This is a genomic window from Myxococcus eversor (assembly GCF_010894455.1).
Classification (GTDB): Bacteria; Myxococcota; Myxococcia; order Myxococcales; family Myxococcaceae; genus Myxococcus; species Myxococcus eversor.
Genome location: NZ_JAAIXY010000003.1, coordinates 173,015 through 229,010, shown reverse-complemented (window position 1 = coordinate 229,010; position 55,996 = coordinate 173,015). Strand labels below are relative to the sequence as shown.

Below are 55,996 nucleotides of genomic sequence, written 5' to 3'. Positions count from 1 at the left end.
TGGAGTCACACACGTCGGGCCCAGGCCTCAACGCCTCACGGGATGAGGGTGACGTATGTCCACGCCGGATGACGAGGCAGCGCTCCGTCCCGCGCCACCGCCGGGGGCGACAGCGCGTTCAGTCCTCACCGTCCTCTTGAGCGTGCTGGTGGCGTTTTTTCCCAAGTGCGCCATGTGCTGGGCCGCCTACTTCAGCATGTTCGGGAGCGTCTGGCTGGCGCGCACGCCCTACGTGGAGTGGCTCTTCCCCGCGCTGCTGGCGCTCTCCGGGGTCCATCTGCTGCTCCTGTGGAGGAAGGCGCCGCGCAGGGGATACGGCCCCTTCGTCCTCAGTCTCCTGGGCCTCGCCGTCATCGTGGGCGCGCGGGGCCAGCTCGAACCTGTGCGCTGGCTGTTGTTCCTCGGCATGGCGCTGATGGTCCTCGGCTCGCTGCTGAATGGCTTCTCCATCCGTCCAACGAAGGTGGCTGTCCCAGGCTTCACGGGAAGGCAGGGTGAATCATGACGACGCAGACGTTGAGGATCCGCAGGTCCATCCAGGAGCTTCAAGACGCGTACACCCAAGGGAACAAGAAGCCGCTGGAGGACCTGATGCGCGCCTGGAAGGGCGTCAAGGAGCTCCCGCCCGATGACCCGCGCTCCTTCTTCAAGCTGGGAGGCTTTCATGGAGAGCCCTTCCGTGGAGCCGGCTGGGGCAATGCCTCGTACTGGGGCGGCTACTGCAACCACGGCAACGTCCTGTTCCCCACCTGGCATCGCATGTACCTGGTGAAGCTGGAGGAGGCCCTGCGCGGAGTTCCAGGCTGCGAGGACGTCACGCTGCCCTACTGGGATGAGACGAGCGAGGAGTCCACCCAGAAGGGCATCCCCTGGGCGCTGACGGTGAAGGACTTCGAACTCGACGGAGAGTCGATTCCCAACCCCCTGCGCTCCTTCGTCTTCAACCAGGCCATCGTCGACCACATCGACCACGACAAGCCGAGCTACAGCAAGCCCAAGGGGTACGAGACGGTGCGCTATCCCTTGTCGGGCCTGGTGGGGAGCAAGGAAGACCTGGCCGCGACGCGGCTCCACAACAAGCGCTACTCCGACTACGACAAGAACGTGGAGCTGCTCAATGCCAACGTCGTCAACTGGCTGAACTCCATCATCATCGTCGACGACAAGCCCGTCTCCACCCACGTGGCGGACAAGTACAAGAGCTGCCTGGAGGCTCCCAACTACACGGTGTTCTCCAACAACAGCTCCGCGGCGCAATGGAATGGCGAGCGGCCGGGCACCGAGCCCGTGGTTCCCCTGGAGGAACCGCACGACAGCATCCACCTGGCAGTGGGCGGCTTCGATTATCCCGGCGCGACGGACTACTCCCCGATTGATGGCGCCAACGGGGACATGGGCGAGAACGACACGGCGGGGCTGGACCCCATCTTCTTCTTCCACCACTGCAACGTGGACCGCGTTTTCTGGCTCTGGCAGAAGCGGCAAGGCTTCACCGACCACTTGGATATCATCGCCGGATACCCCGGCACGAACTCCGTGGACGGCCAGGGCGCCACGCCCGGGGTGGCCCCCAATTCGTGGCTCGGCCTGGAGTCTCCGCTCGCGCCGTTCAAGCAGGTGGAGCAGGGCCGGGAGCGCGACTGCACCTCGCTGGACTGCATCAACATCGAGCGGCAGCTCGGCTTCACCTACAGCAAGGGCTCGCTGGAGGACCCGGCGGAGCTCGAACGCATGACCTTGAAAGCGGGGCGCGGCACGCAGGCGCTCCATGTCACGGGCATCAACCGCGCCCCCATCCGAGGCTCCTTCCTGGTCTCCGCCTTCGCCAACATCGGGGGAAAGCGCCACCACGTGGGCACCCGGGCCGTGCTGAGCCGCTGGAACGTGTCGGGCTGCGCCAACTGCCAGACGCACCTGGAGGTCCAGGCCTTCTTCGGGCTGCACGCGTTCCCGGAGAAGCTGCTCCAGGGCGCGACCTATGAAGTGGAGATTCGCGGCCGCGACGGCGTGCTCGCCAACCACGCGAAGCAGACAGGGCCCACGGGCAAGCGACTGTTCCACCTCGAGGTGAAGTAGGCGCGGAGCCGGTCCATGACGCACGAGGACTTCTCGTGCGTCATCGCCGTGAAAACGGACATCCCTCCGTGGCGCCCTATACTGAGGGCCACGGAGGGGTACAACTCAGCATGGGTACGCGCATCCTCGGCATGGTGCTGGCCGGAGGCCAGGGAACTCGGTTGTCTCCGCTCACTCAGCGGCGCTCGAAGCCAGCGGTGCCCTTCGGCTCGAAGTTCCGCATCATCGACTTCGCGCTCAACAACTTCATCAACTCCGGCATCTACTCCATCTACGTCCTGACGCAGTTCAAGGCGCAGTCGCTGACGGAGCACATCCAGCGCGGCTGGCGCTTCGGCTCGGTGCTGCTGTCGGACTACTTCATCACCCTCGTGCCCGCGCAGATGTACCTGTACGAGGAGCTGGGGCCCGTCTGGTACCGGGGCACCGCGGACGCCATCTACCAGAACATGCATCTGGTGGAGAACCACCGCCCCGAGCACATGGCCATCTTCTCCGGCGACCACATCTACAAGATGAACGTGGCGCACATGCTGGAGCTGCACGAGGACCAGCGCGCGGACATCACCATCGCCGCGTACCCCACGCCCCTCGCGGATGCGCACCGCTTCGGCGTCATGCAGGTGGACGAGCGCGGCCGGGTGACGGAGTTCCAGGAGAAGCCCAAGAACCCCAAGCCCATCCCCGGCCGGCCCGACACCGTGCTGGCCAGCATGGGCAACTACATCTTCCGCAGCAAGGTGCTCGCGGAGCTGCTGGAAGTGGACGCCAAGACGGAGGGCTCCCAGCACGACTTCGGCAAGGACGTGCTGCCGCGCGCGCTGCGCGACGGCTACCACATCCAGACGTACGACTTCGCCAAGAACCCCATCCCCGGGCAGACGCGTCCCAACACCTACTGGCGCGACGTGGGGACGCTGGACGCGTACCACGAGGCGTCCATGGACCTGGTGTCCATCAACCCGGAGTTCGACATCTTCAACGCCGAGTGGCCGCTGCGCACCGCCAGCGAGTACAGCCCGCCCGCCAAGTTCGTCCACGAGTCCGGTGACAGGGTGGGGCGCGCGCTCAACTCCATGGTGGCCGGTGGCTGCATCATCTCCGGTGGCGTGGTGCGCGAGAGCATCCTCTTCCGCCGCGCGCGCGTGAACAGCTACGCCAGCGTGCAGCGCTCGGTCATCTTCGACGAGGTGGACATCGGCCGCCACGCGCAGGTGAAGAACGCCATCATCGACAAGGGCGTGCGCGTGCCGCCCAACACGAAGGTGGGCTTCGACCTGGAGGCGGACAAGGCGCGCGGCTTCACCGTCACCGAGGGCGGCATCGTCGTGGTGCCCAAGGGCTACCGCTTCGAGTGACGCCTCACAGCCCGCGCCTGCCGTCCACGGCATGGAACTCCCCAGTCTTGGGGACAAGTGTTGAATCTTTAATATTGAAAATGAGAATCGTTATCAAGTAGGGTGTTGGACCTGTCGAGTGGGCAGTGGGCCCACTGAGAGGGAGACGCGAATGATGAGCCATACCGAGGAGGCGCTGCCGAAGCGCGCCGGACAGCAGGGCCTGTGGGTGCTGGTCGCCGTGGGAATGTCGCTGGCGTTGCTGGTGAGCTGTGGCGAGGACGACCCGAAGGACCCGGAGCCCGAGCCCGAGCCGGAGGTTTGCGAGGCGAGCCAGGTGACGTGCACCGAGCAGACCATCGACCGGCTGAGCCTGCTGTCCGCGGTCTCCACGGGCGAGGTCCGCGAGGAGGGGACGACGGCGGGTGAGTTCCACACGTTCATCGACACGCGCGCCGGTGGCCTGACGCCGACGATGTCCTATACGTACCTGCGCTTCACGCCGACGGGGCTGACGCAGGTGCAGATTCACGACCAGGCGGCGCTCGCGTCGACGGACTGGGACATCGCGGTGCGTCGCTACACCATGCGCGTCAACAGCGGCACGTCCGGTCCGTCCTGCGTCGCGGTGGCGAACACGCCCGAGGGCACGGCGTTCGCCTCGGTGACGTCGAAGAGCGCGGCCGCCGGTGAGTTCAAGACGGAGGCGTGGTTCGACGCGTCCTGCACGCTCATCCCCGACGACTCGGGCCTGGGTGGCCCCGCGACGCTGCTGGGCGGCTTCTGGACGTACCAGAGCTGCGTGGAGATGACGGGCCGCATCTTCATCGTCCGCCTGGCGGACGGCCGTCACGTGAAGCTGGAGGTGACGGGGTACTACGAGCCGTCCGCGCAGCAGGTCTGCAACGAGACGCACTCGGTGCCGCAGCCGAGCGGCTCGGGCTCCATCCGCATCAAGTGGGCGTTCCTGCCATGAGACTGGGGGCGTGGCTCCTGCTTCTTCCCCTGGGATGTGGCCCCGTGCAGGCGTCGCGGGAGCCGCATGAGCTTCCCGAGTCGCTCGGCGAGGCGCGAGCGGGGCAGCAGGCGGGAGCGCGCCCCACCTCACCCCAGGCGGTGCCGCCGAACTTCGGCGCGGACGAGCGGGTGGAGTCGGTGGTGTCCCCGAAGGGGCGCTTCCGGGTGCACTTCTCGCGCGTCGGGCTCAACGCGGTGTCGCCGGCGGACGCGGATGGCAATGGCGTGCCCGACGCGGCGGAGGTCGTCGGGCAGGCCTATGAGCGCGTCGCGGATTTCTACGTCGGGCTGGGGTTCCTCCTGCCGGGCAGCGACGCGGCGGTGGGCGAGGACAACGGTGGTGATGGGTTGTTCGACGTGTACCTCGTGGACTTCGCGGGCCGGGCGGATGGCGCCTTCCGGCTGGATGGCTGCGAGGAAGAGGACCGGAAGTGCGTGGGGCACATGCTCCAGGAGAACGACTTCGCGGGGTACGACTACCCTTCGTTCGAAGCCGCGGTGAGCATCCTGGCCAGCCACGAGTTCTTCCACGCGGTGCAGGCGGCCTACCGGCCGGGCCTGGGCAGCGTGGCGTCGGAGGGCTCGGCGGTGTGGGCCAGCGAGCGCTTCGATGAGACGCTCGATGACCTGGAGCAGTTCTCCTCGTCGTATCTCTCCCGGACGGACCGCGGCCTCGTGTTGGACCCGACGGGGCCGGCCGCGTCATTCAGCTATGGCGCGGGGGTGTTCTTCCAGTACCTGGGCGAGCGCTTTGGAGACCGGGTCATCCTGGCGCTGTGGCAGGAGAGCCTCGCGTCGCCGACGGCGCCCTGGTACGTCCTCTTGGACACGGTGCTGCGTCGCGAGTGGGGCGCGGACTTCGACACCGCCTTCACCGAGTTCTCTCAGTGGAACCTCTCCACGGGCGCGCGGGCGCGCGTCGACCAGGGCTATGCGCGAGGGGGCGGGTATGACGGGCTGGCGCCGTCGGCCAGGACGCTGCCCACGCAGGAGGCGGATGTCCGGGTGACGACCGCGTCGACGCGCTACTTCGAGGTGCCCGGTGGTTCGGCGGAGGTGCTGGCCACGTACACGCTCAAGGCCGGCGAGGACCCCGCGATGCTGCACCTGCTGGTGGCGGCGGTGACGGACACGCAGGTGTTGCGCGTGTCGCGCGCGGAGGGCTCCGGCACGCTGTCCGCGAAGGTGGCCGCGTCGGATGCGAGCCAGGTCATCATCGCGGTGGTGGATGGCCGCCACGAGGGCGTGGGCCGCTATGGGACGCTCTGCCTCACGGCGGATGCGACGGGCGCGCCGTGTGTCGACGTGACGCCCGGCCCCAAGGACCCCGAGGACGATGACGGGGGCTGCGGCGCGGCGCCGGGCGGCCTGGGATGGGTGGCGCTGGTGCTGGCTTTGCTGGCGCTCAGTGCACGGCCGAAGCGGGCGCGGGTGCCGGCGCGGGCGCATCCGACGGGCACTGGCGCTGGTACTCCGCCAGCGCGCTCTTGAAGCGCGCCTGTTCCTCCTGGGGCCACTCGGACGGGAGCTTCGCGATGGCCTGCTGCTGGTCGAGCAGTGAGTCCGAGCAGCGGCCACGGTGGAATGCCACCCGTGCCACCGTCTCCAGCACATAGGGATTGTCGGGCGCGGACTTCTTCGCCACGCGCGTGAGCGGCTCGGCCTCGACGTAGCGGCCGGCCTGGGCATGCAGCCATGCCAGCTCTGTCGCGGACCACCAGTACTCGGGCGACAGGCGGTTCAACTGGGCCAACGCTTGGGTGTACCCGGCGTCCTCGGGCTTGTCCCGTGCGAGCACTCGGGCCAGATGCACCCAGGCCGCCGAACTGGTTGGAAACAGCTCGGTCCGGGTCCGCGCCCAGTCCAGCTCCTCTTGTGCCGTGAGCGTCACGTCGCTGAACGTCGTGTTGAATTGGAAGACGTACTCCATCTCGACGGGGTGGCCCGCCAGCTTCGCCGGCTCGAACCGCATCGTCCGCACCGAGGCGACCATGGCCTCCGTGAGCCCATACGGCGCGGACTCCAGCACCCGGATGTTCCGGACCTGGCCATCCACGCCCAGGCGGGATGTGAGGACGACGATGGCCATGGCCCTGTTGAGCATGGCTTCCGGCGGAAACAAAGGGGCCTGGCCCGCGATACGCTTGGGCCGCTGGAACCGTGTACGCATGTAGTCGCACGCTTCATTCAGGTCCGCCCTGCATGCCGCGCCGATGTCCGCGGAGGCCTGGCGGAGCTGCTCCTGGGTGGGCGTCCCAGACAGCGCCTGGACCGCTTCCGCGAAGACGCTGGGGGCCTGCTCGGGCTCCACCTCGATGGTCGGCGAGGAGTCTCCGGGCGGGCTTCCGGTGGGGCCGGAGAGCTTGGGGCCCTCAACGGTCGGGTCCAGGTAGTGCGCCATGGCGCGGGACAGGTGCCCATGGCTCGCGGGCAGCGAGGGAACCCGGGCAGAGTGGCCACAGGCGGTGGCCCCGAGCAGCAGGGCGCAGAGAACGACATGCAGAGGACGCATCGCCGCGCACGCTAGCGGACCTCCAGGCGCCTGGAGAAGCCTTGCCCAAGGCGTGTCCAAGGTTGCGGGCCGGACGGCGCTGTCAGACGTGTGACAGGGCGTCCAGCCCCTCCTTCCCAGGGAGGAGTTCGCCGTCGACCGCGCGACAGTGCGAGGGGCGCCCGGCGTCAGGACTCGTTCAAGTCCCCGCGAGCCATATCGCGTCTGTCCCGAGTTCCAGCTAAGCGTGGGGTCCTGACCGCCGCACGGACCCCCGAGACCTTCATGCACAGCGCATCCGGCCAGGACAGCAGCGCGCCCTTCATTCGTTCGGTGGGCCGGGCGCTCCCGCCCCACTATGCCTCGCAGGAGCAGCTCATCGCGGCCTTCCGGGAGCTGTGGGCCAGGCGCCACTTCAACCTGGAGCGGCTCGAGGACCTTCATCGCAACGTCCAGGTGGGGGGCCGCTACCTGGCGATGCCCATTGAAGCGTACCCGGCGCTCGTGACGTTCCAGCAGCGCAACGACGCCTGGATTCGCGAGGCCACGGCGCTCAGTGAAGTCGTCGTGCGTCAGGCGCTGGAGCAGGCGGGGCTGGTGCCAGCGGACGTGGACCACGTCTTCTTCGTCACGGTGACGGGCATCGCCACGCCGAGCATCGAGGCGCGGCTGGCCAACCGGCTGCGCTTCCGCGAGGACCTCAAGCGCACGCCCATCTTCGGGCTCGGCTGCGTCGCGGGCGCGGCGGGCCTGGCGCGGGCGGCGGACTACCTGCGCGCCTTCCCCACGCACACCGCGCTCGTCGTCTCCGCGGAGCTGTGCTCGCTGACGCTGCAGCGCGAGGACCTGTCCATCCCCAACATCATCGCCTCCGGCCTCTTCGGTGACGGCGCGGCCTGCGCGGTGCTCAGGGGCGCCAACGCTCCCGGCGCGAAGGGGCCCCGGGTGGTGGCCTCGCGCTCGGTGTTCTATCCGGACTCCGAGCGCATCATGGGCTGGGACGTCGTGGACTCGGGCTTCAAGGTCGTGCTGTCCGCGAAGGTGCCCCAACTGGTGAAGGACCACATCCAGGGCAACGTGGACGGCTTCCTCGCGACGCAGGGATTGAAGCGCGGTGACATCCGTCACTGGGTGGCGCACACCGGCGGGCCCAAGGTGCTGGAGTCCTTCGAGGAGGCGCTGGAGCTGGACAAGGACGCGCTGGCGCGCTCCTGGGCGTCCTTGCGCGAAGTGGGGAATCTGTCCTCGGCCTCGGTGTTGTTCGTGTTGGGGGAGACGCTGGAGCAGGTGGCGGCGAAGCCCGGGGACTACGGATTGATGATGGCCATGGGGCCTGGGTTCTGCGCGGAGATGGTGCTCTTGCGATGGTGACCGGCACACAGGCCGTCTTCCTGGGCTACATGGGCCTGCTCGGGGTGGAGCGACTGGTGGAGCTGGTGCTCTCCAAGCGCAACGCCGCGTGGGCCTTCGCGCGGGGCGGGGTGGAGACGGGGCAGCCGCACTACCGCTTCATGGTGGTGTTCCACTCGCTGTTCCTCGTGGCGTGCCTGGCGGAGGTGTTCCTCCTGCACCGGCCCTTCCTGGGGGCGTGGAGCTGGGTGGCGCTGGGGGGCGCGGTGGCGGCGCAGGGGCTGCGCTACTGGGCCATCAGCACGCTGGGCCCGCGCTGGAACTCGCGCATCATCGTCGTGCCGGACCTGCCGCCGGTGATGGGCGGCCCGTACCGCTTCCTGCGCCATCCCAACTACGTCGCGGTGGTGCTGGAGCTGGCGAGTGTGCCGCTCATCCACGGCGCCTGGTGGACGGCCGTGTTCTTCTCGGTGGGGAACCTGGTGCTGCTCTCCGTGCGCATCCGCGCGGAGGAGGCGGCGCTGGGGGACGCGTACGCGCGCGCCTTCTCCCACCGTCCCCGTTTCCTCCCCGAGGTGCCCCGTGGCTGAACTCGAACTGGAAGTCGTGGCGGAGATTCGTCGCATCGCCGCCGATGAGCTGGAGTGGAAGGGCGTGGTGGAGCCCCAGCACGACCTCGTCAGGGATTTGCAGCTCGACAGCCTGGGGCTGACGGTGCTGGCGGTGGGGCTGGAGAACCGCTTCCGCATCCGCCTGTCGGAGGAGGACGCGCAGGGGGTGCGCACGGTGTCGGACCTGGCGAAGCTGGTGGTGCGCCGGGTCGCCTCGACGGCGCGCCCGCCCACGGAGGTCCGCTCGTGAGGGGGCCCACACTGCCGAAGGTGCGCTTCCCCACGGTGAACGCGATGCTCGCGGCCGCCGGGGAGACGCCCTTCAAGCTGACCTTCGTCGACGCGGCCGAGCGCGAGGAGTCACTGCCCTGGGGCGACGTGTACCGCCGCGCGCGGCGCACGGCGGCGGGACTCGTGCGGCTGGGCGTGCGCGAGGGCGAGCGGGTGGCGTTGCTCCTGCCCACCTCGCCGGGCTTCATGGATGCCTTCTTCGGGACGCTGCTCGCGGGCGCGGTGCCGGTGCCGCTGTACCCGCCCGTGCGGCTGGGGCGCCTGGAGGAGTACCACCGGGCCACCGCGCGGATGCTCCAGGTGACGGGGGCGAGCCTGGTGCTGACGGACTCGCGCGTGCGGCTGCTGTTGGGGCCCAGCGTGGAGAGGTCCCGTCCGCGCCTGGGCTGTCACACGGTGGAGGAGGCGTCGCGAGGCGACGACGAGCGCGAGGTATCGGTGGGCCCGGCGGCGCTGGGCCTCATCCAGTTCTCCTCCGGCTCCACGGTGGACCCGAAGCCGGTGGCGCTGACGCACGGGGCGCTGCTGTCGCAGGTGATGGCGCTGGAGGTGGCGATGCCGGTGTCGCCCGACACGTCGCGCGTGGGGGTGAGCTGGCTGCCGCTGTACCACGACATGGGGCTCATCGGCTGTCTGCTGTCCGCGCTGCACTATCCCGGCAGCCTGGTGCTGATTCCGCCCGAGGTCTTCCTGGTCAAGCCCGCGCTGTGGCTGCGCGCGCTGTCGCGGCACCGGGGCTTCATCTCTCCCGCGCCCAACTTCGCCTATGGCCTGTGCCTGAAGCGGGTGAAGGACGCGGAGATGGAGGGCGTGGACCTGTCCTCGTGGAAGCACGCGCTCAACGGCGCGGAGCCGGTGTCGGCGGAGACGCTGCAACGCTTCGCGGAGCGCTTCGAGCGCTGGGGCTTCTCTGCGCGAGCGCTGCGGCCGGTGTACGGGCTGTCGGAGGCGTCGCTCGCGGTGACCTTCCCGCCGGGGGGCAGGGGGCCGCGCTCGCTGGGCGTGGACCCGACGGTGCTGGCGTGCGAGGGGCGGGTGGAGGAGGGCTCGCGGATGCTGGTGAGCGTGGGCTCGCCGGTGGCGGGCTTCGAGGTGGAGGTGCGCGACGCGCAGGGCAGCGTGCTTCCGGACAACCGCGTGGGTGCTGTCTTCACGCGAGGCCCCTCGTTGATGGAGAGCTACTTCGGTGACGCGCTCGCCACGCGGCGCGCGCTGACGTTGGATGGCTGGCTGGACACGGGAGACCAGGGCTTCATCGCGGACGGTGAGCTGTACCTGACGGGCCGCGCGAAGGACGTGGTCATCATCCGGGGCGCCAACCACGCGCCGCAGTCCTTCGAGGAGCCGCTCCAGGCGGTGGAGGGCGTGCGCACGGGCTGCGCGGTGGCGCTGGGCTTCACGCCCGAGGGCGGCCAGGACGAGGCGCTGCTCATCCTCGCGGAGCGCGGCGGCGCGGAGGAGGCGTCGGACGTGGAGGAGCGCATCCGCGCGGCGGTGGTGGAGGCGACGGGTGTGAGGCCTCACACGGTGAAGCTGCTGGAGCCGGGGACGCTGCCCCGGACGTCGAGCGGCAAGTTGCGCCGGGGCGAGGCGCTGCGTCGCTACCTGTCCGGAGAGCTGACGCCGCCGAAGAAGGTGGGCATGGTGGGCATGGCGGTGGAGATGGCGCGCAGCGCGCTGGCGATGGCCCGGGCGGAGCACGAGTCATGAGACGGTGCATGGTGGAGATGGCGCGCGGCGCGCTGGCCATGGTCCAGGCGGAGCACGAGACGTGAGACGGTATGACGTGGCCGTGGTGGGCGGAGGGCCCGCGGGACTGGCGGTGGCCATCCACACCACGGTGCGCGGGCTGAACACCGTCGTCCTGGAGCGCGCGACGCTGCCCGCGGACAAGGCCTGCGGCGAGGGGCTGATGCCCTCCGGGCTCGCGGCGCTGGAGCGCCTGGGCGCCCTGGCGTACCTGGACCGCGCGGAGAGCTCGCCCTTCGTGGGCATCCGCTACGTGCAGGAGGACGGCAGCACGGCGGAGGGCCTGCTGCCGAGGCCGGGCGGGCTGGGCGTGCGGCGGGTGGCGCTCGCGTCGGCGCTGGTGGCGCGGGCCCGGGACGTGGGCGTGGAGCTGCGCGAGCGCACGCAGGTGCTGTCGCATCGGCGTGGGCATGACGGGGTGACGCTGGAGACGGCGGAGGGGCCCGTGGAGGCGCGGATGCTGGTGGCCGCGGACGGGCTGGGCTCGCCGCTGCGGCGCGCGGAGGGCCTGGAGGTGGACGCGGACGGGCCTCGGCGCTTCGGGCTGCGCAGGCACTTCCAACTGGCCCCGTGGACGCCCTATGTCGAGGTGCACTTCGCCGACGGTGTGGAGGCGTACGTGACGCCCGCCGGTGCGCGACGCGTGGGCCTGGCCTTCCTGTGGGAGGACGGCGGAGTCGAAGGGCGCGTCGGCTTCGACACGCTGCTCGCGCGCTTCCCCCGGCTCCAGGAGCGGCTGCTCGTCGCGACGCCGGACTCACAGGTGCGCGGCGCGGGGCCGCTGGCGCGAGTGGCGCGGGTGCGCGTGGCGGACCGCTTCGCGCTGGTGGGTGACGCCGCGGGCTACGTGGACGCGCTGACCGGTGAAGGACTGTCGCTGGCCTTCGCGTGCGCGGAGTCGCTGGGGACGCTGTTGCCGGACGCGTTGACGAAGGGCGCGACGAGTCAGGTGCTGCGCCCCTACGAGCGGCGCTTCCAGCAGGTGTTCCGCAAGTACGCGTGGGCCACGCGCGCGCTGCTCATGCTGGCGCGAAGGCCCGGGCTGCGGCGCCCCATCGTCCGACTGCTGGGCCGAAGCCCCTGGATGTTCGAGAAAATCCTCCACGCCGTCGTGGCGTGACGGGCGCTACTTCGCCATCACCCACCCGACGAACAGCTCCGTGGAGCGCTCCAGCAGCGGCTCGATGGAGTCGCTCCGCGACTTCTTGCGCAGCGGCCCCTCATTCCACAGCGCCGCCAGGCCGTGCACCCAGGCCCAGATGGTGAAGGCCAGCGTGTCCATGTCCACCTTGTCGCCCGTGGCCTCCTTCGCCTCCTGGGCCAGCGCCTGGAGCCGCCCGTAGGCGCGCATGCCCTCCGTGTGCAGGCTGGCGTACTTCTCCTCGTCGCTCCACTCGCGCCGGAACATGACGCGGTAGTGCGCGGGGTGCTCCACGGCGAAGCGCACGTAGCACCGGGCAAGCGCCCGCAACTGGCTGTCGGTGCGAGGTGCCCGGACGCTCGACAGCGCTTCGTCCATCCGCTGGTTGAGCGCCCGGTAGCCCTCTTCCGCCACCGCCGCCAGGAGCGCATCCTTGTCCCGGAAGTGGTGGTAGGGCGCCGCCGCCGTGACGCCGGCCCGCCGGGCGACTTCGCGCAGCGACACCGCGCCCACGTCCTCCGTCGCGATGAGCTTGAGCGTCGCGTCCACCAGGGCCTGGCGCAGGTCCCCATGGTGGTAGGACCGCCGTCGCGGCGCGGCCGGCTTCTTCACGCCCCGGGTCGTCATCGCCCCTGCTCCCTTGCCAGGCTGTCGTTCATCTTGACACCGTTAAGACCGCTTCTTATCTGAGCGGTGTTCATATCGATTGGAGGCGCGGGATGCGCGCATTCGTGACGGGAAGCACGGGCCTGTTGGGGACCAATGTGGTGCGGGCGCTGGTGGCCGGTGGGCACACGGTGCGGGCGCTGGCCCGCTCGCCGTCGAAGGCGCGCAAGGTGCTGGGGGGCCTGACGGGAGTGGAGGTGGTGGAAGGGGACATGCAGGACGTGAAGGGCTTCGCGGCCGCGCTGGAAGGGTGTGACGTGGTCATCCACACGGCGGCCTACTTCCGTGAATACTACGCGGCCGGCGACCACTGGCCGAAGCTGTATGCCATCAACGTGAAGGCCACGGTGGAGCTGGCCGAGGCGGCGCACCTGCGCGGGGTGAAGCGCTTCGTGGACATCAGCTCGTCGGGGACGGTGGGGACGAAGCCGGACGGCTCGGCCGGAGACGAGCAGACGCCGCCCGCGCCCGTGGCCTCCGCCAACCTGTACTTCAAGAGCAAGGTGGAGTCGGAGCGGGAGCTGAATGCCTTCGGCGCGCGCTCGGGCATGGAGGTGGTCTACGTCCTGCCGGGGTGGATGTTCGGGCCCTGGGACTCGGGCCCCACGGGCGCGGGCCAGTTCGTCCTGGATTTCCTCGCGGGGAAGATGCCGGCGCTGCTCGACGGAGGCGGGTCGCTGGTGGACGCGCGCGACGTGGCCCAGGCCACGGTGGTGGCGGCGGAGAAGGGCCGTGCGGGCGAGCGGTACCTGGTGGGTGGCGAGTTCGTGGACCTGGCCACCCTGTCCCAGGCGCTGGAGCGGGTGACGGGGGTGAAGGGGCCGCGCCGGACGCTGCCGCATGCGCTGGCGGTGGCCCTGGGGGCGGCGGGACAGACGTGGGCCCGGCTGACGGGAGGAGAGACGTCGCTGACGGTGGAGGGCGTGCGCACCATGCACGCGAAGCTGCGCGTGGACTCGACGAAGGCGCGGCGGGAGCTGGGGGCGTCGTTCCGTCCGTTGGAGGAGACGCTGCGGGACACGGTGGCGTGGCTGCGCGAGCACAAGCTCGGAGCGGCGCCCGTCGCCACGAAGCCCCAGGTCGCCACGTCCCCCTGAAGAGTCCTGCGCGTCGCCCCCCCTGTCGTTACGATGGGTCCCCAGCGCGCCCTGCCGGAGGGTGCGTGTGTCGCCTCGATGGAGCGTCGTTGCCATGCCTCTGGACCGCCAGTCCCCCACCTCGACGGTTCTGTTCCTGTTGCTGTGCGCGCCGCTCCTCGGTGGCTGCCTCTTCGCGGGCCCGAGTCACCAGGGGCCGCCGCTCGCGCACTTCGATGGCGAGAAGTTCCACAACATCGGGGACGCGCCGGAGCTGAAGGCGACGGCGCTGGTGGAGGCCGCGCTGAAGGAGCCTCGCGGCGCGTGGCGGGAGTACGAGGAGCTGACGCCGGGCAGGCCCCCTCCGGAGCGGGTGGGGCCGGGCAGGCTGAAGGTGACGCTCATCAACCACGCCACCGTGCTCCTCCAGGCGGACGGAGTGAATGTGCTGACGGACCCCATCTATTCGGACCGGCCCAGCCCGGTGCCCTTCGTGGGGCCCAGGCGCGTGCATCCGCCGGGCATCCGCTTCGAGGACCTTCCGCCCATCCACGTGGTGGTGGTGAGCCACAACCACTATGACCACATGGACCTGCCCACGCTGCGCCGGCTGGAGGAGGCGCACCATCCGCGCTTCATCGTCGGCCTGGGCAACAAGGCGCTGCTCGAGGGCGAGGGCTTCCGGAACGTGGAGGAGCTGGACTGGTGGCAGTCCACGGACGTGACGCCGGAGGTGAAGGTGACGGCGGTGCCCGCGCAGCACCGCTCCAACCGGGGGCTCACGGACGTGTCGGAGACGCTGTGGGCGGGCTACGTCTTCTCCACCACGGGAGGGCCGGTGCTCTTCGCGGGAGACACGGGCTTCGGTCCGCACTTCTCGATGGTGGCCGCGCGCTTCGGGCCCATGCGGCTGTCGGTGCTGCCGATTGGCGCGTTCCGTCCGCGCATCATCCACACGGTGCACATGGGGCCGCGCGAGGCCCTGGATGCGCACAAGGTGCTCAACTCCTCCACGTCCGTGGCCATGCACCACAACACCTTCCCCATGGCCTTCGACGGGCAGGACGAGGCGAAGTTCCTGCTGCTGCGGTTGCTGTCGCGGGAGGAGGTGCGCCCGCGCTTCTGGGCGCTCGGCTTCGGCGAGGGACGCTACGTGGAGCCGCTGCCCGCGACGGCCGCTGCCCTGGCGGGGCTCTGCCACCAGGACACGGCGGTCGTCGACTAGTCACGTCAGCGGTTGAACGGCGCCTCCTGGACCCAGTGGAAGCCCCGGCTGAGGAGCTGGAGCTTCGACGTGTCCACCTTGCGCGCGCGGACGTCGACGGGGGCGCCCTCGAAGGTGCCCTGGATGACCAGGTGCTCGGCGTCTGGCTGTTCCAGGGTGAGGGTCGTCTTCTTCGCGTCCGCAGCGGGGCTGTCGGCGAGCACGAGCGTCCGGTCCGCCACGCTCACTGTCACCTGGAAGCGCTGCGTGGAGTCGTCCATCTTCCGGAGCGTCAGCCGGCTGCGGCGGCCGATGGCGAAGCTGCGCCATCGTGTCGTATCGCCCATGCGCGGAGGGACCTCCGTACCCGCTCTCGTGAAGGATTCGACTTCGTAGAGTCCGTAGAGCGGAGGAATGGGTGAGCCATCGCCCCACTTCGCGTATCCCTCCATCGTCCGACTGGCGTGGGAGTGGAGCATCCAGCCGATGAAGAGGAGCTTCACGCCAAGCAGGGCCCAGGTGGTGCGAGTGGAGAAGGTGAAGGGCGTGGCGAGCGTGACGGGCTGCGTGGCGCGGTTGAGCACGAGGACGTCGGCGAGGCGTCGCAAGTCAGGCAGCAGCAGGAGGACGGCGTACAGCAGGAGTTGCGTGGAGTAGATCTTGACGGGGACGTCGTAGAAGAAGTTGAGCGCCACCACATTGGACATGACGCCAATGACGACCAGCGAGCCGAGCGTCGTGGTGCGCCGGGAGAAGAGCAGCAGCGCGCCCAGTACCTCCGCGCCTCCGGTGAAGAGGTTGTAGCCCGGGGAGTAGCCCATGAAGGTCCACAGGAGGCCCATGGGGGAGAGCTCGCCCACGGGTTGAGTCAAGCGCTCCACGGAAGGGAAGGGGAACTGTGACTTGAAGACCTTGGCGAGGCCATAGGACAGCATGGTCGTGGCCAGGAGGTAGCGGACGTAGACGCGCAGGAAATCGCGGGCCTTCACGTACCGCGTCCGATGCCGGTCGATGAATGACCACGCGGACGCGACGATGAGGGCGAGCGCAAGGAAGAGGCCCGTCTGCGCGTAGTCGAAGGCCTTGTCCCCACTGCCGGACGTGGCGGTGGACAGCTCCTGCCCGCCGACCACGTGCCTGTAGACCCAGGGCACGACGCGCTCCCAGGCGTCCGAGATGGCCGTGGACAGGGTCGTGCCGATGAAGGGCAGTGCGTCCAGTGGGAAGGCGAAGCCCTGGATGATGACGTAGGCGAAGACGAAGCGGAACGCGACGCGCGTCGCCAGACTCCAGGGTGCGGGTTCCGGGGCGGGGGTGACGGGGGCCACGGGCACTGGAGCGACGGGCCCTGGTTCGGAGGCAAGAGGGGTGGCGGTGGTCATGGCGGGCTCTGGCGCTCAATCGTAGTCAGTGAGCAGCGGATGCCTCAAACTCCGCGGGTCCGGTGACGGTGTCCGAGCGCGTGCCGTGGGACAGGGCCGCCTTATCGCGCGGTGCGGCGGGGGGCCTTCCGTCGCGGCTTGGAGGAGTGTCCACGCTGCTCGCCCTGGGTGCGCAGGGCCTCGATGATTCGGCGGGCCAGGGGGTTCTCCGGAGCGCTCGCCCTCTGCACGGCGTAGATGAGATTGACCACGGGCTGGCGGCTCGGTGCGGGGGGTATGACGACGGTGCCTTGACGCGCGGCCTGCGCGACACAGTGGTCGGGGAGGATGGACCAGCCGTGCCCGGCGGCCACCGTGCCCAGCACCTCCTCCAACTCCTCGAAGTGGTACGTGCCCCGGACGGAGCGCGGCTGTCGTCCGTAGTGGCCCTCGAACCACTTGCCGAAGACGTACTCGCACTCGTCATACGTGATGAAGGCGAGGTCCTCGAAGTCCGCGAGCTGGGGGAACGCGCGTCCTCGCGCCTGGGGCGGGCCGACGAGCACGAGCTCCTCTCTCCACACGGGGGCCGTGAGCAGTCTGCTGGAGACATGGGGCAGGTAGACGAAGCCCACGTCGCAGGCGCCATCCTCCAGGGAGGCGAAGACCTGATCCGCGGTGGGGAAGCGGAGCGAGTAGGGCGACGCGGCCAGCTCGCTCGCGAGGAGGGGATAGAGCACATGGCGGCCGAAGCCGCTCACGGAGGCGATGCGCAGCGGCGCGGGTCGGGTGTCGCCTTCCTTGAAGGAGCGCGCGAGCTGGCCGAACTCGTCGAAGAAGCGCTCGCAGAGCGCGTGAAGCTTCGAGCCCGCGTCGGTCAATGTGAGTCGTCGCGTCGTGCGGTCGAAGAGCACGGTGCCGAGCTGCTGCTCCAGTTGACGAATCTGGTAGCTCACCGCCGGCTGCGTCCGGTGCAGCACCGTGGCCGCGCGACTGAAGCCCCGCTCGCGGCTCACCGTCAGGAAGGTCTCCAGGTAGCGAGGGTCCAGGTCCATCGAATGATTCTATAGGCTTCATCCAGTCTATCCATTGGATTGATGGAGAGGCGCGCTCGCAGGATGCCCTCCACATCGCGGGATACGCGGTGTCGGAGGTGGAGTCATGACGGGTTCGTGGAGTCGGACATTCGTGTCGGTCGGCTGGCTGTGGATGGTGTTGGGCGCGGGGACGGGAGTGGCGCGGGAGGTGGAGTCGTCCTCGGGCAAGCCAGGACCGCGCGCGGTGGTTCCGGCCCGGGGGCCCACGAGGGCCGTGGTGTCATCGGTGGAGGAGGTGCGTCCGTCGCTGGTGGTGTTCCTGGTGTTCGATGGGCTGCGCTACGACGACCTGGAGCGCTGGCGTCACCGGATGGGGCCGGGAGGTTTCCGCAGATTGCTCGAGGGCGGCACCGTCTTCGACTCCGCGCGCTATCCCTATGCGACGACGAAGACGTGTCCGGGGCATGCCACGCTGGCGACCGGGGCGCTGCCCGGCGTGCATGGCATCATCTCCAACGAGTGGTACGAGCGGGAGTCCGGCGCGGAGGTGAGCTGCGTGCGCGACTCCGCGAGCCCTCCGCTGGATGACCCGAAGGGCAAGGGCGTGTCACCCCGGCGCCTCCGAGTATCGACGTTGGGGGACCGGTTGCTCGCGACGCATGGGGCTTCTTCGCGCGTGCTGTCCGTCTCGTTGAAGGACCGCGCCGCCATCATGTTGGGAGGCCACCGGGGACAGGCATACTGGTGGGGCACGAAGGGCTTCACGACGAGCCGTCACCACGCGGAGCACCTGCCGTCCTGGGTCTCCACCTGGAATGACGCCCAGGTCTCCCAGAAGGGTGGCGCGTGGGCGCGAGGCGCGGAGGTGGCGACGTACGCCGCCCTGGGGCCGGACGACGATGCCCGTGAGCGTCCACCCGAGGGACTGGGACGCACGTTCCCCCATCCGCTCACCACCGAGGATGCCTTCCTCTACACGCCGCTGGGCGCGGAGAGGTTGTTCGAGTTCGCCCTCTCGGGCGTGAGGGCCGAAGCGCTGGGCACGCGCCCCGGTGCCAGGGACTTGCTGGCCATTGGCGTGTCGAGCGTGGACGTGGTGAGCCACGGCTTTGGTCCGGAGAGCCACGAGACGGTGGACATGTTGCTGCGGCTGGACAGGGCGCTGGCGGTGTTCCTGGAGTCGTTGGAGCGAGAGGTGGGGTTGTCGAAGGTGTTGGTGGCCGTGAGCGCGGACCATGGGATGGCGCCCGCGCCGGCTCGGGCCGAGCAGCGCATGTCGGGGACGCTCGTGACGCGCGCGGTGGATGCGGCGCTGGACCAGGCGTTCGGTGCGGACGATTGGGTGGAGGCCTTCAGCGCGCCGCACCTGTATCTGCGGCAGGCGCGGTTGAAGGCGAGGAAGGTGCGGCTGGAAGAGGCGGTCGAGGTGGCGCGCAAGGCGGTCCGCGTGCTGCCGGGCATCGCCGATGTCATCTCCGCCTCGGACGTGAGCGCGGGCCGTGAGCAGGGCTTCGCGCGGAGGGTGCGCGGCGAATACGTGGCGGAGCGGTCCGGAGAGCTGGTCATCATCGCGGACCCGCATGTGCTGTTGGCTCCGGACGACGAGCATGCGAGCACCCACGGAACGCCATACGAGTACGACATCCACGTGCCGCTCATCCTCTTCGGCCAGGGGCTTTCCGCCGTGCGCCAGGGGCGACCTGTTACTCCGCTGGACCTGGCGCCCACACTGGCCACGTGGCTGGGCGTGACGTTGCCGGAGGCCTCGGGAAGCCCCCTGTGCGAGGCCCTGGCGCCGGGGACGCCCGTGCCCGCGAGCTGCGCCGCTCCGCCTCTCTGAACGGCCCTGGTGCCCAGCACTCCCTCTCACCCGCGAATTGCGCCGCTCCACCTCTCTGCGAGGCCCTGGCGCCCGGCACTCCCGCGCCCGCTGGCTGTGTCGCTTCATCTCTCTGTGCGGCTCTGGCGTTCGGGACGCCCGTGCCCACGAGCTGTGTCATTCCAACTCGTTGAGTCGCGAGGAGGCGGGTGTGCCGCTCGGCCGCCCGCTCGGGTGTTGAGGACTTGTGGGCTCTTGTTTCGCGTCCGGGTCAGACGCCCCTGGTAGATAGGGGGCCACGTGGACGACGACCGGACCGGACAGGACAGCAGGCCTCCCAGGAAGCAGAAGCGACCCCGGAAGGTGTCCGCCCGCTATCTGGAGAACGTGGCGCTCCACTACGTCAAGCGCTACGCCTCCACGGTGAGCCAGTTGAAGCGCGTGCTGGTGCGCCGGGTGGACCGCTCGGTGAAGGAGCACGGCGGAGACCGCACCGAGGCGCTCGGGTGGATTGACGCGCTCGCGCAGAAGCTCGTCCGCAACAACCTCATCAACGACGACACCTATGCGGGGATGAAGGCACAGTCGCTGCGCGCCTCCGGCCGCAGCACGCGGATGATTGCCCAGAAGCTGCGGATGAAGGGCGTGGACGCGGACCTGGTGCAGCGCAAGGTGGCGCTGGCCACCGCGGAGGTCTCCGACGAAGACGCCGCGCGCATCTGGGCCCGGAAGAAGCGACTGGGTCCCTTCCGCAAAGATTTGGCGAAGCGAGAGGAGAATCGCAAACGCGACCTCGCGGCGCTGGCTCGCGCCGGCTTCTCGTTCGGCGTCGCCAAGAAGATCATCGACGGAGCACTCGACTAGCGCTGCGACGTCCGGCCTAGCGTGAACTCCCATGCCGTGGTGCCGCGAAGCAGTTTTGCGGAAAAGAACGCAGCTATCAAGTTGTACGGGTCTCCCGTACTTCCCCTCGCGACCGGAACCCCTTCGGTCCCTCACGGGAGGCAGGAGATGAACGCGACGAGAGACCCGCGCACGGCCACGCTCGATGGCCCATTGCTGCATCACACGCTGCTGGGCGACGGACCTCCGCTCGTCCTCCTCCACGGCTTCACGGGAACGGGCGCGGACTGGGCCCACGTGTTCGATTTGGATGCGCTCGCTCGCCAGTACCGGCTTGTCATCCCGGACTTGCGAGGCCACGGCCGGAGCGGCAATCCGTCGGAGGACTTCACCACGCGCCAGTGCGCGGCGGACGTGCTCGCGCTGTTGGACTCGCTGGGCATCGAGCGCTTCCGCGCCATCGGCATGAGCCTGGGAGGCAACACGCTGCTGCACATCGCGACGCGAGCGCCGGGCCGCGTGGAGCGGATGGTGCTCGTCTCCAGCACGCCGTACTACCCCGCGCAGGCCCGCCGCATCATGGCCACCTTCACGGAGGAATCGCGCACCGAGGCGGAGTGGGCGGACATGCGCTCCAAGCACGTCCACGGAGACGCGCAGATTCGCGAGCTCTGGCGACACGGCCGAGGCTTCGCGAACAGCTTCGACGACATGACCTTTACGCCGCCGCTGCTGGGCACGGTGCGTGCGCCGACGCTGCTCGTCCAGGGAGACCAGGACCCGCTCTATCCGCTGGAGCTGTCGGTGGAGTTGTACCGCGCCATTCCCGCGTCCCGACTGTGGGTCGTCCCCGGCGGTGGCCATGGCCCCATCTATGGGGAGCAGCGCGAGGCCTTCGCGCGCACGGCGTTGGCGTTCCTCGCGGAGCCGCCGCTGCCAGCGTGAGGCGTCGGCTCAAGCGGGGCCGTGGGTAGGGAGCAGCTTGCGCGCCAGGGCGATGAACGCGCGCAGCGGTGGTGAGGCGCGGGCGCGGTGGGGGTAGTACAGGAAGATGCCTGGGACGGAGGGCGCCCAGTCCTCCAGCACCGGCACGAGGGTCCCCGCACGCAGGGCAGGGGCGACCTGCAGCTCCGCCAGATAGGTCAGCCCCACGCCCGCCACCGCCATGCGGAACATGACCTCGGCGTGGTCCGTGGCCAGTTGGCCCTTCACCTGGACGCGCAGCTCCTTGCGTCCTCGCTCCAGCTCCCAGTGATAGGGCAGGCCCGTCGTGGGCGCGCGGTAGGTGATGCAGTCATGCTTCGCCAGGTCCTCGGGGCGCAGCGGAGTGCCGTGGCGCTTCAGGTAGGCCGGGGAGGCGAGGACCATGAAGCGGAAGGCGGGCGTGAGGCGCACCTGCACCATGTCCTTCTCCACGGCTTCCACCAGCCGCAATCCCGCGTCGAGTCCTTCCTCGACGATGTCCACGAGCCTGTCCGACACGCGCACCTCCGCGTGGACGTGGGGATTCTCCCGGAGGAAGCGAGGCAGCACCGGCTCGATGACGCTGGCCAGGGCGATGCCGGGCACCGTGAGGCGCAGGGTGCCGGTGAGCTGGGTGGCGTCGGCGGACAGGTGTTCGAGCGCGTTGAGGGCCGACTCCAGTCCGGGCGCGGCGCGCTCCAGCAATCGCTGGCCGGCGTCGGTGAGCGACACGTTCCGCGTGGTCCGGAAGAACAGCGCTTGTTGGACGCGCTCCTCCAGCAGCCGCACGGACTGACTCACCGCGGAGGTGGAGACACCCAGCTCCTTCGCGGCCCGCGTGAAGCTCTTGTGCCGGGCGACGGAGACGAACACGGCCAGCTCGTTGAGTGGGGTCAGTGCCATTATGAAGCCATCCTAAACAGTGCTTTCGAATCGTGCCGCTTCTCCGAAAAGCCCTCGGGCGGCAATTTGAGGTCATTCACGGAGGCACGCATGACGACGACGAACCGCATCGGCTCGCTTTCCCGCTACCACCTGCTGGGGCGCTCGGGGTTGAGGGTGAGCCCGCTGGCCCTGGGGACCATGACGTTCGGCACGGAGTGGGGCTGGGGCAGCCCCAAGGACACGGCGCACCGCCTGCTGGCCCGCTACCTGGAGGCGGGGGGCAACTTCCTCGACACGGCGGACGGCTACACCAACGGCACGAGCGAGGAGATCATCGGGGACTACTTCGCGAAGCAGGGTGGGCGTGACGGCGCCGTCATCGCGACCAAGTTCACGGTGAACACGTCGCCTGGAGACCCGAACGCGGGAGGCAACGGCCGCAAGAACATCCACCGCGCGGTGGAGGGTTCGCTTCGCCGGCTGAAGACGGACTACCTGGACCTGTACTGGATGCACGCGTGGGACGGCATCACTCCGATGGAGGAGGTGATGAGCACGCTGACGGACCTCGTGAGGGCGGGGAAGATTCGCTACATCGGCCTGTCGGACGTGCCGGCCTGGTACTTCGCGCGGGCGCAGACGCTGGCGGAGCGTGAGGGCTGGGAGCGCATCGTCGCGTTGCAGCTGGAGTACTCGCTGGTGGAGCGCAACATCGAGCGGGAGCACATCCCGGCCGTGCTGGAGCTGGGGGCGAGCATCACCCCGTGGAGCCCGCTGGCGTCGGGGTTGTTGTCGGGCAAGTACGCGCGAGAGGGGCTGGTCGCGAAGGGCGAGGGCCGACTGCCGGCCGTCCAGGGACGTGGCAATCCTGGGATGGAGAAGCTCTTCACGGAGAAGAACTGGCGCATCGTGGACACGCTGATGGAGGTGGCGCGGGAGTTGGACAAGCCGCCCGCGCAGGTGGCGCTGGCGTGGGTGACCCGGAGGCCGGGGGTGGCGTCCACCATCATCGGGGCGACGAAGCTGGAGCAGCTCGAGGCGAACCTGCGTGCCCTGGACGTGGAGATTCCGGAGGCGCAGTCGGCGAAGCTGGCCGCCGCCGGTCGCCCGGAGCTGGTGCACCCGTACATCTTCTTCGAGAACGCGTTCTTCACCAGCGGCATGTTCACTGGCGGGACGTCCGTGCGCGCCGAGCCGACGTGGTTCCGTCCGGCGGTGCGCTGAGTGTCATGCCCGCGCTGGAGGTTGGCTCAGTCGGTGCGTTGAAGAACGCGCCAGAGCCAGCCCCAGCGCAGCTCCAGGTCCTCGAAGGGTGGGACTCGGATGAGTACGTTGTCCTCGTTGTAGATGCCCAGCTCGGCCCATTGCCCGTCACGCAGCTCGCTCACGGTGAGCGTGCGTGAGTCCAGGTCGATGAACCAAAGGTGCTTGATTCCGAGGCGTGCGTAGAACGGGCGCTTGATGCGCAGGTCATACGCACGTGTCGACGGCGACAGGATTTCGCAGACCCAGTCGGGTTCCGTGGTCCACTGCCGTTCGGGGAGTGTGGCGACGCGTTCTCGTCGCCAGCCAGCGAGGTCCGGGATGAACTCGGGGGAGCCCGAGGCCTGTACGCCGGGCTCGACCATGAGCCACCAGCCGCCGGGCCCGGAGTTTCCGAGCTGGAACGGACCATCCAGCTCACCAAAGAGTCTCAGCCCGAAATAGACATGTCCGCCACCAGGGCGGGCATGCGTGTACAGCGCTCCATCGATGATCTCGCCCACGACGCCCTCGGGCAGAGCCTCGATGTCGGCGAGGGTCGCGACACCCCCTGTCTCGCGCTTGCCGTAGGCCATGCCCCGAGTGTGGAGATAGCAGCGCGGTCTGACAAGCCGCGTGGAGGCGGCTACTCGGTGTCGGGTGTCTCCAAAAGCGGCCACAGCCTACCGAGCTTCAACTCGATGTCGTCGAACGGAGGCACGCGGACGACGTCCGCATCACCGTAGTTCCCCACTTCCGTCCAGAGTCCATCGCGCAGCTCGCTCACTGTGAGCGTGCGCGTGTCCAGGTCGATGAACCACAGATGCTGGACTCCCAGCCTCGCGTAGAACGGGCGCTTGATGCGTGTGTCGTAGCCACGCGTCGACGGTGACAGGATTTCGCAGGCCCAATCCGGAGGCAGGGACCACCAGCCCGCCGGAAACAGCGCCACCCGCTCCTTGCGCCATCCCGCGAGGTCCGGAACGAACTCAGGCGAGCACTCCAGCCGAACCCCTGGCTTCATCTGAATCCACCAGTCGCCTGGTCCACCGATGCCCTGCTGGAACGGACCACGGAGCACTACGTTCAAGGCTCCAATAAGGTCCATGTGCCCAGCACGCGGCTGGGCATGCACATACAACGTTCCTTCGATGACCTCGCCCACGACGCCCTCGGGCAGGGCCTCGATGTCGGCGAGGGTCGCGACACCCTCTGTTTCGCGTTTGCCGTAGGCCATGCCCCGAGTGTGGAGATAGCAGGGCCGTCCGACAAGCCGCGCCGCTGACGGCGTTCGTTTACAGCTAGAGCTTCAACTTCTTGAACACGGATTCCGGGATGCTCTTGATGATGAGCATGATGATGGCCCAGATGCCGGGAACGTAGACCTCGTTCTTGCGCGAATCGGCGGCGCTGAGCAGTCCGCGCGCCACCTTCTCCGGCGAGGCGAACAGCTTGTTCTTCGGCAGGTGCGCCGTCATCGGTGTGTCCACGAAACCCGGCTTCACCGTCACCACCGCCACGTTGGACTTCGCCAGGCGGTTGCGCAGGCCCTGGAGGAACACGGTCAGCGCGCCCTTCGACGTGCCGTACACGTAGTTGCTCTGCCGGCCCCGGTCTCCCGCCACCGACGAAATCACCACCAGCGTGCCGGCCTTCTGCGCCTCGAAGCGGTTGGCCAGCACCGTCAACAATGACGCCGCGCTCAGGAAGTTGGTGCGCAGCACCGCCTCCGTCGCCGTCCACGAGCGCTGCGCCTCCGCCTGGTCTCCCAACACACCGTGCGCCAGCACCACGCCGTCCAGCCCACCCAGCGCCTGGAACGCCCCGTCCACCAGCGCCTCGTGCACGGCGAAGTCGTTCAGGTCCACCGCCTTCGACTCCACCTTCGCGGCGCCCCGCGTGGCGGCGTCCTTCGCCACCGCGTCCAGGTTCTCCGCGTTGCGGCCCACGAGGTACAGCGAGGCACCGCGCGCGGCGAGCAGCCGCACCGTCGCCTGGGCAATGGCGCTGGTGGCGCCGAGAACGAGCACTTTCTTCATGGGGTCGGCAATCTCGGAGAGAGGTCAGCGAAGCGCAAGCAAGGACTTGGGATGCGGCGCTCCGGAAGCGCGCTCCGATTCCAGGGAGAAGGGCATCGTCACCGGATTCATCCGCCGCCAGAACGACGACGAGAACGCCGGGTCGATGTACCCCGCGAACTCCGAGCGGCGCGGGAAGTACGCCGCGAAGCTCTCCGGACTCATCCGCGCGTCCTTCGCCGGGTACACCGCGCCGCCCGCCTCGCGCGTCACCCGGTCCAACTCCTCCACCAGCCGGTACGTCTTCTCCCCCCGGTTGGCGAAGTCCATGGCCAGCGTCACGCCCTGACGAGGAAAGGACATCCATCCCGGCGAGGGGATGTCACCGAAGGTCTTCAGCACCGACAGGAAGCTGGGCAGCCCGCCGCGAGCGCTGCGCTCCAGGATGTCCTTCAGCGCGTCGCGCGCGGTGGAGTAGGGCACCACGCACTGGAACTGGAGGAAGCCCCGGCTGCCGTAGATGCGGTTCCACGCGTAGATGGCATCCAGCGGATAGAAGAACGGGTCGTAGTGCGTCAGCCGCTGCTTCGGCTTGCCGTTCTGCCGATGGAAGTAGAGCCAGTTGAACGCCGACACCGACAGCCGGTTGAGACAGAACGCCGGCATGTCCATCGGCACCGCGAGGCCGATGCCGTGCGACAGATGGCTCTTCGCCAAAGGAAGCCCGTCGAACTGCGGCGGCGCGAAGTTGCCCCGGTACAACAGCCCCCGTCCCACCTTCTTGCCGCGCGCCAGGCAGTCCACCCACGCCATGGTGAACTCGTGGTCGGCCTCGGACTCGCGCGCCACGACGAGAAACTCGTCCAGGTTGCCGAAGGGCACCGTCTCCTGGAGCACGTACGGGTTGCTGATGGGCTTGAGTTGCACCTCCGCCCAGGTGACGAGCCCGGTGAGCCCCAGGCCGCCAATCGTCGCGCCGTACCAGTCCGGGTTTTCGTCTGGCGCGCACAGGCGGCGGCTGCCATCCGAGCGCACCAGCTCGAAGCGGCGCACGTAGCGGCCGAACGTCCCGCCCCGGTGGTGGTTCTTCCCGTGCACGTCGTTGGCGATGGCGCCGCCCACCGTCACGTACTTGGTGCCCGGCGTCACCGGCAGGAACCAGCCGCGCGGCGCCGCCAGTCGCAACAGCGTGTCCAGCGTGACGCCCGCCTCGCAGCGCACCACGCCCGTGGCCGCGTCGAAGGCGATGAGCTTGTCCAACCCCGAGGTGAGCAGCAGCGTCCCGCCCCCGTTGAGGCAGGAGTCGCCATAGCTGCGCCCCAGCCCGTGCGGCAGCACCGAGCCGGAGATTCGCGGCAGCGCGTCCGAGCGCCACGTCAGCGACTGCGTGCGCTGCTCGACTTGGGGGTAGCGCCCCCAGGACTCCAGTGACTTCATCGCGGAAGCCCTCTCACGTGGCCGCCCACAGCACCAGGGCTGAGACGAGCCCCACCGCGTAGCTCACCTTGTCCTTGAGCGCGAAGACGAGCGGGTCCTCGTTCACCTGCCCGCGATGCGCCAGCACCCAGATGCGGCCCACCCAGTAGAGCATCACCGGGCACAACAGCCACAGCCGCTCCGGGTGGTCGTAATAGACAGTCACTTCCTTCGACGTGATGTACAGCGCCAGCACCAGCACGGACACCTGGCCCGCCGCCGCGCCCAGGCTGGCGAGCTGCTCGTAGTCCTGCGCCAGATAGCCGCGCCCGTGCGCGGTCGTCTCGTTGGACAGCCGCAGCCGGCGCACCTCGCTCAGCCGCTTCACCAGCGCGAGCGACAGGAAGAGGAACATGCTGAACATGAGCAGCCAGCTCGACGTGGGCACGCCCACCGCCAGCGAGCCGCCGAAGATGCGCACCGTGTACAGGCCCGCCAGCACCAGCACGTCCAGCATCACCACCTGCTTGAGCCGCAGCGAATACGCCAGCGTCATCGCGTAGTACGTCGCCAGCAGCGCGGAGAAGGCGGGCGGCAACAGCAGACACACCGCCGCTCCCGCGAGCAGCAGCACCGGCGCCAGGGCCACGCCCACGCTCACCGGCAGCGCGCAGGCCGCGAAGGGACGCTTCTTCTTCGTCGGGTGCCGCCGGTCCGCGTCCAAATCCAACAAGTCGTTGAGCACGTACACGCTGGAGGCGCACAGGCTGAACGCCACGAAGGCCAGCATCGCCTGGGCGAGCAGGTCCGGCGACGCGGCCTTGTGCGCGGCGAGCACCGGCACGAAGACGAGCGCGTTCTTCGCCCACTGGTGCACGCGCAGCGCCTTCACCCAGACGCGCGGGCCGACCGCGGGCTTCTCGAAGACGCGGTGCACGTGGCGCCCCAGCGCTCGCGCCTTCTCCAGCACGCCCGCGGGCGCGTGGACCACCACGATGTGCCGCGACTCGCGCCACAGCGGCAGGTCCACCGCGTCGTTGCCCGCGTAGTCGAACGTGCCCAGCGCCGCCTTCAGCTTCGCCAGCTTGCGCGCGCCGGACAGATTCACCGTGCCGTCGCTGGCGTGGACCTCCGTGAAGAGGCCCAGGTGCGCGGCGACGGCCTGCGCGATTCGCTGGTCCGCCGCCGTGGCCAGCACCAGCTTGCGGCCTCGCGCCTTCTCCTCGTGGAGGAACGCGAGCAGCTCCTCGTTGTACGGCAACTGGGTGGCATCCAGCCCCGCCCGCTTTGCCACTTCCGCCTTGAAGTACGCCTTGCCCTTCAGCACCCACAGGGGCATCAGCAGGAGCAGCCAGGGCGCGCGCTTGAAGAGCACGAGCAGGTTCTCGTGCAGCGTGTCGGTGCGCACCAGCGTCCCGTCGAGGTCGACGGCGAGCGCCACGTCTGGCGGGTCTGCGGAGAGGGGTGTCTCTGGAAGCATGGGAAGCGGAGGCGAAGGCTACCCTGTCGGACGGCTTCCGGGCGCGGGAAGGGCGCACGGCCCTCCGCCCGCCAGGGCACCGCTCAGTCGAGTCGGGCGATCAGCAGCGTCTGGAGGGGGAGGTTTCGGATGGGTCGGCTGCTCTCGATGCGGTAGCCCGCGTCGTCGAGGAAGCCCTCCACCTCCGCGGGCGTGTAGGCGTCCGCGCCCGAGGTGACGAAGTAGTGCAGGCCGATGAGGGGCGCGGAGCTGGTCGGGTCCTGGATGTCCTCGCGCAGGTACTCCAGCACGGCCAGCGTCCCCTTGGGCGCCAGCGAGGCGCGGATGCGGCGCAGGAGCGCCACGTTCTGCGCGGGCGTCAGGTGGTGCATCACCTGGAACAACAGCACCCCGTCATGGAGGCCGCCCAGCTCCGCGGTGAGGATGTCCCCGGCCTGGTGCGTGACGAGGTGGCTCAGCCCCGCGGAGGCGATGATGTCCCGCCCCACGCGCACGCTGCCTTCCAAATCCAGCACCGTGGCCTTGAGGCCCTTGTTGCGCAGGCACAGCTCCGCGGCGAACCAGCCATGGGCGCCGCCCAGATCCAACAGCTGTTTGGCGCCTCGGGGCAGGGGGATGGCGCCCGCGACTTCCGGCGCCGCCAGCCGGGCGAGCTGGTGCATGGCGTGGATGTAGTCGCGCCAGCGCGGGTCCTCGGGGGCGAAGTCGTGGATGTCCACCGCCTCGCCCGAGCGCACCACGCCCTCCAGCCCCGTCCACCAATCCCACTGCGCGTAGTTGAACTCCAGGAACGCGCCCACGTACTTGGGCGAGCGCGGGTCCAGCCACCGCTTCGAGCGCGGCGCCAGGCGGTAGCGGCCGTCGCGCTGACGCTCCACCGCCTCGCACGCTATCAGCGCCTCCAGGAGCGAGCGCGTCCCCTCCGGAGACAGCTTCAACCGCGCCGCCAGGGCCTCCGAGGTGGCCGCGCCATCCGCCAGCGCGGCGTAGATGCCCAGCCGCACGCCCGCCATCAGCGTGCGCGAGGCCATCATCCCGAAGAAGGCGTGGGCCAGGGGTTGGGGGGCCAGGTTGAACCAGTCCGCCACTCGCTCCAGCAGGTTGTCCGCCTTGAGCCCCAGCCGCATGTGCTCGCCCCCTAACGCTTCTTCCGGGGGAGGGCCAGACCGGCCAGTCCCACCATCACCAGCGCGGCCTCCGCGCCCATCAGACAGCCCACCTGCTCCGCCTTGCGCACCCCCGTGTAGCGGCAGGTGCCGTTCTCGCAAGTGAAGCGCGGCGAGCAGTCTCCGGTGCTGCGGCAGACGGTGTTCACCCGCCCCGTTCCGTCCTCTCCCTCCGGGTTGTCCCGGTCGGGCCCGCCCTCTCCCGAGGAGGCGTCCGGGAGGGGGATGATGATGCCTCCATCGCTGGACGACTGAGCGAGTGCGACGGCGGGCAGCAAGAGCGGGAGGCAGGCCAGCAGGAACAGGCCCTGGGCGCGAACGAGGTGACGAAAGGACATGACGGGGTCGTCACCCTAACCGCCCGGCCGCACAGATGCATCCACCGTGGAAACCGGAAGTCGGGGGTAGATTGTCCCACCCCTCCGCCTTCATCTGGTAGCGTACGACCCGCGATGGCCGCCCCCAGAATCCTCGTCGTCGATGACAACCCGGAGCTTCTCTCCCTCCTCACGCAGCTCTTCGAGGATGCGGGCTACGAGGTCGTCGGCGCCAGCCGCGGCAGGCAGGCGATTGAAGTGGCTCGCGCCAATCCACCGGGCGCGGCCGTCTTGGACATCCTGCTGCCGGACATGATGGGCTACCACCTGGCGGACGCGCTGCGGAAGGACAACGCCCAGCTCCCGCTGCTCTTCATCACCGGCGTCTTCAAGGGCGGCAAGCACGCGCTGGAGGCCCGCCAGAAGTACCAGTCCGCCGGCTACTTCGAGAAGCCCTTCGAGGCGCAGAAGCTGCTCGAGGCCGTCACCAAGGTCCTCGCTCCGGAGAAGAAGGCCCCGCCCGCTGGCTCCCTCCAGGACGCCTTCGAGGTGGAGCTGGACATCGACGTGGAGGAGGAGGGCCCGCAGGACGTGATGGAGTTGACGGGCCGCATCAAGGTGACGGGCGGCGGCAACATCACCGCGGAGATTCGCGGCGCCAACCTCACCGCCAGCCCCATGCAGAAGGTGCCGGCCACCCAGGTGCGTCCGCCCACGCCGGGCCGGCCGCCGGACCCTCCGCCCGCGGGCTCGGGCGCGCCGGGCAGCCGCCGGGGGGAGCTGAAGGACAACCTGCCCTCGTTGCTCACCGCCTACTACCTGTCGCGCGAGACGGGCGAGCTGGGCATCCAGCGCGGCAAGGTGAAGAAGGTCGTCTATTTCGAGAAGGGCATGCCGGTGTTCGCCCTCTCCAACCTGCTGGCGGACCGCTTCGGACAGTTCCTGGTCCGCGTGGGAAAAATCAAACCCGAGCAGCTCCAGGACGCCTCCGCCGTGGCGGGCGCGACGAACCGGCGCACCGGTGACGTGCTGGTGGAGCGCGGCCTGCTCAAGGACACCGAGCGGCTGTACTACGTGGGCCAGCAGGTGAAGGCCGTCATCTACTCGCTCTTCGCGTGGGAAGACGGCACGTACGTGATGAGCTTCCGGGAGAAGGCCAGCGCGGAGTCCATCAAGCTGGACGTGCACCCGGGCAACCTCATCGTCCGCGGCATCAAGAAGCTCTACAAGCCGGAGCGCCTGCGCCGCCTGCTGCAGCCGGAGGACCGGCTCATCCCCGCGGTGGCCCCGGCGTACCAGCTCAACGAAGTGGAGCTGGAGCGGTGGGAGGCGGAGCTGTTGCCCAAGATTGATGGCAACCGCACCGTCGCGGAGCTCCTGGCGTTCGCCAATCGCCCCGAGCACGTCGTCTACGGCTTCCTGGTGGCGATGATGTCGCTGGGCATCCTGGACAAGCGCTCGTAGCGCGGTCGGGTCGCCGGGCGGGCGCCGTCACGTGGCGCCCGGTGTCTGTGTGGGTTCAGCCGCCCGTCAGGCGGGAGCCAATCCAGAACAGGCCGAGCGCACCGGAGCCCAGGGCGACGCCGCGCTGTACCCACATGGTGATGCGGTCGTTGAGGCGGGTGATGCCCTCGGCGAAGAGCAGACCCACGGTCCCCATGCCGATGAGGATGCCCAGCGCGAAGCCGGGCAGGTACGTCCACGCGGCCAGGCTCATGCTGCCGCCGACGAGCAGCGGGGGCAGGGCGAGCAGCAACGAGCGCACGCCGCTGACGGCCATCAGCGCGCCGGCGGCGGTGCTGACGGTGTGCACGTGCTCGTGCGGCTCCTTCGAGTGGTGGGGGAGGTGGGGGTGGCCGTGGTGGAGGCTGTTGGGGAACAGCAGCGCCGTCACGGCGAGGGCCACCAGCACGGCGCCACCGAAGATTTCGGCCCAGCGCTCGAACGTCTCGGACAGGCCCACGCCGGCCAGGAGGCACAGGGAGGCGATGCCGCCCAGCATGGCCGCGTGCCCCAGCGCGAAGCGGAAGGCGGTGGCGATGGCCGCGCGCCGCCGGCCCCCATTCAGGGTTCCGAGCGTGGCCACGGCCGCGCAATGGTCCGGCCCCACGGCGTGGAGCAGGCCTTGGGATAGACCGAGCAGGAAGGCAAGGAGAATGGGCTGCACGACGCGGACCCTACCCGCGCTTCCCTCCAGAGGCCAGCAAGAGGTACCTACGCGTCATGTGGACTGCCTTCCGACCGCTGCCGACCGTGCTCTCGCTCGGGCTTTGTTGGGTCCTCTTCTCCGGGTGTGACTCGGGGAAGAAGCAATTCCAGGAAGCCAATGCGCAATACGAGGCGCTGGTGGACAAGGGCGTGCCGCCGACGGACCCGGCGTGGGACGCAGTCGTGGCGTCGCTGGAGAAGGTGCCCGCGGGCTCTCGCTCGCGTCCGGAAGCGGACAAGCGGCTCGCGGCCATCCGGGGTCTGCGGGGCAGCCTGCCTCCCCGTCCGCTGGCGACCCCTGGCGCGACGGGGCCGGGCACCAGCGAGGCGGACGTGAAGCGCGCCGCGTGCGAGGCGCTGGCGAAGAAGCTGGGACAGGCGACGGATGCCGCGGCGCGCGAGCCGTTGCGCACGGCGTTGGGGCAGTGCCACGCGGACCTCGTCAAACTGGAGGCGAAGAGCCATCCCCCCGGGGAGCAGGGCCACGAGCACGGCGGCGAGCCGCATTGACGTTGCTCACGGATGATTGAGAACGCGCCGGGTTTGTGGCTATGGAGCGCGCATGCCCATGCCCCAAGCAGGTGACGCGGCTCCCGACTTCGTGCTTCAGGACCAGGACGGCAACTCCGTGACGCTCTCGCAGCTCGCGGGGAAGAACGTCGTCCTCTATTTCTATCCGAAGGATGACACTCCCGGATGCACCGTGGAGGCGTGCGCCTTCCGCGACGAGCACTCGGTGCTGGAGGCCGCCGGCGCGGTGGTGCTCGGTGTGTCCGCGGACAGCACGGCGAGCCATCGCAAGTTCGCGACCAAGTTCAACCTTCCCTTCCCGCTGCTGGCGGACACCGAGCACCAGGTGTCGGACGCCTATGGCGTGTGGGGGGAGAAGTCGCTGTATGGACGCAAGTTCCTGGGAATCAACCGCGCCACGTTCCTGATTGGGACGGACGGCAAGGTGAAGCAGGTGTGGCCGAAGGTGAAGGTGAACGGCCACGTCGTGGAGGTGCTCGCCGCGCTGGGTGCGAAGCCGAGTGCTCCGGTGGCGGGCGGGTCCGCGTTAGAGGTGGAGCAGGCGCCGGCGCCCGAGTTGTCCGCGGCGTACGTGAGGGGCTCGGAGAGGGCCGCCGATGAGCTCACTCCGCTCTCGGGGACGCCGTTGACGGCGCCGGCGCGGGTGACGAAGTTCGAGCCCGCGAAGCGGAAGTCCGCGGCGACGAAGGCTCCGGCGAGCAAGCCCGAGTCGCGGGATGAGGCCGTGGCCACCGTGGATGCCGAGGTGAAGGCGGCGCCCGTGAAGAAGGCCGCGTCCACGACGAAGGCCGCGCCCGCGGAAGGTGCCGCGCCGGTGAAGAAGGCCGCGCCCACGAAGGCGTCCGCGAAGAAGGCCGTGCCTGCGGAAATGGCGGCGCCTGTGAAGAAGGCCGCGCCCGCGGAAAAGGCTGCTCCCGCGCAGAAGACGCCTGTGAAGAAGGCTGCTCCGGCGAAGAAGGGGGCCTCGGCGAAGAAGGCGGCGCCCGCGAAGAAGGTGTCCGCGAAGAAGGCCGCTCCGGTGAAGAAGGCATCCGCGAAGAAGGTGTCCGCGAAGAAGGCCGCTCCGGTGAAGAAGGCATCCGCGAAGAAGGCGTCCGCGAAGAAGGCGGCGCCCGTGAAGAAGGCGTCCGCGAAGAAGGGGGCCTCGGCGAAGAAGGCCGCTCCCGCGAAGAAGAAGTCCGCCGCGAAGCGGAAGTAGCGGACGGCTGCCGTGAAGTAGGCCACTGCCGAGAGGCGTGGACGCGGTGAATCCCGCCTCGTCCACGCCAGCTCCTTACGTCTCTCCAACTCGAGGTCTCCCTCCCGCGCTCCATGCGGTGAGTGCTCGAGCCCGAGCCCGGATTCCTTCGCGCAAATCGTGCACACGTCGCGCAAGGTTTGCGGCGAGACGCGGGCTTCTGTCGCGAAGAAGTCTCAGTCCACAGTGTCAGCGAAGAAGACAGTGCGCGAGCACGGCCGAGGGTTTAACTGAGCAAGCGGCCCGAGAGGCCGCCGTGTACCCGGCCCGTGGTTTGGACACCAGGCGTGTCCACTCTCTGGGGATGCGGGGAACTTGAAGACAGACAAGCCGAGGAGTGGACATGCGCGAGCGGAATTTCCGTCGGTGGGTTCAGGTGGCGGCGGTGACGGTGGGGGTCCTGGGCGCCGTGGGCTGTGGTGCTCTGCCCGAGACGGGTGGCAAGCAGCCGGACGAGAGCCGTGGTGGCCCGTTCGCCCAGCGTGGCATCCAGCCGGAGGCCCTCCTGGACATGCAGGGCAACGTGCACCCGGAGAAGTCCCCGCCGTGGCTGATGGTCGCGGACCGCGGGCACAACGGCACCATCAAGGACATCGGCTCCAGCATCGACCCGCGCACGCCCAAGCTGGAGGGAAAGCAGAACAACTCCCTCTGGGATGACAAGGGGAAGATGATGCAGGACCGGTATGGCATCGAGGGTGGCGCGACCTACGCTCCGGCATCCCAGGGCCTCGGTGGGGAGGATGGGGCGGTGGTGGGGAGCACGACGGACTACAACCACGGCTGGGGTTACCACCCGATGGGCTGGCAGGACCGGAACACCCGGCTGGTGCGCTAGGTCCGTGTCGAGCGGCAGGCCGGCTCCCCGCCGTCGCCCGTCGCCGAGGATGGGTATCCATCCCTCTGGGGCCTGAGTGGCTCGCCGGAGGGATGGAACATGAACCAGGGAAACATTCGCCGCTGGCTTCTACCCGGCGCGCTGGCCGTGGCTTCGTTGCTGGGCACGGCGTGCGAGCGCGACGAGGAGCGCATCCGTCGGGAGATACCCAGGACAGGCGGCCCATATCAGGGCATCGCCAATGACGCGCAGCCCTTGAGCAGCTTCGGCCCGGGGACGGGTGGCTCGGGCACACCCAACATCGCGCCGGTGCAGGACATCGTGGGCACGAACCTGCCTCCCACCGCGGTAGGTAACGTCCCGCCGCGAGTGGAGCCCGGCATCGCCGCTGGCTCGCCGACAGCGATTCAGCGCGAGCAGGAGCAGGAGAAGCAGCAGGCGCAGGACGAACAGTCCGCTCCCAAGCCGGGAGCTCCACCCGCGAACAAGCCACCGGACGGAGCGTCGAGCCCGAAGCCCGGTGATGCTCCGCCTCGCGAGGACTCCCAGGGACCGCACTGACCTGGTCCACGGGGCATGTGCCCCGTGGCGTGCCGCTCAGCGAGACGCGAGCATGACATCGCTCCGTACACGGGGCGCGTGCCCCGTGGTGCCGTCCTGCTCAGCGAGACGCGAGCATGACCTCGGTGGGGTCCTTGCCCGCGAAGGCGCTGTCGAGCCCCTTGGCGAGCGCGTGGTGCTCTGCACCGCCCAGCGTGGCGAGCCGGTCCTCCGCCGGGTGCGCGAAGCGCGCGGCGAGCACGTCGAGCCTGCGGTGAGCCTCGGTGATGCGCTCGCGCGGAATCCGTCCGGACTCCACCGCCTTCACCACGGCCTCGATGGCCCGGCGCTGCACGTCCGCCTGGTGACACACCAGGAACAGGTCCACGCCCGCCAGCGTGCCCTGCACCGCGGCCTCCTCCACCGTGTAGTGGTCCGCGATGGCCTTCATCTCCAGGTCGTCGCTGACGAGCACGCCGTCGAACCCCAGCTCCTCGCGCAGCACCCCGGTGAGCACGCGCTCACTCATCGTCGCGGGCACGCCCTTGTCCAGCGCGTCGAACAGGACATGCGCTGTCATCAACGAGGCCAGCCGCGCCTGCGCGAACGCTCGGAAGGGCACCAGCTCCACACGACGCAGCCGCTCCAAATCGTGCGCGAGCCTGGGCAGCGTCAGATGGCTGTCCGTGGTCGTGTCGCCATGCCCGGGGAAGTGCTTGCCGCAGGAGGCGATGCCACCGGCCTCCAGCCCGCGCGCGAGCGCCACGCCCAGCCGCGCGACCTCCTCCGCGTCCCGGCTGAAGCTCCGGTCTCCGATGACGGGGTTGGCCGGATTGGTGTCGACATCCAGCACCGGCGCGAAATCCCAGTCGAAGCCCACCGCGCGCAGCTCGTGCGCGAGCAGCCGTCCCACGCGCTCCACCAGCCGGGCATCCCCGCGCTGTCCCAGCTCGCGCATGGGGGGCAGGGCGGTGAACGGCGCCCCGCGCAGCCGCGCGACGCGGCCTCCCTCCTGGTCCACCGACAAGATGAAGGGCCGACCCGCGCGAAGCTTCAGCTCGCGGCACAGCGTCGCCGTCTCCTGCGCGGTGCCTACGTTGCGCTTGAAGAGGATGGCGCCATAGATGCCGTCATCCATCAGCGCCGACAGGTCGGCGTCGATGCGAGTCCCAGGGAAGCCCACCATGAAGAGGCGGGCGCAGTCGCGGTAGAGGGCGGAGGCAGTCACGGCGCGCAGTGTCGCAGAACCCGGCCCAAGCTGGACTCCGTTCCTTCGCGGAGCGCACCGGGCGTCGTCTGCCCGTCACCTCCCAGGGCAGTCATGTCCGCCAGGCGCCATCCGGAGGGCCGACCTCGGGCGGGTGTCGTCGAACCCCCGTATCGCTCCGTTGAAGCGCGGCGGAGGGGCCGGCGCGCCCACCCGTCCACCTGCCGGGGGAGCACGGGACGATGATTCAGACCGAGCGTGTCCATCACCACCTGGAGCGCGGGCTGCGTCCAGTCAGGCGTCATGTGTGTCGGCGCCCGACGGTGCATTGACACAGGGGCTTGTTCCGCCCCGGACGGCTGCTACAAGGGCCCCGGGATTCCGAGGCACCTTCCGCGCCTCCGTTCAATCGAGGCCCTGATGGATTTCGCCGCGCTCGAGTTGTCTCCACCCTTGCTCCAGGTCCTCGCCGAGCTGGGCTTCCAGTCGGCCACGCCCATCCAGGCGCAGAGCATCCCCGTGCTGCTCCAGGGCAAGGACCTGGTCGGCCAGGCGCGCACCGGCAGCGGCAAGACGGCGGCCTTCGCGCTGCCCATGCTGCGTCAGGTCCAGCTCCAGGACCGGAGGCTCCAGGGCCTGGTGCTCTGTCCCACGCGTGAGCTGTGCGCGCAGGTGGCGGGCGAGATTCGCAAGCTGGGGCGCCGGCTGCCGGGGCTTCAGGTCTTGGTGCTGGCGGGCGGGCAGCCCATCCGGCCGCAGTTGGAGGCGCTGGAGAAGGGCGCGCACATCGCGGTGGGGACGCCCGGTCGGGTGATTGACGTGCTGGAGCGCGAGGCGCTGGAGACGAAGCGGCTGGGCACGTTGGTGTTGGACGAGGCGGACCGGATGCTCGACATGGGCTTCCGCGACGACATGGAGCGCATCATCGGCGCGATGCCTTCACGGCGTCAGACGGTGCTCTTCTCGGCGACCTTCCCGCCGGACATCGCGGCCCTGAGCCGCGCGTTCCAGAAGGACCCCGTGCGCGTGACGGTGGAGGACACCGAGGCCACGCCCGCGATTCGTCAGGTCCGCTACGACACGAAGCCCGAGGAGAAGACCCAGCAGTTGCTGCGCGTGCTCCGGCTCTACCAGCCGTCCTCCGCCATCGTCTTCTGCAACCACAAGGCGACGGTGGTGGAGCTGACGAAGGCGCTCTCTGAAGCGGGCGTCAGCGTGGACGGGCTCCAGGGGGATTTGGAGCAGTTCGAGCGGGACCGCGTCATGGCGAAGTTCCGCAACCTCACCACGCGGGTGCTCGTCGCCACGGATGTCGCGGGGCGAGGCATCGACGTGGAGGCGCTCGACGCCGTCATCAACTTCGACATGCCCTTCCAGCCGGAGCCGTACGTGCATCGCATTGGCCGCACGGGCCGCGCGGGGCTCACGGGGCTCGCCATCGCCCTGGTGGCGCCGAACGACAAGCGCAAGGTGGAGGAGATTGAGCAGTCCCTGGGCTTGAAGCTGGAGGTGGGCGACGCGGCGGAGCTGGAGGCGGCGGCGTCGAAGCCGGGCTCGCTCGGCTCGGAGTGGGAGACGCTGTACATCTCCGCCGGGCGCAAGGACAAGATGCGGCCGGGAGACATCCTCGGCGCGCTGACGGGCGAGGCGGGAGGGTTCGCCGCCACGGACGTCGGCAAGATTGAGATTCAGGACCACATCGCCTACGTGGCCATCGCGCGCCGCGTGGCGAAGAAGGCCTTCCAGCACTTGAGCGAGGGCAAGATCAAAGGCCGCAAGCACAAGATCGAGCGCGTGAAGTAGCCCGCTGTGGATGCGTACGGTGAAGGAGCGCCACGAGGTGACACTCCCTCCCGCGAGTCACGCGGCTCAGTGCGCGCACAGGAACTTCAAGCGCCACTCCCGTTCCCAGGGCCTCGTACTGGTCGAGGAAGTCCTCACCCACCATGCTGAGCACCGGGCTTCGTGTAGCCGTCTGCCTCCGCGAGCACCCTCAACGGGTACTCCGCCGTGAATCCTCGGCGCCGCGCCTTCTCCTCCACCTCGGTCTCCTGACCCGAACCTCTTCCACCACCGGACTCATCGTTCCTGGCTGGGTCGCCCCGCACACTGAACCGCCGGGCACGGACTGTCTCACCCATGTTTACAGAGAGTGGGCCGAGGCGATCGGGTTTGTGGCGGGTGCGGGGACGTGCCTGGCCGCGTGACCGAGGCGTCCACGCTCACGCATCCCGTCGGGCATGACGGTGGCTCCACCTCGAATGCTCCTGCTCGATGAGCTGGACGGCGCGCGCGACTCCGTCCTCTGCTCGGATGCGTTCACCCATCGCCGTGGCCTGAGCCCGTACTGTCGGGGACAGTGCCGTGCGGATGGCATTCGCGAGCCGTTCGGCTGTGAGCGACTTCTGCGGTACCGGCGGAGGCCCTACGCCCGCGCGGAGAACCATGTGCCCCCAGAAGGGCTGGTCGCCAAGAAAAGAGCAGATGACGGTGGGTTTGCCCGCACGCAAGCCCGCCATCGTGGAGCCGGCCCCTCCGTGATGCACCACCGCGCTCATTCGAGGGAACAGCCAGTCATGTGGCGCGGACTCCAGCATGAAGACATCGGGTGGGAGCTCTCGCGCCTTCATGCCTCCCCAGCCCGTGGCCAGCACCGCGCGCTCGCCGGTCAACGCCACCGCCTTCAGGACGGTGGCGGCACGAGAATCAGCATGCGCCGCGCCCATGCTGCCGAAGCCCACGTAGACGGGCGGCGGCCCCGCTTCCAGGAACGCCTGCAGCGCCGCGGGAGGCGTCCATCGGACGCCCTCGTCGAGGAACCAGCAGCCCGTCACCTGCGCCTGGGGCGGCCAGTCGGTGGGACGTGGCAGCAGATGCTCGCTGTACGCGTACAGCGCCGGCACCGCGGAGCCGTCGGCCTTCTTCATCGGGTCCGCGAAGCGTGAGAGCGGCGCGAGGCCCAGTGTCTTCACCCGGAAGTCGTTGGTCGCCCCGGCCCAAACCGCGTTGGCCAAGGAAAGGACTCGGTAGCTGAGCGCATTGAGCCAACCGCCGAGTCGGAGACTCGGGACTATCGGCACCGGGAACTCGCGCGTCGGAGTCAGCGGCAGCGGCATCGCCAGCAACTCGGCGGCCCCGAGCTTCTCCGCGATGTGGTGACTACCGAGCGCCTTGGAGTGGTACACGAGCACGTCCGGCTTGAGCTCCCGCGCCGCGCGCCACTCGTCATCCAGGCCCGCGCGGATGATGGCACCGAACCCCTTGAACAGCCGCCGCTGCTCGGCACGCGTTGGGGCGCGCAGAACCGCCTCCGTCAGCTCCAGCACTGCATTGTCCATATGCGCGTATGGAATGTCGTGACGCTCCACCATGCCTCGGAAGCCGGTAGGTGTGCAGAGCGCCACGCCATGGCCATGCTCCTTCAGGGCCTTGGCGAGCGCGACGAAGGGTTGGACATCACCTCGGGTACCGTAGGTAGAAATGAGCACGCGCATGCAACCCCCACTCAGGAGCTCGTCCGCGGCAACAACCGCGGCCAGGTGGCGGCCCGACCACCGAGAATCCTGCGCGTGCCAGGAGCGCGACGCACACCCTTCGAGATGTATGGCCAGTGTCGCATGCCGTGGTGCCCCCCGCCATGGGAGCCATGCAGCCCGAGCAGAGGCCGCGCGTGCGCTGGTACAGCACCGAGCACCGCGACACGGGCAACTGGACGCGAGAGGGTCCCGTCCGCCTCGGTTCTTCTCCGAACCTCGCCCCGGCAGCGCAGGAGGTGAAGCTCATCGGCTGAGCCTTCTCACACGACACCTGCCTTGGCGCTCACCGACGTCGGTGTCCGCGCCTACTTGCGCAGCAGTGTCCCCTCGAAGAAGAACGCGACGCACGCGGCGAGAATCAACCACGTCCACAGAGGCACGGTGGGCCGGTCCTCGTCGCCGCTGGACGCCTTCACCGTCTCCTCACCGAAGTACGCGGTGAGCGTGTCCTGCGGCACGCGCGTCAAGTCGCTCTCCGCCGGGTCGAGCATCGCCGCGAAGGACAGCGCCGGCTGCATCTTCCCGTCCGCGCCCAGCACCGAGTACGCCCCCGGCTCCAGCACCGGTCCCGCCACCACGGAGCCGTCCGGCTGCTCCTTCACCGGCAGTTCGCTCCCGTCCGGTGCCTTCACCGCCGTCACCTTCTGAGCGCCCTCCGGCCGCAGCGTCACCAACTCACCCACGCGCACGCGCACCTCCTCGCGCTCCTCCAGCGAGCCGGTGAGATACGCCGCGAAGCGCTGCATCAGCGGCAGGAAGCTGGTGCGGATGGCGAAGTCACTCCAGTCGCGGTCCACCGTGCTGGTGAACATGGCCACGCGGCCCTTGCCCTTGCGCATCACCGCCACCGCGGGCGCTCCGTCCTCGTACGTGGCCAGCACCTGGCTCGCGCCGGGCGACGCCGGGTTGTCCGCCTCCAGCAGCATGTACCGGTAGAAGCGCGCGCCGATGAGCCCCTCCTCCGCCCGGCCCGTGAAGGGCGAGAAGAGCACGTGCTCCTGCTTCACCTGCGCCAGCCGCGCCGCCTTCGTCTCCGCTTCCGGGTCCGTGTCGCGCTCCGCGCTGGTGCGCACCACGCGCAGCGGCCTGGGCAGCACCGCCCCCAGTCGCTGGTTGTAGTCCTCCGTGTTCACCCGGTCGCCCATGCTGAGGAACAGGCCGCCGCCGTTCTCCACGAAGGCCTCCAGTCGCGCGGCCTCCTCCGGGTTGGGCGCGGGCACGTTCAACAGCAGCACCAGGTCATACGCGGAGAAGTCCTCGCGCAGGCCGACCTCCGAGTCCCGCACCGCGACTTCCACCGGCGAGCCCGGCGCCGTCAGCGCCGCGTCCACGAAGAACGCCTCGTCGCGATAGCGCGTCGCATGGGGCGCGCCATTCACCACCAGCGCCTTCAGCGCCTTGGGCACCGGCAGCACGAAGGCCCGTCGGTCATCTTCCACCAGCGAGTCCGACGCCAACGTCACCTGACCCACCACCGTGCCACCCTGTGGGAAGCGCACCGTCAACGCCTTCTGCGTGGTGCCACCCGCGGGCACGTCGACGAAGCCCTTGGCCAGCGTCGTCTCGCCCGTGCGCACCGCGGCCTCCAGGTCCTTGGCCGGCTCCGTCCCGAAGTTGCGCACCGTGAAGGTGAACTGGAACGAGCGCGGCCCCGCCTGGAGCGCGGGCTCCACCTTCAGGTCCACAATCGCGTGGTTGTTGAGCGCCTCGCGTCCCTCGGCCACGTCGCGCAGCACCACTTCGGGCTTCACCGGCGCGCCCGTGGGGCCCTTCACCGTGGGCGGCGGGGCCTCCAGCCGGAACGCCGAGGCCGCCATGTCGGAGACCACCACCAGCCGCTTGGCCGCCATGGGGTTCTCCTCCAGCGAACGCGACGCCATCTCCATGCACCGCGACAGGTCCGCCGCCCCGTAGGTCGGCTTCGCTTCATCCACCAGTCCCCGCAACCGCGCCCGGTCGAACCCCGGAGGCGGAGGCGTGGCGGGCGAGCTCGTGCACACCAGCACCGTCGCCGGCTCCTCGGGCAGCAGGTCCTTGAGCGCGTCGCGCGCCTCGTCCCGACCTCGTTCGAAGAGCGACGTCCCGTCCGTCCAGCGCATGGACAGCGACGCATCCAGGATGATGGCCGTGGCGGCGGGGCCCTTCACGATTTGAGCGGCCTGCGCATCGCGGCTCAGCTCCGGCCGGGCGAGGGCAAGCGGAATGGCCAGCAGGATGAGCGTGCGCAGCGCGTACAGCAGCAGGCGCTTGAGCTTGAGTCGGCTGGCGGTGCGCTTCTGGCTGCGCAGCACGAAGGCCATCGGGCCGAACGGATGGGGGCGCGGCCGACGCCGGTCGAACAGGTGCACCAGCAGGGGGATGAAGGCGCCCAGCGCGCCCAGGAGCATCCACGGATTGCCGAACGTCACTTGCGCCTCCCGCGTCGCCCCAGGTAGCGCAGCAGCACGTCATCCAGCTTCTCGTCGGTGCGCACCAGCTCGTAGTCCACGTCCGCCTCCGCGCACGCGGCCTTCACGCTGGCCAGGAAGGCGTGGAACTCCTCCAGGTAGCTCTCCTTGATTTCGCGCGGATTCACCTCGATGCGGCCCTCGCCCTCCATGTCCAGGAAGAGCGTGGGGTCATCGAAGGGGAACGTCAGCTCCGCCGGGTCCACGACGTGGAACAGCGACACGTCGTTCTTGCGCTGCCGCAGCGCCAGCACTCGCTTGAGCGCGTCCTGCTTCTCGTCGAGCAAATCCGACAGGACGATGACGGTGGAGCGCCGGGGCAGCACCTCCGCCAGGTGGTCCGCCGCGCTGCCCAGGTCCGTGCCTCCGCCCGGCGCCGTGGCGTCCAGCGTCTCCAGCAGCACGTTGAGGTGACCCGCCGATGCGCGCGGAGGCACGTCCTTCCACTTGCCACCGGTGAGCAGCGCCAGCCCCGCCGCGTCCTGCTGGCGAACGAGCAGGTAGCACAGCGCACCCGCCAGCGTGGTGGCGACCTCCAGCTTGTTCATCGCGCCGCTGCCGTAGCCCATGGAGGCGGACGCATCCACGACCATGACCGAGCGCAGGTTCGTCTCGTGCTCGAAGCGCTTCACGTAATACTTGTCGAACTTGCCGTAGGCCTTCCAGTCCAGGTGGCGCAGCTCGTCGCCGGGGGCGTATTCCTTGTGCTCGGCGAACTCCACGCTCTGCCCCTGGTGGGGGCTCTTGTGGAGGCCGGACAGCACGCCCTCCATCACCGCGCGGGCACGCAGCTTCACGCCCTTGAGGCGGGCCAGTGTCTGGGCATCGAGCAGCACGCGGCGCTAGCCCTTCACCACCGTGAGGAGCTGGTCGATGAGCTTCACGGAGGTGATGCCCTCGCTCTCCGCGGTGAAGTTGGGCAGCACGCGGTGGCGCAGCACCGGCCTCGACAGCGCCCGCACGTCCTCCACCGTGGCCACGAAGCGGCCGTGGAGGATCGCGCGCGCCTTGGCCGCGAGCACCAGGTACTGACTCGCGCGAGGCCCCGCGCCCCAGGACACGTTCTTCGCCACGAAGTCCGGCACGCCGGGCTCCTTGGGACGGGTGTTGCGCACCAGCTCCACCGCGAAGCGCACCACGTGGTCCGGCACCGGCACGCGCCGCACCAGCTCCTGAAGCGCGAGGATGCGCTCGGGCGAGAGAATCTTCTCCAGCTTCGGCTGCTCGCCGCCCGTGGTGCTCTTGACGATCTGCACCTCTTCCTCGGCCGTGGGGTAGCCCACGTCGACCAGGAACATGAAGCGGTCCAGCTGCGCTTCCGGAAGCGGGTACGTGCCTTCCTGCTCAATCGGGTTCTGGGTGGCGAACACGAGGAAGGGCAAGTCCAACGGATACGTCCGTCCGCCCGCGGTGATGCGGTACTCCTGCATGGCCTGGAGCAGCGCGGCCTGCGTCTTGGGCGGGGTGCGGTTCACTTCATCCGCGAGGATGATGTTGGCGAACAGCGGCCCCTGCACGAAGCGGAAGTTGCGCCGGCCGGTGTTGCGGTCCTCCTCCAGGATGTCCGTGCCGGTGATGTCCGACGGCATCAGGTCCGGGGTGAACTGGATGCGGTTGAAGGAGAGGTTGAGGACGTCCGCCAGGGTGGAGATGAGCAGCGTCTTGGCGAGGCCCGGCACACCGACGAAGAGACAGTGGCCTCGGCTGAAGAGCGAGATGAGCAGGTGCTCGACGACTTCCCGCTGGCCGACGACGCGCTTCTCAATCTGGCCGACGATGGCGTTTCGAGCCTCGGCGAGCTCCTCGACTGCGCGGAGGTCGTCGCTCGAGGGGTCGGGCACGGGACGTGGGGCGGGGGCGGCGCTTTCCATGGAAGGAGTCTCTTAATTCGCGGGCGGCGCCCGGACCAACGGTTTCCTCCTTCCGAGCAGCCGAGTCGTGAGGTGGCAACCGTTGGAGCGGGGGGCTATTCCGCTGTCACACACTCTGGACGAGGCCCTCCAGGGGCCCCGAGCCCTCGCGCCTGCACGCCCCCCGAGCAGGGCCAGCCCCCCGAGGGGCAGGGGGAATGCCCTCTCGCGGACACGCTGCTTACCGTCTCCGGAGGGCCGGCCTCCAACGGACGGAGGAGGGCTCCGGGGAGGTCGCATGCGGTCAAGGCGAGCGGGGCGTTGGTTCCACGGCTGGCGGGTGCTGGGGCCCGTGGCCCTCCTCTGGGGGGCCGGGCTGGCGTGTGGCTCGGAGCAGGGCGCTCCCGAGCCCTCCGAGGAGACCGCCCCACCGGGCCCTGGCGAGGTGTCGCCCTCCGGGCCGGGAGCGCCTCCCACGGAGTCGACCTCGCCGTCCGAAGGGGCGCTGCCCCAGGGCACCCTCTGGCAGACGCGGGTGGGGGGCCCTCAGGACGACACGCCCACCGATGTCGCCGTGGGCCTCGGCGGGGATGTGGTGATGGTGGTGTCCCAGACACCCCGGCAGGACTCGGACCGCGAGCCGGTGGAGGGGGAGCTGCTGGCGGTGGAATTGGCGCGGTATGGGCCGGAGGGGACGTCTCGCTGGGTGCAGGATTTCCCCCGGGAGCGGCTGTCGGACCTGCGCGTGGCGGCGTCGCCGGGCGCGGACGGCGCGGTGTTCCTCACCGGCAATGCGTTCCTCTACCCGGCGAACTTCGGGCTGGGGGCGACGCAGGACGGCTTCGTGGTGCGCTTCAACGCGGACGGGCGCGCGACGTGGCAGCAGCGCGTGGGGCAGAAGGCGCACGCGGTGGCGGCGGACCGGGCCGGAGGCGTGGTGGTGGCGGGAGAGGAGTGGGAGGGGGAGGTGCAGGACCCGGTGCTGACTCACTACGCGGCGGACGGCTCGGTGCGCTGGACGCGGCGCTTCACCGGCACGGGCGAGGGCACGGCGCTGCACGCGGTGGCGCTGGCGCCGTCGGGTCGGACGGTGCTGGCGGGGCAGCTCTCCGACACGCTGGAGGTGGATGGCGAGTCGTTCGGCGCGAAGGGCCGGCGCGGCTTCGTGGTGCTCGCGTTCGACGAGGCGGGGAAGCTGGTGTGGGGGCGCGAACTGCCTGGCGCGAAGGGACGCGTGTCGTCGGTGGCGGTGGGACCGGATGGCACGGTGACGTTGGCGGGCGACTTCGCGGGCCTGCTCGTGTGGGGCGGCACGTCGCTGGGGACGCAGGGGCCTTTCGTGCTCGGCGTGGGCGCGGAGGGCGAGGTGCGCTGGCTGAAGCAGCCAGAGTGCGGCGAGCAGGCACAGGAAGGCGTCGCGGCGGCGGTGGATGACGCGGGCGCGGTGACGGTGGCGTGTGGTGATGCGCTCACGCGCTACGCGGCGGATGGGACGCAGCAGGGCGAGCGGAAGCTGCCAGTGGAGGGCTGCGTGAGCGGACAGTGCTCGCTCGCCGTGACGGGGCTGGCGGTGGTGCCCGGGCGCGGACTGGCTGTTGCTGGATGGCAGCGTGATGGCGCCGGGGACACGTGGAACCAGGATGCATTCCTGCGGGTGGTGACGCCGGAGTGAGCCGGGCGGTCGGCTCGCACGGAGCAGGGATGTGCTGGCGGCGAGCGTACACCCGCGCCTCCTCATCAAATGGAGGGGCCCACCGAGGCGGGCGCTGGCCCGATGTTATCGTTGCTGGATGCAGGCCTTCTTCCGGTCGCTGTGCCTTTTCATCGCCCTGGGCTGGGGTTGTTCTCGTGCCCCCCAGGTCGCGCCCGAGCCCAGGCTGGGTATCGCGGTGGTGGAGCAGTTCCGAGCGGGGCTTCCTCCTGGGTTGACCCCGTGCGCTGATCGCGCCTGCCTTTATCTGCAGGAGGAAGACGGCTGTCGGCCGACGCACCTCTCCGACAAGCACCTGAGCATGGAGGGCACTCCCGTCTTTCGAGATGTCTTCGTGCTGAGTACCCGGGAAGGTTGCTCCGTCACGCAGTTCTTCGACTACAGCCTCGACTACTGGGGCGGGTGCACGGTGCTGCGGATGGATTGTCCGTCTGTCGCCGCCGCGATGAGTCGCGACGCTCAGGGCGCGGGTTGTACCAGCACGGTCCTCGCATCCTCCCATCCTTGCGAGGCCCCTTTCTGAAGCGGACCCCGAGTGCCCTGCGCACGCTCGGGGTTGCTCGGATGTTTGTGTAAAATTCGAGAGACATTGCTCGCTGTTCCGTCGTGACGGTGTGGTGTGTTGCTCGCAGTCGGACACGTGGAGTTCCTGGGATGGAGCTCAAGTGATAGCTCAGGCTGGAATTCGGTATTTCGCGGTAAAAGCTGAGTCGAAGCCGACGAGCCCTGTTTTCATCCCATCCTGGAAAGAGACACCATGAGTCCCTTGAGAGTCGTTGCATCCCTGTCGCTGCTGGGCGTGCTGTCAGCCTGTGGCGGCGGTACATCGCCCGATGAGGTATCCGAGACAGCTTCCAGCAAGGCCGCGCTGGACTGCGCCGCCCTGAGCGCGCCCGTGTATCACCGCATCCGGGCGAGCAACGGCGACAGCCTCTACACACACAACGCGAACGAGGCGGCCAACGCCGCGACGACCTACGGCTACACCGATGACCGGGGCGTGGCCTTCCGGGTCTCGACCTCCACGGGCACGGGGCTGTCCCCGGTGTATCGGATGTACAGCCCGAGCCGGCAGGAGCACTTCTGGACCATCGACGCGGCGGAGCGGCAGCAACTCGTGACGCAGGGCGGATTCACCACGGATGAGGGGACGGGCTTCTTCGCGTCGACGACGGCGGAGCCGTGCCTGGTGCCCGTCTACCGCTATGCGAATGATACGCTCCGCAAGCACCGCTTCGCGACGACGACGGCGGAGCGCTCGGCGCTGAGCGCGGCGGGGTGGGTGGACGAGGGCATCAAGTTCCACGCGGCCCCCACGACGGCGCCGCCGGTGGACACGAAGTTCACGCTGGTCATCATCCCGGACACGCAGAACGAGCTCGTCTCGCAGTCCACGCTGATTGACCACCGGATGCAGTGGCTGGCGGACAACAAGGACGCGCTCGACATCCGCTTCGTGGGCCACACGGGCGACATGGCGAACTGGGACACGGCGGACCACATCCAGTACGTCCGCGCGAGCAACGCGTTCCAGAAGCTGGACGCCGCGCAGATTCCCTATGCCATCGCCATTGGCAACCATGACACCGCGGCGACGTGCCCCGGTGGCAGCGCGTGCCCTGGCAATGTGAATGCGAACCTGCGCAACACCACCACGTTCAACACGTACTTCCCGACGACGAGGTTCCGCGCGCTGGCGGGCGTGTTCGAGGCGGGCAAGTGCGACAATGCCTATCACACCTTCACGGCGGGCGGGCTGAACTGGCTGGTCATCAACGTGGAACTCTGGGCGCGCACGAACGCGGTCAACTGGGTGAAGAGTGTCGTGGAGCAGCACCCGCGTCACAACGTCATCGTGCTGACGCACTCGCACCAGACGAGCGGGGGCGGCATCGAGCAGGGCAATGGCGGGTATGGAAACAACAGCCCGCAGTTCGTGTTCGACACCGCGTTGAAGCCGTACGCCAACGTGCGGTTCATCTTCTCCGGGCACGTGGGCTCGGCGGCGTACAGCGAAGTCACGGGTACGCAGGGGAACAAAATCTACCAGATGCTGACCACGTACCACGACGCGTCGTCGAACCCGACGCGGCTCATCGAGATTGATACCGCGGCGAACACGTTCTCCTCGCGGGTGTACCTGCCGTACACCAACGTGGAGAAGCAGGATGGGACGAAGTTCACCATCAGCAATGTGAACTGGGTGCGCTGACGAAGCGAAGGGGCCGGCGGAACAGGTCGGCCCCTTCCTCCGACGTGTGAATCAGGGGTCGTGCAGATAGGCCCAGTTCACGATCCACTGGGAACTCGCGAAGCTATTGATGACCTGGTAGTCGCTGAAGTTCACGTAGAAGAGGATGGAGCAGGAGGTGGCGGTGCAGTACTGCAGCGAGCCCGGGTCCTCCCCTGCCCAGAGGCTCCGCACGCGTCCGCCCCAGTTGCTCAACAGGGGGTAATAGACGAGCCCCAAGTCCAGCCAGGCCATGTCGTAGGCGATGGGCTTGATGAGGCAGAGCTGGTTGCCGGTGCGATTGGCGGCGCTGTAGAGCCACAAGGCCTGGCTATTCGAGCAGTCGACCTGCTGGAGCGCATCCAGGGCCTGCTCCACGTTTCGGCCGCCATTCTCCGCGAGCCGCTGGATGTGGGCCGTCCGAGCATCCGCCTGGGCCTGTTGCTCCTGCCGCGTGACGTGCCGCTCGCGCACCTCGAACGTTCCATCCTGGCGTGCGAGGACGCTCGTCTGGATGACCTGGTTGCTGCCTTCTTCGCCGGGAAGCGGGTCGGTGGACGCTTCCTCGGGGGCTTCACCGCATCCCAATGCCAACATGGACAGACAGGTCGCGAACACACCCAGGCGCGTCATGTGCATCTCCTCGACGAGAGAGCCCGGGGGAAATCCGGGCTCGTGGAGCGCTTGCTGTGCGGATACGGCCGATGTCTGTCGAGGTGTCGAAGCGTTATTCAGGCGTCGGGGCAGGATAGTCGAAGTCGGGCAGGGTGGGTAAACTGGGAGGCCCATGCCGAGGCGCTACCTGTCGCTGCTTCTCACCTGCGTGCTGCTGGGAGTCCTTCTGGGCTTCTTCGCGTTCTGCGACTCCGAGGCGGGAGTGTCGGCTCTCCCGGCCTGGAATGCCGTCATCCTCTGCCTGGGATTGGGATTCGGGGCCTTCGGCTCAAGGTCGGCTCCATGGCTGATTCGCGCGGGGCTCTGCGGTGCGTTCGTCGGTGGAGTGGTGGGCATCCGCCTCGCCGAATGGAGTTCCCGCAAGCCCTTCCTGCGAGACTTCTATTCGCTTCGGATGGGCATGACGCGCGGTGAGGTCGATGCCGTGATGGGCCGTTACCTCACGGGAACGGGGTGGCCAGCGAATCCCTACGTGAGGGCAGAAGCGCCGCGGTCGGAGGAGGGGGGGCGAACGGGAAGGCGTCCCCGGCCAGCGACAGGGGCGTGACTTGGCGCTCAAGGACAGCGTGGTCTACCGGCACACGAACGAGGGATGGGGCGACTCTGACTGGGGAGTCGTGCGCTTCGAAGAGGGCAGGGTGGCTGAGGTGACCTTCTCGCCCGACTGATGCCGCAAGGCCCACGTCGGCTGCTGGCCCTCCGCCGCCCGAGGCGTGCTCGGCGGCGGGGGCTTCCCGCACATTCCTCCACCCCGTGGGGTGGGTGAAGAGGTGGCGGCCTACTTGTGGACCAGGAGGTAGTTCGCCGAGCCGCCGTACCAGGTGCCGTCCCGGTTGCTCCACGGGCGGTACTTGTACCGGGCGACGACCTGCCACGTGTACTGGTTGATCTGCACCACGTAGCACTCAATCTTGAGGAGTGCGTTGTCGCCCTCGGAGCCGGGCTCCTCGAATCCCATGCTCTGCGGGGACACGTGGATGACCCAGTCGTTCACCGTGCCGGAGGGGACGGTGATGTAGTTGCCGTCACTCGCCGTCCCGGTCCGAGCGTTCTGCGCGAAGCTCTCACTGGAGTAGAGACAAGCGAACAGTGAGAGCATCGCCAGGATGGAGAGCGGGTTACGTTGAATCATGGGGCCTCCTCGGAGGTGGGGATTGGCGCGTCAACGCGCCCGGGGAGGCGGGAAACTAGGCACGTGACATGGGATTACAATCCTCCAGCCCTCCAGGACAAGCCAGCGTGGAGCACTGAAAAGACAGACGCCCAGGCTGGATTCGCCGGGTGCGGGGAGTGGGTGCGGGCCGCGTCAGGAATTGCTCATGGACTGGGGCGGATACCGCTCCAACGCTGTCAGCCTGCCGCCGTCGTTGTCCCCAGCTTCAAATCCTGGTGCAGTCCCTTGTCCCGACTCACCCGCCAGATTTTCTGGTCCAGGTAGTAGTGGTGCAGCGCGAAGCCCCAGATGAAGCCCGCCATGAAGTCTTTCAACGTCAGGCCCGCACCCAATGCGAGCTTCGCGTCGAACCCGCCACAGCCCGGATGCGCGCCGAAGCCACACCCCACACCCCGGTACACCAGCGTGAAGACCACGCCGCACACCGCGTAGATGACGAAGCGCTGACTCACCTTCGGCGCCCAGCCGAACGCCGCCGCGTCCACGCCCTGCGAGTGATAGCGATTGCGGTGATAGAACCAGACGACGCCGTGGTACTGCACGTTGTGGAACGCCGTCACCGCCACGGCGAACATGATGAAGTCCATCCGCGCCGACACCGACGGCCAGAACACCACCGCCGACAGTCCCACCGCCGCGCCCATCATCAACAGCTTGGGCCCGTTCACCCGCTGGCCCGCCCTTCGCCGCCACACCTGCCGCCCCGCGCTCAGCACCACCACCGCGAGCACCAGCGCGAAGCACGCCGCCGCGACGACGGGTTCCCACGTCGGCGTCCCCGTCAGCCCCAGTTGCTTGCGCGCCCCCGGATGCGTCACCGCGAACGCGACGAAGGGCGCGAGCAACCCCACGTACAACGTCACGCTGTCGAGCCTCCTGTCCCCTGGCGACGACTCGCCACCCTTGCGCTGGTACAGCGACATCAGCCCGTAGTGCTGCCTCACCACGTGCCAGTACGCCCACAGCGCGGCGAAGGTGAGGAACAACACGAAGGGAAGCTTGCTGCCCAGCACCGCCGACACCGCGAAGCACAGCGGCCCCAACGCGAACCACCCCAGGCTCCCCAACAGGAGCCCTCGCCGCGTCCTCCACTCCCTCGCGTCCAGGTACGTGCGAGACACCGTCGCGAACAGGTGCGGCCCGTCCAGCACCAACACCCACGCCCACCACAACGCCAGGCTGCTCACGCCTCCCCAGACGTGAAGCCCGACAAGAGCGAGGCTCGCGCAGGCGCCGCCCACCGTGGAAATCAGGTCGTGGCGACGGTCGACCAGCCAGCCAGGACGTGGCGCCTCGGAGGCGGTGAGAGGCAGGGTGCTCATGAGGCTCTCCTCGGAGACTCCAGAAGATACAGGAAGGTGCAGGTAGGCCGCAGGCCCACCTGCCGTCCCCCATTCGCCGGTCGACCGACCAAGGGCCCAAAACCCTCTTGAGCCGCGCGCTGTGTACCGCGATGGTGGTGCGTTATGGATCAAGGCAGGCGCACCACGGACCGGAAGGCAGTCGGTCTGTTGGTGAAGCTCAAGCATGAGAGCGTGGGGAGCTTCGCGGAGGAGTTCGCCACCAACCTGAGCCCGGGCGGGATGTTCATCCGCTCGCGCACGCCCCAGCCCGTGGGGACACCCGTCAAATTCGAGGTGCAGATCGCCGGCGGCGTGCGCGTGCTTCACGGCACCGCCGATGTCCGCTGGGTCCGCGAAGTGGGAGACCCCGCGGGTCCCCCGGGCATGGGCCTCCAGTTCCATGAGTTGGATCCGGCCAGCCGCGCCCTCGTCGACATGATGCTCCTCCAGCGCAAGCCGGAGGCCCCCGCCGCCGTCGTCTCGCCGCTGCCCGCCATCGCCCCTTCCGTCGCGCCGCTGGCTCCCGCCATCGCGCCGCTGATGCCCGCCGTGCCGCCCGTGCAGGCCCGGCCCGCACCGCCGCCCGCCGCGAAGCCCGCGCCGCGCCCGGTGGAGGGCATGGCGCTCGACTCGCTCTTCGACGACATCGAGGCGCCGCCGTCTCCCACGCTCGATGAGCCCTTCGACTTCTCGCCGCCGTCCCTGGCGGATGAGTCCTTCGACTTCTCGCCGCCCCCCGCTTCGGCGGAGAGCGACGTGGACATCCCGCTCGACGAGCTCATCGCGAGCACGCCGCCGCCTGTCTCGCTCCCCGGTGACGAGCCGCTGCCCGGGTTCGACTTCGACCTGGAGACCGGACTCGCGGACGCGCCGCTGGCGCTCGGCGAGGTGCTCGATGAACCCGTGAGCCTCGACGAAGCACCTCCCATCGAGGTCGGCATCACGGTGGAAGATGACTCGTCCGCGGGCTCCAGCGGGCCGCTCGAGTTCGACATGGATATGTCCGAGGAGGCACTGGCGCCTCCTCCTCCCGCTCCACGCGTGGCGCCGCCGCGCGCCAGTGGACCGCTGGAGTTCGACCTGGACCTCAGCGAGGCGATGGAGGAGCCCCCTCCCGCGCCCCCCGTGCGTCCCGTCACCGCTCCCGCGCGCCCCGCCGCGCCGCCTCCTCCTCCCGCCGCTGCCGCCAAGCCGAGCGGTGGCGCCTTCGAATTCGATTTGGACTTCAGTGAGGCCGTGGAGGAGACACCTTCCGCGCCTTCGGTACGCCCCGTCACCGCGCCCGCGCGTCCCGCCGCGCCGCCGCCTCCCGCCGCCAAGCCGAGCGGGGGCGCCTTCGAGTTCGATTTGGACTTCAGCGAGGCCGTGGAGGAGGTTCCTCCCGCGCCACCGCCGCGCCCTGTCGCGCCTCCGCGCCCGGCCGCGCCCCCGCCCGCCGCCTCCAAGCCGAGCGGTGGGAGCCTCGAGTTCGACCTGGATTTCAGCGAGGCCGTGGAGGAGATGCCTCCTTCGGCGCCGCCTCCGACGCGGACCTCGCCGCCGCCTCCTCCGTCCGCGACTCGACCGGCGGGTGGCAGCTTCGAGTTCGACCTGGACCTGTCGGAGATGAGCGGGGGCCCCTCTCCGGGAGTCGCCGCGCCGCGGATGCCCGCGCCGCCGCCGTCGGCCCGGCCGCCACCGCCGCCCGCCGCGTTCCAGCCTCCACCCGCGCCGCCCGCGTTCCAGCCTCCTCCGGCTCCCGTGGCACCGCCTCCTCCGGCGCAGGCGCTGCCCAACGTGCGCCGCGAGGCCCCCAAGCCTCCCGAGCCAGTGGGCACTCCCACGCTGCTCTCTCCGACGGCCGCGAAGCCCGCGACGCCGCTCGCCGCGCCTCCGCTCGATGAGCGGGGCCTGCCGAAGACAGTCTTTCTTCCGCCGCCGCCCGCGCAAATCGTGGGCACGGGCCCTGTCATCGGCATCGACCTGGGCACCACGAACTCGTGCGTGGCGCTGCTGTCCAACGGGCGTCCCACGGTCCTTCGCTCGCGCGAGGGCTACAACACGATTCCGTCGGTCATCTCGCTCAACGCGCAGAACAAGCTGCTCGTCAGCCACCGCGCGAAGAACCAGCTCGTGTTGCGCCCGCAGCACACCATCTACGGCGCGAAGCGACTGGTGGGGCGTCCCTACGACAGCGCCGTGGTGAACCAGGTCCGCGAGCGCTTCCACTACGAAATCGTCCCCGACGCCGCCGGCCGCGCCGCCGTGCGACTGGCGGACAGCGTGCTGTCGCTCGAAGAGGTGCAGGCCATCATCCTCCGCGAGTGCAAGGAGATGGCGGAGGCCCACCTCAACCAGAAGGTGGAGCGCGCGGTGGTGACGGTGCCCGCGTACTACTCCGAGCCGCAGCGCGAGGCCGTGCGCAAGTCCGGCATCCTCGCGGGCCTCAAGGTGGAGCGCATCCTCAACGAGCCCACCTCCGCGGCGCTCGCATACGGCCTCAACCGCGAGCTGAACAAGAAAGTCCTCGTCTACGACCTGGGCGGCGGTACCTTCGACGCCACCATCCTCAAAATCGAGAAGAACGTCTTCGAGGTGCTCGGCACCGGCGGAGACATCTTCCTGGGCGGTATCGACTTCGACAACCTCATCGTCGACTTCCTCCTCCAGCGCTTCCAGGAGAAGGAGGGCATGGCGTTCAACGGCGACGGCATCGCCCTGTCGCGCGTCAGCGACGCCGCCGAGCGCGCGAAGATGGCCCTCTCCGAGCGCGCCACCTTCGAGGTCCACATCCCGATGCTGATGATGGACAACGACGGGCGCCCCAGGGACTTGCGCGTCGTGATGACCCGGCAGGAGCTGGAGAAGATTTGCGACCCGCTGCTCAGCCGCACCGTGGACGTGGTGCGTGACGTGCTGCTGGACGCGAAGCTGAAGGCCAGCGAGGTGGACGACATCATCCTCGTGGGCGGCATGAGCCGCATGCCCCTGGTGCGCGAGAAGCTCAAGGGCCTGTTCGGCAAGGGCCCGCAGGCGAGCGTCAACGCGGACGAGGCCGTCGCGCTGGGCGCGGCGCTCTACTCGGGCTCGGTGGACAAGGTGAGCAGCGTGGTGCTCATCGACGTGCTGCCGATGACGGTGGGCGTGGCCATGCCCGGTGGTGCCTTCAAGCGCGTCATCGAGCGCAACAGCCCGCTGCCCGCCCAGCGCTCCTTCGCCCTCAACACGACGAAGGACAACGAGGAGTCGCTGGAGCTGTCCATCTTCCAGGGCGAGGACAACCACATCTCCGCCAACGAGTACCTGGGCACGGTGCGCATCGAGGGACTGCCTCGAGGACCGAAGGGCTCGGTGCGCGTCGCCGTCACCATCAAGCTCGATTCGGAGTGCGTGCTGCACGTCGAGGCGCGCGAGTACTCCACGCGCAAGGAAGTGAAGGCCACGCTGGCCACGCGCTACTCACCGGAGGAACTCCAGAAGCAGCTCCAGGTGAGCAAGGAGTCGGTGAAGGCCGCCGAGGAGCGCCGTGGCGCGGACCTGAAGGAGCGCGCGGGTGGTTTCTGGGGCTTCGTGAAGAAAGCGCTGGGCCGCAAGTAGCGGGCACGCCGAGGGACGAAAGGACGGTACGTCGTGAGCCAGCACACTCCTCCCCGGCGGCGCTGCTCCTTCTGTGGCACCGCCGAGCCTCAAGCGGGCCGACTGCAACAGGGCAGCGCTGGCGCCGCCATCTGCGACCCCTGTGTGGTGCGACTGTTCGCGGAGCTGGACCGGCAGGCCTTCTCCGCCGGCTCGACTCCGAAGGGGAAACCCACCACGCTCCACGGTGGCTCGGACGACGCGTGACCTCGGGGGCTCCATGTCGGTTGTCTCAGCGCCTCGGTACCTGACGCGCTTCCAGTGCCTCGCGGAGGCGTGCGAGGACACCTGCTGCGCGGGGCTCGTCGTGCCGGTGAGTGAGTCGCGCTGGAGCATCCTTCGTGGCCTGGTGGCTGGTGGCCCCGATGCGGCGCGAGTGGAGGAACTCGTGGTGAAAGACGCGGGCAGCGGCACGGGAGCCGAGGCCGCGTATGTCACCAAACGCGAGGATGGGAACTGCTCCTTCCTCGACGAGCGCAAGCTGTGCTCGCTGCATCGGAAGTATGGAGAGGTCGCGTTGCCGGATGCGTGCGCGATGTTTCCGCGCGTCGCCACGCGCAGGGCAGGGCGGCTGGAGGTGACGGGCTCGTTCGGTTGTCCGGAGGTGGTGCGCCTGTGCCTGCTCGCGGAGGATGCGCTGGAGCAGGTGGCGGTGGACACCTCGCTCGTGGCGCGGCCGGAGGTTGCGCGTGCGCTGGAGGGCGAGGATGCGTGGATGGTGCACGCCGCGCGGGTGCGTGATGTGGCGCTTGGCATCCTGGAGCGGCGCGAGTTTCCGTTCGCCTCGCGGCTGTTCATGTTGGGTGAGCTGGCGCGGCGACTGGGGTCCTTCTACTTCCGGGGCACCGAGGTGTTCCGGGAGGAGGGTGCGGAGGAGTTTCTGACCCGGACGCTCGCCACGTTCGAGGTGCCGGAGACGCTGGCCGCGCTGCATGTGGCGGTCTCCGGAGTGTCACTGCCTGGAGGTCCGTGGGCGGGCATCTGCGGCACGGTGTTACGGGCACGTCTGGGCGCGGTCGGGAGTGAGCGGTTCGCGGGATGGGCTCGCGCGGTGTTGGCGTCCTACGGCGGCCCGCAGGCCTTGCCTGAGGAGGTCTGGGCTCGCTATGGGGAGCGCAGGGCTCGGCTGGAGCCGGTGCTGGGCGAGCGCGTGGAGCAGTACTTCCGGCACCACGCGATGAACCACTGGCTGCGCCATCCGTTCACCGATGCGCCGTCGGTGCTCGACTACGTCTTCAAGCTGGCGCTGCGCGCGGCGGTGCTGCGCTGGGCGCTGTTCGGCCATCCAACGGTGGTGG

General features: G+C 69.1%; 50 protein-coding genes (1 of these 50 only partly in view). 29 read left to right on the top strand and 21 right to left on the bottom strand.

Annotated elements, in window-relative coordinates:
• The first annotated feature begins 55 nt into the window (after window positions 1–55).
• The 5 genes from G4D83_RS07745 to G4D83_RS07725 all read left to right on the top strand — a co-directional run bounded on the left by G4D83_RS07745 (window position 56) and on the right by G4D83_RS07725 (window position 5,921).
• Window positions 56–505 (top strand): hypothetical protein, encoded by a 450-nt coding sequence (locus G4D83_RS07745; protein WP_163864039.1) that lies wholly within the window; start codon window positions 56–58, stop codon window positions 503–505.
• A complete protein-coding gene (locus G4D83_RS07740; protein ID WP_163864038.1) occupies window positions 502–2,076 on the top strand; it encodes a tyrosinase family protein in 1,575 nt (524 codons plus the stop codon). Before G4D83_RS07745 ends, G4D83_RS07740 begins: the two co-directional genes overlap by 4 nt.
• 110 nt (window positions 2,077–2,186) lie before the next feature.
• Window positions 2,187–3,434 carry a glucose-1-phosphate adenylyltransferase gene (glgC, locus tag G4D83_RS07735; RefSeq protein ID WP_163864037.1) on the top strand — a complete coding sequence of 416 codons (1,248 nt, stop codon included), beginning with the start codon at window positions 2,187–2,189 and terminating at the stop codon, window positions 3,432–3,434.
• Window positions 3,435–3,585: 151 nt separating this feature from the next.
• Window positions 3,586–4,389, top strand: coding sequence for an HmuY family protein (locus G4D83_RS07730; protein WP_163864036.1), 804 nt, complete (start codon window positions 3,586–3,588; stop codon window positions 4,387–4,389).
• A complete protein-coding gene (locus tag G4D83_RS07725; protein WP_240356201.1) occupies window positions 4,386–5,921 on the top strand; it encodes an MXAN_6640 family putative metalloprotease in 1,536 nt (511 codons plus the stop codon). Before G4D83_RS07730 ends, G4D83_RS07725 begins: the two co-directional genes overlap by 4 nt.
• On the opposite strand, the gene G4D83_RS07720 is transcribed toward G4D83_RS07725, so the two are convergent.
• Entirely contained in the window at window positions 5,836–6,942 is a 1,107-nt protein-coding gene (locus G4D83_RS07720) for an energy transducer TonB (RefSeq protein WP_163864035.1), read from the bottom strand. The two genes, G4D83_RS07725 and G4D83_RS07720, sit on opposite strands and share 86 nt — an antisense overlap.
• Before the next feature lie 264 nt (window positions 6,943–7,206).
• On the opposite strand from G4D83_RS07720, the gene G4D83_RS07715 reads away from it, so the two are divergent.
• From G4D83_RS07715 to G4D83_RS07695, 5 genes are all read left to right on the top strand, one after another.
• Window positions 7,207–8,292: a type III polyketide synthase gene (locus G4D83_RS07715; protein ID WP_163864034.1), complete on the top strand. Its 1,086-nt coding sequence runs from the start codon at window positions 7,207–7,209 to the stop codon at window positions 8,290–8,292.
• Window positions 8,286–8,861, top strand: coding sequence for an isoprenylcysteine carboxyl methyltransferase family protein (locus G4D83_RS07710; protein WP_163864033.1), 576 nt, complete (start codon window positions 8,286–8,288; stop codon window positions 8,859–8,861). Before G4D83_RS07715 ends, G4D83_RS07710 begins: the two co-directional genes overlap by 7 nt.
• Complete coding sequence (locus tag G4D83_RS07705) at window positions 8,854–9,132, top strand: acyl carrier protein (protein WP_163864032.1); 279 nt, start codon at window positions 8,854–8,856, stop codon at window positions 9,130–9,132. The genes G4D83_RS07710 and G4D83_RS07705 overlap by 8 nt, the downstream gene beginning before the upstream one ends.
• Window positions 9,133–9,176: 44 nt before the next feature.
• The gene (locus tag G4D83_RS07700; protein ID WP_163864354.1) at window positions 9,177–10,883 is read left to right on the top strand and encodes a fatty acyl-AMP ligase; all 1,707 of its coding nucleotides are present in this window, start codon (window positions 9,177–9,179) and stop codon (window positions 10,881–10,883) included.
• Window positions 10,884–10,944: 61 nt separating this feature from the next.
• Complete coding sequence (locus G4D83_RS07695) at window positions 10,945–12,042, top strand: NAD(P)/FAD-dependent oxidoreductase (RefSeq protein ID WP_163864031.1); 1,098 nt, start codon at window positions 10,945–10,947, stop codon at window positions 12,040–12,042.
• Between the two features lie 6 nt (window positions 12,043–12,048).
• Here G4D83_RS07695 and G4D83_RS07690 read toward each other — a convergent pair whose 3' ends face one another.
• The gene (locus tag G4D83_RS07690; protein ID WP_163864030.1) at window positions 12,049–12,690 is read right to left on the bottom strand and encodes a TetR/AcrR family transcriptional regulator; all 642 of its coding nucleotides are present in this window, start codon (window positions 12,688–12,690) and stop codon (window positions 12,049–12,051) included.
• Between the two features lie 92 nt (window positions 12,691–12,782).
• Here G4D83_RS07690 and G4D83_RS07685 point away from each other — a divergent pair, with 92 nt between their 5' ends.
• A complete protein-coding gene (locus tag G4D83_RS07685) occupies window positions 12,783–13,826 on the top strand; it encodes an SDR family oxidoreductase (protein ID WP_163864029.1) in 1,044 nt (347 codons plus the stop codon).
• A 94-nt stretch (window positions 13,827–13,920) separates the two neighbouring features.
• Window positions 13,921–15,030 (top strand): MBL fold metallo-hydrolase, encoded by a 1,110-nt coding sequence (locus tag G4D83_RS07680; protein WP_163864028.1) that lies wholly within the window; start codon window positions 13,921–13,923, stop codon window positions 15,028–15,030.
• Between the two features lie 5 nt (window positions 15,031–15,035).
• Here the strand turns inward: G4D83_RS07680 and G4D83_RS07675 are convergent, their stop codons facing one another.
• Complete coding sequence (locus G4D83_RS07675) at window positions 15,036–16,391, bottom strand: hypothetical protein (protein ID WP_163864027.1); 1,356 nt, start codon at window positions 16,389–16,391, stop codon at window positions 15,036–15,038.
• A 101-nt stretch (window positions 16,392–16,492) separates the two neighbouring features.
• Window positions 16,493–17,425, bottom strand: coding sequence for a LysR family transcriptional regulator (locus G4D83_RS07670; RefSeq protein WP_163864026.1), 933 nt, complete (start codon window positions 17,423–17,425; stop codon window positions 16,493–16,495).
• A 133-nt stretch (window positions 17,426–17,558) separates the two neighbouring features.
• On the opposite strand from G4D83_RS07670, the gene G4D83_RS07665 reads away from it, so the two are divergent.
• The 3 genes from G4D83_RS07665 (at window position 17,559) to G4D83_RS07655 (ending at window position 21,014) form a co-directional block, all read left to right on the top strand.
• A complete protein-coding gene (locus G4D83_RS07665) occupies window positions 17,559–19,247 on the top strand; it encodes an alkaline phosphatase family protein (protein WP_163864025.1) in 1,689 nt (562 codons plus the stop codon).
• A 279-nt stretch (window positions 19,248–19,526) separates the two neighbouring features.
• Window positions 19,527–20,090 (top strand): regulatory protein RecX, encoded by a 564-nt coding sequence (locus G4D83_RS07660; RefSeq protein ID WP_163864024.1) that lies wholly within the window; start codon window positions 19,527–19,529, stop codon window positions 20,088–20,090.
• A 147-nt stretch (window positions 20,091–20,237) separates the two neighbouring features.
• Window positions 20,238–21,014, top strand: a complete 777-nt coding sequence (locus G4D83_RS07655) for an alpha/beta fold hydrolase (RefSeq protein WP_163864023.1) — start codon at window positions 20,238–20,240, stop codon at window positions 21,012–21,014.
• Between the two features lie 9 nt (window positions 21,015–21,023).
• On the opposite strand, the gene G4D83_RS07650 is transcribed toward G4D83_RS07655, so the two are convergent.
• Window positions 21,024–21,935 carry a LysR family transcriptional regulator gene (locus G4D83_RS07650; RefSeq protein ID WP_163864022.1) on the bottom strand — a complete coding sequence of 304 codons (912 nt, stop codon included), beginning with the start codon at window positions 21,933–21,935 and terminating at the stop codon, window positions 21,024–21,026.
• Between the two features lie 90 nt (window positions 21,936–22,025).
• Here G4D83_RS07650 and G4D83_RS07645 point away from each other — a divergent pair, with 90 nt between their 5' ends.
• Window positions 22,026–23,141, top strand: coding sequence for an aldo/keto reductase (locus tag G4D83_RS07645; RefSeq protein ID WP_163864021.1), 1,116 nt, complete (start codon window positions 22,026–22,028; stop codon window positions 23,139–23,141).
• Window positions 23,142–23,167: 26 nt separating this feature from the next.
• Here the strand turns inward: G4D83_RS07645 and G4D83_RS07640 are convergent, their stop codons facing one another.
• From G4D83_RS07640 to G4D83_RS07610, 7 genes are all read right to left on the bottom strand, one after another.
• On the bottom strand, window positions 23,168–23,755 hold the full coding sequence (locus G4D83_RS07640; protein WP_163864020.1) for a Uma2 family endonuclease: 588 nt from the start codon (window positions 23,753–23,755) through the stop codon (window positions 23,168–23,170).
• Between the two features lie 50 nt (window positions 23,756–23,805).
• The gene (locus G4D83_RS07635; RefSeq protein WP_163864019.1) at window positions 23,806–24,396 is read right to left on the bottom strand and encodes a Uma2 family endonuclease; all 591 of its coding nucleotides are present in this window, start codon (window positions 24,394–24,396) and stop codon (window positions 23,806–23,808) included.
• Window positions 24,397–24,460: 64 nt separating this feature from the next.
• A complete protein-coding gene (locus G4D83_RS07630; protein WP_163864018.1) occupies window positions 24,461–25,198 on the bottom strand; it encodes an SDR family oxidoreductase in 738 nt (245 codons plus the stop codon).
• Between the two features lie 24 nt (window positions 25,199–25,222).
• Window positions 25,223–26,614: an FAD-binding oxidoreductase gene (locus G4D83_RS07625; RefSeq protein WP_163864017.1), complete on the bottom strand. Its 1,392-nt coding sequence runs from the start codon at window positions 26,612–26,614 to the stop codon at window positions 25,223–25,225.
• A 13-nt stretch (window positions 26,615–26,627) separates the two neighbouring features.
• Window positions 26,628–28,073, bottom strand: a complete 1,446-nt coding sequence (locus G4D83_RS07620; RefSeq protein WP_163864016.1) for a UbiA family prenyltransferase — start codon at window positions 28,071–28,073, stop codon at window positions 26,628–26,630.
• An 83-nt stretch (window positions 28,074–28,156) separates the two neighbouring features.
• Window positions 28,157–29,200, bottom strand: coding sequence for a class I SAM-dependent methyltransferase (locus tag G4D83_RS07615; RefSeq protein WP_163864015.1), 1,044 nt, complete (start codon window positions 29,198–29,200; stop codon window positions 28,157–28,159).
• An 11-nt stretch (window positions 29,201–29,211) separates the two neighbouring features.
• Window positions 29,212–29,577, bottom strand: coding sequence for an MXAN_6627.5 family MYXO-CTERM protein (locus G4D83_RS07610; protein ID WP_163864014.1), 366 nt, complete (start codon window positions 29,575–29,577; stop codon window positions 29,212–29,214).
• A 114-nt stretch (window positions 29,578–29,691) separates the two neighbouring features.
• Between G4D83_RS07610 and G4D83_RS07605 the strand changes: the two genes are divergently transcribed.
• Complete coding sequence (locus tag G4D83_RS07605; RefSeq protein ID WP_163864013.1) at window positions 29,692–31,020, top strand: response regulator; 1,329 nt, start codon at window positions 29,692–29,694, stop codon at window positions 31,018–31,020.
• Between the two features lie 55 nt (window positions 31,021–31,075).
• Here G4D83_RS07605 and G4D83_RS07600 read toward each other — a convergent pair whose 3' ends face one another.
• Complete coding sequence (locus G4D83_RS07600; protein WP_163864012.1) at window positions 31,076–31,723, bottom strand: hypothetical protein; 648 nt, start codon at window positions 31,721–31,723, stop codon at window positions 31,076–31,078.
• Window positions 31,724–31,779: 56 nt separating this feature from the next.
• Between G4D83_RS07600 and G4D83_RS07595 the strand changes: the two genes are divergently transcribed.
• From G4D83_RS07595 to G4D83_RS07580, 4 genes are all read left to right on the top strand, one after another.
• On the top strand, window positions 31,780–32,274 hold the full coding sequence (locus G4D83_RS07595) for a hypothetical protein (RefSeq protein WP_163864011.1): 495 nt from the start codon (window positions 31,780–31,782) through the stop codon (window positions 32,272–32,274).
• Window positions 32,275–32,332: 58 nt separating this feature from the next.
• Complete coding sequence (bcp, locus tag G4D83_RS07590; RefSeq protein ID WP_275902355.1) at window positions 32,333–33,493, top strand: thioredoxin-dependent thiol peroxidase; 1,161 nt, start codon at window positions 32,333–32,335, stop codon at window positions 33,491–33,493.
• A gap of 382 nt (window positions 33,494–33,875) precedes the next feature.
• Window positions 33,876–34,370 carry a hypothetical protein gene (locus G4D83_RS07585; RefSeq protein WP_163864009.1) on the top strand — a complete coding sequence of 165 codons (495 nt, stop codon included), beginning with the start codon at window positions 33,876–33,878 and terminating at the stop codon, window positions 34,368–34,370.
• Between the two features lie 99 nt (window positions 34,371–34,469).
• Entirely contained in the window at window positions 34,470–34,931 is a 462-nt protein-coding gene (locus tag G4D83_RS07580; RefSeq protein ID WP_163864008.1) for a hypothetical protein, read from the top strand.
• A 100-nt stretch (window positions 34,932–35,031) separates the two neighbouring features.
• On the opposite strand, the gene nagZ is transcribed toward G4D83_RS07580, so the two are convergent.
• Window positions 35,032–36,096 (bottom strand): beta-N-acetylhexosaminidase, encoded by a 1,065-nt coding sequence (gene nagZ / locus G4D83_RS07575; protein WP_163864353.1) that lies wholly within the window; start codon window positions 36,094–36,096, stop codon window positions 35,032–35,034.
• A 441-nt stretch (window positions 36,097–36,537) separates the two neighbouring features.
• Here nagZ and dbpA point away from each other — a divergent pair, with 441 nt between their 5' ends.
• Window positions 36,538–37,920 carry an ATP-dependent RNA helicase DbpA gene (gene dbpA / locus G4D83_RS07570; RefSeq protein ID WP_163864007.1) on the top strand — a complete coding sequence of 461 codons (1,383 nt, stop codon included), beginning with the start codon at window positions 36,538–36,540 and terminating at the stop codon, window positions 37,918–37,920.
• Between the two features lie 419 nt (window positions 37,921–38,339).
• Here the strand turns inward: dbpA and G4D83_RS07565 are convergent, their stop codons facing one another.
• Window positions 38,340–39,611 (bottom strand): glycosyltransferase, encoded by a 1,272-nt coding sequence (locus G4D83_RS07565; protein ID WP_163864006.1) that lies wholly within the window; start codon window positions 39,609–39,611, stop codon window positions 38,340–38,342.
• Window positions 39,612–39,763: 152 nt separating this feature from the next.
• Here G4D83_RS07565 and G4D83_RS07560 point away from each other — a divergent pair, with 152 nt between their 5' ends.
• Window positions 39,764–39,907, top strand: coding sequence for a hypothetical protein (locus G4D83_RS07560; RefSeq protein WP_205522586.1), 144 nt, complete (start codon window positions 39,764–39,766; stop codon window positions 39,905–39,907).
• A 51-nt stretch (window positions 39,908–39,958) separates the two neighbouring features.
• Here the strand turns inward: G4D83_RS07560 and G4D83_RS07555 are convergent, their stop codons facing one another.
• The 3 genes from G4D83_RS07555 to G4D83_RS07545 are packed head-to-tail and all read right to left on the bottom strand — an operon-like array spanning window position 39,959 to window position 43,971.
• Window positions 39,959–42,061, bottom strand: coding sequence for a BatA domain-containing protein (locus G4D83_RS07555; protein ID WP_163864004.1), 2,103 nt, complete (start codon window positions 42,059–42,061; stop codon window positions 39,959–39,961).
• Window positions 42,058–42,936: a DUF58 domain-containing protein gene (locus G4D83_RS07550; RefSeq protein ID WP_163864003.1), complete on the bottom strand. Its 879-nt coding sequence runs from the start codon at window positions 42,934–42,936 to the stop codon at window positions 42,058–42,060. The genes G4D83_RS07555 and G4D83_RS07550 overlap by 4 nt, the downstream gene beginning before the upstream one ends.
• Before the next feature lie 6 nt (window positions 42,937–42,942).
• Window positions 42,943–43,971 (bottom strand): AAA family ATPase, encoded by a 1,029-nt coding sequence (locus G4D83_RS07545; RefSeq protein ID WP_163864002.1) that lies wholly within the window; start codon window positions 43,969–43,971, stop codon window positions 42,943–42,945.
• 277 nt (window positions 43,972–44,248) lie between these two features.
• Here G4D83_RS07545 and G4D83_RS07540 point away from each other — a divergent pair, with 277 nt between their 5' ends.
• The 3 genes from G4D83_RS07540 (at window position 44,249) to G4D83_RS07530 (ending at window position 47,873) form a co-directional block, all read left to right on the top strand.
• On the top strand, window positions 44,249–45,622 hold the full coding sequence (locus tag G4D83_RS07540) for a PQQ-binding-like beta-propeller repeat protein (RefSeq protein WP_163864001.1): 1,374 nt from the start codon (window positions 44,249–44,251) through the stop codon (window positions 45,620–45,622).
• A gap of 118 nt (window positions 45,623–45,740) precedes the next feature.
• Complete coding sequence (locus tag G4D83_RS07535; protein ID WP_163864000.1) at window positions 45,741–46,184, top strand: hypothetical protein; 444 nt, start codon at window positions 45,741–45,743, stop codon at window positions 46,182–46,184.
• 234 nt (window positions 46,185–46,418) lie between these two features.
• Entirely contained in the window at window positions 46,419–47,873 is a 1,455-nt protein-coding gene (locus G4D83_RS07530) for a metallophosphoesterase (protein WP_163863999.1), read from the top strand.
• 51 nt (window positions 47,874–47,924) lie between these two features.
• Here the strand turns inward: G4D83_RS07530 and G4D83_RS07525 are convergent, their stop codons facing one another.
• The 3 genes from G4D83_RS07525 to G4D83_RS07515 form a co-directional block, all read right to left on the bottom strand.
• The gene (locus G4D83_RS07525; RefSeq protein ID WP_163863998.1) at window positions 47,925–48,524 is read right to left on the bottom strand and encodes a hypothetical protein; all 600 of its coding nucleotides are present in this window, start codon (window positions 48,522–48,524) and stop codon (window positions 47,925–47,927) included.
• An 820-nt stretch (window positions 48,525–49,344) separates the two neighbouring features.
• The gene (locus G4D83_RS07520) at window positions 49,345–49,698 is read right to left on the bottom strand and encodes a hypothetical protein (RefSeq protein ID WP_163863997.1); all 354 of its coding nucleotides are present in this window, start codon (window positions 49,696–49,698) and stop codon (window positions 49,345–49,347) included.
• 218 nt (window positions 49,699–49,916) lie between these two features.
• The gene (locus G4D83_RS07515; protein WP_163863996.1) at window positions 49,917–51,062 is read right to left on the bottom strand and encodes a hypothetical protein; all 1,146 of its coding nucleotides are present in this window, start codon (window positions 51,060–51,062) and stop codon (window positions 49,917–49,919) included.
• Between the two features lie 144 nt (window positions 51,063–51,206).
• On the opposite strand from G4D83_RS07515, the gene G4D83_RS07510 reads away from it, so the two are divergent.
• The 3 genes in view from G4D83_RS07510 to fliB are tightly spaced (at most 33 nt apart) and all read left to right on the top strand, a layout consistent with a single transcriptional unit that may run on beyond the window.
• A complete protein-coding gene (locus G4D83_RS07510; protein ID WP_163863995.1) occupies window positions 51,207–54,659 on the top strand; it encodes a TIGR02266 family protein in 3,453 nt (1,150 codons plus the stop codon).
• Between the two features lie 33 nt (window positions 54,660–54,692).
• Window positions 54,693–54,905 carry a ClpX C4-type zinc finger protein gene (locus tag G4D83_RS07505; RefSeq protein ID WP_163863994.1) on the top strand — a complete coding sequence of 71 codons (213 nt, stop codon included), beginning with the start codon at window positions 54,693–54,695 and terminating at the stop codon, window positions 54,903–54,905.
• Between the two features lie 13 nt (window positions 54,906–54,918).
• Window positions 54,919–55,996 carry the 5' portion of a flagellin lysine-N-methylase gene (fliB, locus tag G4D83_RS07500; protein ID WP_163863993.1) on the top strand. 197 nt of this gene lie beyond the right edge of the window, so only the first 1,078 of its 1,275 coding nucleotides appear in the window; the start codon lies at window positions 54,919–54,921; the stop codon falls past the right edge of the window.

Bases quoted from the DNA above. Each gene is read 5' to 3' on its own strand.
- G4D83_RS07740 (WP_163864038.1), top strand. From the start codon at position 502: ATGACGACGCAGACGTTGAGGATCCGCAGGTCCATCCAGGAGCTTCAA.
- G4D83_RS07650 (WP_163864022.1), bottom strand. From the start codon at position 21,935: ATGGCACTGACCCCACTCAACGAGCTGGCCGTGTTCGTCTCCGTCGCC.
- G4D83_RS07540 (WP_163864001.1), top strand. From the start codon at position 44,249: ATGCGGTCAAGGCGAGCGGGGCGTTGGTTCCACGGCTGGCGGGTGCTG.
- G4D83_RS07675 (WP_163864027.1), bottom strand. From the start codon at position 16,391: ATGACCACCGCCACCCCTCTTGCCTCCGAACCAGGGCCCGTCGCTCCA.
- glgC (WP_163864037.1), top strand. From the start codon at position 2,187: ATGGGTACGCGCATCCTCGGCATGGTGCTGGCCGGAGGCCAGGGAACT.
- G4D83_RS07635 (WP_163864019.1), bottom strand. From the start codon at position 24,396: ATGGCCTACGGCAAACGCGAAACAGAGGGTGTCGCGACCCTCGCCGAC.
- G4D83_RS07610 (WP_163864014.1), bottom strand. From the start codon at position 29,577: ATGTCCTTTCGTCACCTCGTTCGCGCCCAGGGCCTGTTCCTGCTGGCC.
- dbpA (WP_163864007.1), top strand. From the start codon at position 36,538: ATGGATTTCGCCGCGCTCGAGTTGTCTCCACCCTTGCTCCAGGTCCTC.
- G4D83_RS07625 (WP_163864017.1), bottom strand. From the start codon at position 26,614: ATGAAGTCACTGGAGTCCTGGGGGCGCTACCCCCAAGTCGAGCAGCGC.
- nagZ (WP_163864353.1), bottom strand. From the start codon at position 36,096: ATGGTGGGCTTCCCTGGGACTCGCATCGACGCCGACCTGTCGGCGCTG.
- G4D83_RS07585 (WP_163864009.1), top strand. From the start codon at position 33,876: ATGCGCGAGCGGAATTTCCGTCGGTGGGTTCAGGTGGCGGCGGTGACG.
- G4D83_RS07560 (WP_205522586.1), top strand. From the start codon at position 39,764: ATGCAGCCCGAGCAGAGGCCGCGCGTGCGCTGGTACAGCACCGAGCAC.
- G4D83_RS07515 (WP_163863996.1), bottom strand. From the start codon at position 51,062: ATGAGCACCCTGCCTCTCACCGCCTCCGAGGCGCCACGTCCTGGCTGG.
- G4D83_RS07520 (WP_163863997.1), bottom strand. From the start codon at position 49,698: ATGATTCAACGTAACCCGCTCTCCATCCTGGCGATGCTCTCACTGTTC.
- G4D83_RS07630 (WP_163864018.1), bottom strand. From the start codon at position 25,198: ATGAAGAAAGTGCTCGTTCTCGGCGCCACCAGCGCCATTGCCCAGGCG.
- G4D83_RS07545 (WP_163864002.1), bottom strand. From the start codon at position 43,971: ATGGAAAGCGCCGCCCCCGCCCCACGTCCCGTGCCCGACCCCTCGAGC.
- G4D83_RS07720 (WP_163864035.1), bottom strand. From the start codon at position 6,942: ATGCGTCCTCTGCATGTCGTTCTCTGCGCCCTGCTGCTCGGGGCCACC.
- G4D83_RS07745 (WP_163864039.1), top strand. From the start codon at position 56: ATGTCCACGCCGGATGACGAGGCAGCGCTCCGTCCCGCGCCACCGCCG.
- G4D83_RS07680 (WP_163864028.1), top strand. From the start codon at position 13,921: ATGCCTCTGGACCGCCAGTCCCCCACCTCGACGGTTCTGTTCCTGTTG.
- G4D83_RS07605 (WP_163864013.1), top strand. From the start codon at position 29,692: ATGGCCGCCCCCAGAATCCTCGTCGTCGATGACAACCCGGAGCTTCTC.
- G4D83_RS07715 (WP_163864034.1), top strand. From the start codon at position 7,207: ATGCACAGCGCATCCGGCCAGGACAGCAGCGCGCCCTTCATTCGTTCG.
- G4D83_RS07535 (WP_163864000.1), top strand. From the start codon at position 45,741: ATGCAGGCCTTCTTCCGGTCGCTGTGCCTTTTCATCGCCCTGGGCTGG.
- G4D83_RS07580 (WP_163864008.1), top strand. From the start codon at position 34,470: ATGAACCAGGGAAACATTCGCCGCTGGCTTCTACCCGGCGCGCTGGCC.
- G4D83_RS07655 (WP_163864023.1), top strand. From the start codon at position 20,238: ATGAACGCGACGAGAGACCCGCGCACGGCCACGCTCGATGGCCCATTG.
- bcp (WP_275902355.1), top strand. From the start codon at position 32,333: ATGCCCCAAGCAGGTGACGCGGCTCCCGACTTCGTGCTTCAGGACCAG.
- G4D83_RS07530 (WP_163863999.1), top strand. From the start codon at position 46,419: ATGAGTCCCTTGAGAGTCGTTGCATCCCTGTCGCTGCTGGGCGTGCTG.
- G4D83_RS07670 (WP_163864026.1), bottom strand. From the start codon at position 17,425: ATGGACCTGGACCCTCGCTACCTGGAGACCTTCCTGACGGTGAGCCGC.
- G4D83_RS07525 (WP_163863998.1), bottom strand. From the start codon at position 48,524: ATGACGCGCCTGGGTGTGTTCGCGACCTGTCTGTCCATGTTGGCATTG.
- G4D83_RS07640 (WP_163864020.1), bottom strand. From the start codon at position 23,755: ATGGCCTACGGCAAGCGCGAGACAGGGGGTGTCGCGACCCTCGCCGAC.
- G4D83_RS07685 (WP_163864029.1), top strand. From the start codon at position 12,783: ATGCGCGCATTCGTGACGGGAAGCACGGGCCTGTTGGGGACCAATGTG.
- G4D83_RS07690 (WP_163864030.1), bottom strand. From the start codon at position 12,690: ATGACGACCCGGGGCGTGAAGAAGCCGGCCGCGCCGCGACGGCGGTCC.
- G4D83_RS07565 (WP_163864006.1), bottom strand. From the start codon at position 39,611: ATGCGCGTGCTCATTTCTACCTACGGTACCCGAGGTGATGTCCAACCC.
- G4D83_RS07645 (WP_163864021.1), top strand. From the start codon at position 22,026: ATGACGACGACGAACCGCATCGGCTCGCTTTCCCGCTACCACCTGCTG.
- G4D83_RS07730 (WP_163864036.1), top strand. From the start codon at position 3,586: ATGATGAGCCATACCGAGGAGGCGCTGCCGAAGCGCGCCGGACAGCAG.
- G4D83_RS07510 (WP_163863995.1), top strand. From the start codon at position 51,207: ATGGATCAAGGCAGGCGCACCACGGACCGGAAGGCAGTCGGTCTGTTG.
- G4D83_RS07710 (WP_163864033.1), top strand. From the start codon at position 8,286: ATGGTGACCGGCACACAGGCCGTCTTCCTGGGCTACATGGGCCTGCTC.
- G4D83_RS07615 (WP_163864015.1), bottom strand. From the start codon at position 29,200: ATGCGGCTGGGGCTCAAGGCGGACAACCTGCTGGAGCGAGTGGCGGAC.
- G4D83_RS07725 (WP_240356201.1), top strand. From the start codon at position 4,386: ATGAGACTGGGGGCGTGGCTCCTGCTTCTTCCCCTGGGATGTGGCCCC.
- G4D83_RS07700 (WP_163864354.1), top strand. From the start codon at position 9,177: ATGCTCGCGGCCGCCGGGGAGACGCCCTTCAAGCTGACCTTCGTCGAC.
- G4D83_RS07620 (WP_163864016.1), bottom strand. From the start codon at position 28,073: ATGCTTCCAGAGACACCCCTCTCCGCAGACCCGCCAGACGTGGCGCTC.
- G4D83_RS07595 (WP_163864011.1), top strand. From the start codon at position 31,780: ATGTGGACTGCCTTCCGACCGCTGCCGACCGTGCTCTCGCTCGGGCTT.